The following is a 52,240-nucleotide window of genomic DNA, read 5'->3' as shown; positions in this document are numbered from 1 at the left end:
AATCTGCGTCCGCGCCGTCTGGAGATCGTCTCCTGTCCGTCGTGTGGCCGTGCCCAGGTGGACGTCTACAAGCTCGCCGACGAGGTCACCGCGGGCCTGGAGGGCATGGAGGTGCCGCTGCGCGTCGCGGTCATGGGCTGCGTCGTCAACGGTCCCGGCGAGGCCCGCGAGGCCGACCTCGGGGTGGCGTCCGGCAACGGCAAGGGCCAGATCTTCGTCAAGGGCGAGGTCATCAAGACGGTGCCCGAGTCGAAGATCGTCGAGACCCTCATCGAAGAGGCCATGAAGATCGCCGAGCAGATGGAGGCCGAGGAAGTGGTGCCAGGCACCCCCGACATCACCGTGAGCTGACCGTAGAGCTGTACCCATGGAGGGGGACCGAGCATGTCGATGCTGGAACAGATCCGCGACCCGCGCGACCTCAAGGAGATTCCCGGGGAAGACCTCGGCGCACTCGCCGAGGAGATCAGGCAGTTCCTCGTGCACGCGGTGGCGCGGACCGGCGGCCACCTCGGGCCCAACCTGGGCGTGGTCGAGCTGACCATCGCCCTGCACCGGGTCTTCGACTCGCCCGCCGACCGCATCCTGTGGGACACCGGCCACCAGTCGTACGTGCACAAACTGCTGACCGGCCGTCAGGACTTCTCCAAGCTGCGCGGCAAGGGCGGGCTGTCCGGCTACCCGTCCCGGGAGGAGTCCGACCACGACGTCATCGAGAACTCCCACGCCTCCACCGTCCTGGGCTGGGCCGACGGCCTGGTCAAGGCCAACCAGGTCCGCGGCCGGGCCGACCACGTCGTGGCCGTCATCGGCGACGGCGCGCTGACCGGCGGCATGGCCTGGGAAGCGCTCAACAACATCGCCGCCGCCAAGGACCGCCCCCTCATCATCGTCGTCAACGACAACGAGCGCTCCTACGCGCCCACCACCGGCGGCCTCGCCAACCACCTCGCCACCCTGCGCACCACCGACGGCTACGAACGCTTCCTCGCCTGGGGCAAGGACGTCGTACAGCGCGCCCCCGTCGTGGGCCGCCCGCTGTACGAGTCGCTGCACGGCGCCAAGAAGGGCTTCAAGGACGCCTTCGCCCCCCAGGGCATGTTCGAGGACCTGGGGCTGAAGTACGTCGGCCCGATCGACGGCCACGACATCGCCGCCGTCGAGTCCGCGCTGCGCCGCGCCGCCCGCTTCCACGGGCCCGTCCTGGTCCACTGCCGTACGGAGAAGGGGCGCGGCTACCGGCCCGCGCTGGAGGACGAGGCGGACCGGTTCCACACCGTCGGCGCCATGGACCCGCTGACCTGCGCACCCGTCGCGCCGCCCGGCCCGCCGTCGTGGACCTCGGTCTTCGGCGACGAGATGGTCAGGATCGGCGCGGAGCGCCCGGACGTCGTCGCCATCACCGCGGCGATGCTGCAGCCCGTCGGCCTCGGCAGGTTCGCGGCCGCCTTCCCCGACCGTACGTGGGACGTGGGCATCGCCGAGCAGCACGCGGCGGTTTCGGCGGCCGGCCTGGCCACCGGCGGCCTGCACCCGGTCGTGGCGGTGTACGCGACCTTCCTCAACCGCGCCTTCGACCAGGTCCTGATGGACGTGGCGCTGCACGGGTGCGGTGTCACCTTCGTCCTGGACCGGGCCGGTGTGACCGGCACCGACGGGCCGAGCCACAACGGCATGTGGGACCTGTCCGTCCTCGGCGTCGTCCCGGGCCTGCGGATCGCCGCGCCGCGCGACGCGGACCAGCTCCGCGCCGAACTGCGCGAGGCCGTCGACGTCGACGACGCGCCGACCGTGCTGCGCTTCCCGAAGGAGTCGGTGGGCGAGCCGGTCCCGGCGCTGGAGCGGATCGGCGGCGTGGACGTACTGGCCCGCGGCGAGCGGGAGGACGTCCTGCTGGTCTCGGTGGGAGTGATGGCCCCGGTCTGCCTGAAGGCGGCGGACCTGCTGGCGGAGCGCGGCGTCGGCGTCACCGTCGTCGACCCCCGGTGGGTCAAGCCCGTCGACGCCGCTCTCGTCCGGCTGGCCGCGCGGCACGCCTCGGTGGCCGTCGTGGAGGACAACAGCCGCAACGGGGGCGTGGGGGCGGCGGTCGGCCAGGCGCTGCGCGACGCCGACGTGGACGTACCGCTGCGGACCTTCGGCATCCCCGAACAGTTCCTGGCGCACGCCAAACGCGCCGAGGTGCTCGCCGACATCGGCCTCACCCCGGCCGAGATCGCCGGCCGCATCAGCGCCTCCCCGGCCCGTAAGGAGAACGACTCGTGACGGAGAACGGCTCGTGACCGGATTCGACCTGACCAAGCTGCTCGCCGAACGCGGCGCCGAGCGCTACGACCTGCACACCAGGTACCTCAACCACCAACTTCCGCGGATGCTGCACACCATCGGCTTCGACAAGGTCTACGAGCGGGCCGAGGGCGCCTACTTCTGGGACGCGGACGGCCAGGACTACCTCGACATGCTGGCCGGCTTCGGTGTGATGGGCCTCGGCCGGCACCACCCGGTCGTCCGGCAGGCCCTGCACGACGTCCTCGACGCCGGACTGGCCGACCTCACCCGCTTCGACTGCCAGCCGCTGCCCGGGCTGCTCGCCGAGAAACTGCTGTCCCACACCCCCCACCTGGACCGTGTCTTCTTCGGCAACAGCGGTACGGAAGCCGTCGAGACGGCCCTGAAGTTCGCCCGCTACGCCACCGGCAAGCCCCGCGTCCTGTACTGCGCCCACGCCTTCCACGGCCTGACCACCGGCTCCCTGTCGGTCAACGGGGAGAGCGGCTTCCGCGACGGCTTCGCACCATTGCTGCCGGACACCGGCATCGCGATGGGCGACCTCGAAGCGCTGGAGCGGGAGGTGCGGCGCGGCGACGTGGCGGCCCTCATCGTCGAGCCGATCCAGGGCAAGGGCGTGCACCCCACGCCCCCCGGGTTCCTGCGTGCCGCCCAGGAGCTGCTGCACCGGCACAAGGCGCTGCTGATCGCCGACGAGGTGCAGACCGGCCTGGGCCGCACCGGCGACTTCTTCGCCTATCAGCACGAGGACGGCGTGGAGCCGGACCTGGTGTGCGTGGCCAAGGCGCTCTCCGGCGGCTATGTCCCGGTCGGTGCGACCCTCGGCAAGGACTGGATCTTCAAGAAGGTCTACTCGTCCATGGACCGCGTCCTCGTCCACTCCGCCAGCTTCGGCGCCAACGCCCAGGCGATGGCCGCCGGCCTGGCGGTCCTCTCGGTCATGGAGGACGAGCAGACCGTCGCCAACGCCCGTCACACCGGCGACCTGCTCCGGACGAGACTGGCCGCCCTCGTCGACCGGTACGAGCTGCTGCACGACGTCCGCGGCCGGGGCCTGATGGTGGGCATCGAGTTCGGCCGCCCCCGCTCCCTGAAACTGCGCGGCCACTGGACCATGCTCCAGGCGGCCCGCAAGGGCCTGTTCGCGCAGATGGTCGTGGTCCCCCTCCTCCAGCGCCACCGCATCCTCACCCAGGTCTCCGGCGACCACCTGGAAGTCATCAAGCTGATCCCGCCGCTGACGATCGGGGAGCGGGAGGTGGACCGGTTCGTGGCGGCGTTCACGGAGGTGATGGACGACGCGCACCAGGGCGGCGGCCTGATGTGGGACTTCGGGCGGACGCTGATGAAGCAGGCCCTGCAGACGCGTTAGCGCGGGCACGGCCCTGGGCGGGGAACGACACGGCTCCGCCCACCGTTACGCCGGGTCCTCGTTCAGCAGGGGGAACAGCCTGGTGACCGCGGCCACCGCCACCGTACCGGCCGGCCGTGTGGCAGGCCGCTGCTCCCGCTCGCGGTAAGGGGCCAGCAGGGCGCGGACGGCGGCGGCGAGTTCGGTCAGCTCCGCCGGGGTCAGATGGACCACGGCACTGAACGATGCGTCCTGCCGCCACTCGGCCGGCGCCCGGTCCCGGTGGGCGAGCCAGTGCTGGTAGCTCTCGTCCTCCAGGCCCCGCGCGAGCACGCCGAACCGGTCCGGTGCTTCCTGCTCGGCCTGCCCGGGCGGGGACGCGGGGGCGGACGGGGCGTCCCAGCGCAGCCGCCACGGCCGGGCGCGCCCGCCGGTGTGCGGCACTTCCTCGATGAGCCCGTGCCGGGCGAGCTGGCGCAGGTGGAAGGAGCAGAGGCCGGAGCTGTGCCCGAGCCGGGCGGCGGCCTGCGTGGACGTGACGGTGCCGACCTCGGCGAGCAGGTCCAGCAGGGCGATGCGTACGGGATGGTCGGGGAGGGACTGCCGGGCGCGGCGCGACGGCGGTCCGGTGGTAGCTGCTTGACGCTCCTCATCGCTCACTTTGCAAAGGGTGCTACTTTGCAAAGCGTTTGGTCAAGTCGGCCTGCCGACGGCCCCGGAAAGTACGCCCGGGCCGTCCCGGCCATGCGCGGAAGGTGTGGATACTCCATGGCTGTTCGGTTCGGTGACCCCTCGCAGGACCGCCGGGTGCGTGTACAGGGCGAGCCCGTGGACACGTACCCGCGGCTCGCGCCGGAGGTCGAGCGGGGCGCGGTGCGCCGTATCACCGTGGTCGGGGAGGAGGTGCTGCACCGCCCGTGCCGCGAGGTCACCCGGTTCGGCACGCCTCAGCTCGCGCGGCTGATCGACGACATGTTCGCCACGAACCATGTGGCGGAGGGCGCGGGGCTCGCCGCCAACCAGATCGACGTGGACCTTCAGGTGTTCGTGTGGGACATGACGGACGAGTGGGGCGTGCGGCACGTCGGGCACATCGTCAATCCGGTCCTGGACGAGGTGCCGGCCGAGCGGCGCAAGCTGATCGACGAGTCCGAAGGGTGTCTGTCCGTCCCCGGTCCCTACCGGGTCGTGCCCCGGCTCGACCGCGCTGTCGTACGGGGCCGCGACAAGGACGGCAACCCCTTGGTGATCGAGGGCCGGGGTTATTTCGCCCGGTGTCTGCAGCACGAGACGGACCACCTGCGCGGCCACCTCTACCTGGACCGGCTCGCCCGCAAGGAGCGCAAGACGGCGCTCCGCGAGATGGCGGAGCGCAAGGACGAGAAGTTCGCCCGGCGCGCCGAACTGGCGGCGGAACTGGGCAAGTGACTTCGCGTCAGGGGCCGGCTTCCCGGCAGCGATCGGCGCCGCGTCCGGGGCCGGTTTCGGGTCCGGGGCCGGTTCCGTGTCAGGTCCGCCCGTAGAAGGCGTTCACCAGCGCCTCCATGCTCTTGCGGAACGAGCAGCTCAGCGCTATCCACGACCCGTCGGCGAAGACCAGGTCGAAGCGGCCGCGCGGGAAGGTCGTGCGCGGTCTGGGGCACAGTTCGGCGATGTCCTGGCGGGCCACTTCCACGGCGAGGGCCGGCTCGGGGGCGCGGGCCCGCCAGCCGGTGGCGTGGTCGGTGACCACGAACAGGCGGCGGTCGGTGACCGCCTGGTGCCGGGGGGAGCCGCCGGCGTTGGTGACCTGGACGTGGAAGCGTCCGGCCATGCTCGTCCAGCCGCCTTCCATGGGCTTGCCGTACATCATGTGCTCGGCGGCCCGGTCGACGGCATCCTCGAAGTTGTCCTGCGCCTCGCTCAGCCCGTCCGCGACGTGGCCGGCGGCGCGGGTCGGCCGGTGGTGGGTGAACCGGTTGTCCGTGGCGATGCCGAGCCGCCGCGACGCCTTGTCCAGGACGCTGCCCAGCGCATCCCGGATCCGCTTCTCCAGGAGCGACTGTTCGCGCGGCAGCCGCAGGTGCGCGGGGACGAGCGGCAGGGACGGGTAGACCTCGTACTGCCCGCTGTGCAGCAGGACTTCGCCGGGCTGGAGGAAGGGCAGGCAGAAAGACGTGTGGTCGATCACGCGGGCCATTGTGCCCGGCTGCGGAAGGGACCGGCCGGCGGGCCCGGGGCGGGCGGCCGGCGGCGGCCGCTCCGGGCTGTGTCCAGAGCCCGGCAGCGCGGCGGCGGCCGCCCCGGCCGGTGTCCAGGGCCCGGCCGTGCGGGGCGGGCCGGGCTCTCAGTCCTCCAGAAGCTGGAAGCGCAGCCGCTCGCGGGTCTCGGGGGAGAGCTTCAGCCCCTCGCCGAGGTACGCCTCGGTCGAGCCCCAGGTCGACTCGATGGCGTCCAGGGCCGCGGTCAGGTACTCGGCGCGGGCGTCGAAGAGCGGCGCGAGCAGTTCCATGACCTCGGGGGACATGCCTGCCGCCGACTGGTCGGAGCGGCGCACCTTGTACCGGCGGTGTGCGGCGTTGGACTCCAGGTAGTCGGCCGTGATGGCCTCCGGCTCGACGCCGACCGCGAGCAGCGTGACGGCCACGGACAGGCCCGCCCGGTCCTTGCCGGCCGCGCAGTGCATGAGTGCCGGGACGCTGTCCTCGGCGAGCGCGTGCAGCACACGGCTGTGGTCGGCGGTGCGGGTGGTGATGATGTGGCGGTACGTCTGTGCCATCCGGCCCGCCGCCTTGCCGTCGCCCAGCGCCGTACGCAGGTGGCCCAGCTCGCCGTCCCGCACCATCGCCCAGAACTCGGCGCCGTCGGCCGGGTCGGTCAGCGGGATGTTCACGTTCCGTACGCCGGGCAGCGCGACGTCGGGCCCCTCCAGCTTGATGTCGGCGGCGTTGCGGAAGTCGAAGATCGTGTGCAGTCCGAGGCCGCCGAGGAAGGCGGCGTCCGCCTCGGTCGCGGCCGCCAGGTGGCCGCTGCGAAAGAGCCGGCCCTTGCGCACCCGGCGCCCGTCCACGGTCGGCAACCCGCCCACGTCACGGAAGTTGCGTACTTCCGCGAGCTCGGAGTCGGTCGACGGGACCTCCGGGATCTGCTGCGTCACGGGCGCTCCTCGGGATCGGTCGCCGACGCTGCTCGTCGACGAGGCGGGCCACTCCGACGATACGACATGGGGGCGGCCCGCAATCAGGTCGGTGACGACGGGTTCCGCGGGGTGGGCCGGTGCCCGCCGCGCCCTCCTGGCGCGCCCCGGGACGAGGAACGGATCATCGTCGCCCGGGCCTCCGCGCCGACGCCCGCCCTGATTGTCCAGCCATTCCCACACCCCATCAAACGACCGAAAAAAGCCGTTTATCGTCCCCGATTCTTATTCCGACTTGATCAGAATTTGACCGGGTGGCATTAATCACCCCACGTCAACCCCTGGTTACGGTGGCGTAAGTCACTTCCGGAGGTGAAGTATGTCCTGACGTGGCAGACGATTCGAAGAAGATGAGCAGTGGCGCATATGGCGCCATCGGGTCGTACGCAGCCGTCGGGGACAGCTTCACCGAGGGAGTCGGGGATCCCGGCCGTGACGGGGCGTACATCGGCTGGGCGGACCGGCTGGCGGTCCTGCTGTCGGACCGGCGCGCGGAGGGCGAGTTCCGCTACGCCAACCTCGCGGTCCGCGGGCGCCTGCTGGACCAGATCGTGGAGGAACAGGTGCCACGGGCCAAGGAGCTGGCCCCTGACCTGGTGACGTTCTGTGCCGGCGGCAACGACATCCTGCGGCCGGGCTCGGACCCGGACGCGGTGGCCGAGCGGTACGAGGCGGCCGTCGCCGACCTGCGGGAGAAGGTGCCGACCGTGCTGCTGTGCACCGGGTTCGACACCCGCGGCATGCCGGTGCTGCGGCATCTGCGCGGCAAGATCGCGACGTACACCGCGCATGTCCGGGCGATCGCCGACCGGCACGACTGCCCGGTCCTGGACCTGTGGTCGCTGAAGTCCGTGCAGGACCGGCGGGCCTGGAGCGACGACCGGCTCCACCTGTCGGCCGACGGGCACACCCGCGTGGCGCTGCGGGCCGCTCAGGTGCTGGGCCTGGGTGTACCGGCCGACCCGGACCAGGCCTGGCCGCCGGAGGCGGAGCGCACCGCGGCCGAGGCGCGCCGGGACAACATCCAGTGGGCGCGGGAACACCTGGTGCCGTGGATCGGCCGCCGGCTGCGCGGCGAGTCGTCCGGTGACCACGTGGAGCCGAAGCGGCCCGATCTGCTTCCTCTGTAGAGCGGCGATGCCACACCGCCGCCCGCCGTCGAGGCGCGGGCGGCGGTTTCCGTGGGGCGGCTCCCGTGGGCGGCGGTCTCAGCGGGTGGCGGGACCCCCGTAGGGGAGGTCGGCCCAGACGGTGCGGCCGCGGCCGGCCGGGTCGGGGCGTACACCCCAGCTCTCGGAGAGGGCGCCCACGAGGAACAGGCCCCGGCCGCACTCCTTGTCCACGCTGCCGGGCTGGACGTGCGGTGCCGAGTCGCCGCGGCCCTGATCGGTGATCTCCAGGCGCAGGAAGGCGCCGACGACCGCCAGTTCGCAGCCGACCTTCTCGCTGTCGGTGTGCCGTACGGCGTTGGTGAACAACTCCGACACCACCAACTCGGCGTCGTCACAGACCTGTTCTGCCGCGCCCCACTCGTGCAGCACGGCGATCACGCGTCTGCGCGCCTCCGGTACGGAGGTGCGGCGCGCCGGCAAGTGGAACGCGTCCTGGAGACGCTCGGCGACGAAGCCGCCACAGCGCCCTAACGAAGGAGCGTTGTTGGAGGAAGCCACTCCGCAACTATGTGCGATGTTGGTCACCGATGGCAAGGATCAATATGTAATTTGCAGAATCGCAAGCGCAGTCTGTTCGCTCTGCTGACGGCATGACACACTGCTGATCACTCATGCTTGGTGGGAGGGGATCAGAAGTGGCGGAAGCACGGTCGGGTGGCGCTCCGACCGTCCTGCGGGTGGTGCTCGGCAAGAGGCTGCAGGACCTGCGCGAGAAGGCGGGGCTGTCCTACGAGCAGGCGGCCGGCGCCCTCGATGTCACGCACGCCACCGTACGGCGCATGGAGAAGGCCGAGGTCGGCCTCAAGATTCCGTACGTGGAGAAGCTGCTGGCGACCTACGGCGTCACCGACAAGGAAGAGATCGACGGCTTCCTCAAACTGGCCCGCGAGGCCAACCGGCCCGGCTGGTGGCACAACTACCGCGACGTGCTGCCCGATTGGTTCAGCGCCTACGTGAGCCTGGAGAGCGAGGCCAACCTCATCCGGGGTTACCAGCCCCACTACGTCCCGGGGCTGTTGCAGACCGAGGAGTACGCCCACGCCGTCCTGCGGGCCGGTATGCCGCACGCGGCGCGCGAGGAGATCGACCGCGCGGTCGCGCTGCGCATGGAACGGCAGTCGCTGCTGACCCGCCCCGGCGCGCCCATGCTCTGGGTGGTCATGGACGAGACGGTCTTCCGCCGTCCGATCGGCGGGCCGCGGGTGATGCGCGGACAGATCGCGCGGCTGGCCGAGGCCACCACCCTGCCCAACGTCCGGCTGCAGATCATCCCGTTCGCCGCCGGACCGCACCCCTCGATGTACGGGCCGTTCCACATCTTCCGGTTCCCGATCCCGGAACTGCCCGACATCGCGTACGCGGAGAACCTGGTGGGCGCCGTGTACTTCGACCAGCGCGACGACGTCTCGCAGTTCCTGGAGGCACTGGACCGGATGTGCGCGCAAGCCGCGCCGGCCCAGACCACCGAGGCCCTTCTGGGCGGCTTTCGCAAGGAGATCTGAACCATGGATCGCATACGCATCTACAACGGCATGCCCGCCACGGAGCTGGGCAGCGACGGCTGGCACAAGCCGTGGAGCGGCGGCAACGGCGGCGAGTGCGTCGAGGCGCTGCGGCTGGGCGACGGGCGGGTGGCGCTGCGCCAGTCCACCGACCCGGGCGGCCCCGCGCTGATCTACACCCACCGTGAGATCAAGAGCTTCATCGAGGGCGCGAAGGCCGGCGCCGCCGACTTCCTGCTCACCTCGGCACCGTGCGGCTGCGGCTGCGGAACCGACCGGAGGACGGCGTGAAGGAGGCGGAGTTCTCCCGGGCCGTGGTCGGCTCGTGGGACGAGGACGGCTCGCGGGGGCTGCAGGACGCGGCCGCGTTCAAGGCCGAGGAGATCGACACCGGCAAGCCGCACCCCGCCCGGATGTACGACTACTACCTGGACGGCCGGGACAACTACGAGGTCGACCGGGAAGCCGCCCGGCGCGTCATCGAGGTGCACCCGCAGGTGCGGCTGAGCGCCCGCGCCAACCGGGCGTTCCTGCACCGCGCGGTGCGCGAGGTGGTCGCCGGCGGCATCCGGCAGATCGTCGACATCGGTACGGGCATCCCCACCTCGCCCAACACCCACGAGGTGGCCCGGGAGACGGCGCCCGGCGTACGCGTCGTCTATGTGGACAACGACCCCATCGTCGCCACGCACGCGGGGGCGCGGCTGACGGCCACCGAGGACACCGGTTTCGTCCTGGCCGACGTGCGCGACCCGCAGGCGATCCTCGACCACCCGACCGTGCGCGAACTGATCGACTTCGACCGGCCGGTGGCGCTGCTGCTGGTGGCCGTCCTGCACTTCGTCCGCGACGACGAGGACCCGGCGGGGATCGTCGCCGCCCTGGCCCGCGCACTGCCCGCCGGCAGCGTCCTCGTGCTGTCCCACGCCACGGGCGAGCCGTACGAGGCGTACGCCGAGGGCCGCACGGACGAGCAGGCGCGGGACGGCGTGCTGGACGTCTACAAGAACGCGACGGCCACCTTGAACCTGCGGGCCAAGAGCGAGATCGAGCCGCTTTTCGGGCCGTTCGCACTGCTGGAGCCGGGCGTGGTGCGGGTACCGCTGTGGCGCCCGGACGGGCCGCCCCCGGGCCCGGCGGAGCTGAACAACATCATCTTCTACGGCGGGGTGGGCCGGAAACAGTAGCGCGCCGCACCGGCACGGGGCGTACCCGACGTCCAAGTGCGCGGGACAGAGCGGTGGTTGACAGCGGCAACCGGCGGGCCGAGGGTGAGAGCCTGTGAGGGACCGGCGGCGCGACGACCGCCCGCCGGAAGGGTCGCCCGACGGGCGGGACGGGGGCAACGGTGGCAGAGACGGCTGAACCGACGGGGGAGCGGCACGCGGTCGTCATCGGCGGCGGACTCGCCGGGATGCTGGCGGCCACCGCCCTGCTCGGGCACGTGGACGCGGTCACCGTCGTCGAACGCGATCGCTACCCGGCCGGACACGCCTTCCGCAAGGGCGTGCCACAAGCCCGTCACCTGCACGTCTTCCTCACCGGCGGCCAGCGAGCCCTGGAAGCACTGCTGCCCGGCACGGTGCGGGCCCTCACCGACGCCGGGGCGCGCACCCTCCACATGCCGCGCGATCTGGTCACCCGCACCGCCGCGGGCTGGCAGTACCGCTTCGACGAGGGGCGCCACACCTGCGTGTCCGTGACCCGCCCGGTGATCGACGGCGTCGTCCGGGACCGCGCCCGGCAGGCGGCGGCCGGGTCGAAGACCCGTCTGGAGGTGCTGGAGGCGACCGAGGCGGTCGGCCTGACCGGCGACGCGGGGCGGGTCACCGGCGTACGGGTACGGGCCCGCGGCGGACAGCCGGCCGGCAAGAGCGCCACGGACCCGGCCGAGCGGACCCTCCCCGCCGTGCTCGTCGTCGACGCCTCCGGACGCACATCCAAGGCCCCGAAGTGGTACGCCGACCTCGGGCGCGCCGCCCCGCGGGAAGAGACCGTGGACGCGGGCATCGCCTACGCCACCCGGATCTTCCGGCCCACCGACCCGGCCGGCGCGCCGGACATCGCCGTCAACATCCCCGGCTGGCCGGGCAACCCGCGCGGCGCCGTGTACGTACCGGTCGAGGACGGCGCATGGCTGCTGACCGCCTCCGGGGTCCGCGGCCACCACCCGCCGACCGACGACCAGGGGTTCGCCGACTTCACCGCCACCGTCGGCGACCCGTACATCCACGGCCTGCTCCCGTACCTCGAACCGGTCTCGCCCGTGCACGGCTTCCGGGACACCTCCAACCGCCGCCGCCACTACGAACGGCCCGGCGCCGTGCCCGAAGGCTTCATCGTCCTGGGCGACGCCAACTGCACCTTCAACCCCGTCTACGGACAGGGCATGTCGGTGGCCGCCCTCGGCGCCGTGGCACTGCGCCGGACCCTGGAGTCCGGCGGGCTGCGGCCGGGGTTCGCGGGCGCGGCGCAGCGCGCGATCGCCGGCGCCTCCGACGCCGCCTGGCTCGGCGCGGTCGGCGCCGACCGGCCCTACGCGAGCGGGCCCCAGGCCCGGCCCGGCCTGCGCGAACGGCTGACCAACTGGTACCTCCAACGCCTCCTCGACCGCGTCGCCGCCGACCCCGTCCTCGGCGCCGCCTTCCGCGACGTCTTCTGCCTCACCGCGCCGCCGTCCCGCCTGATGACACCGCGCCTGGCCCTGCGCGTCCTCCTGCTGCCGCGCCGGCCCGGCCCCGCGACACCGCCGAAGCACGTCGAACCGGTGCGCCGGGCGGCCTGACGGCACGGGACGGCGCCCGGGGCCCGGAAGGCAGGGCCGCCCGCCCCGCCTCGGAATGCCCGGACCGGCCCGAGTGGTTCGGTACGTGCAGGGAACACGTGTCCTGTCCGGGCGGCGTGGGGTCCGCGGCGGTGCCGCCGGCCCGGACGCGACGTGCCGGAACCCGTCAACGTGGCGGTCCGTTCACCGAGCGACGCCCCGTTGACAGCGCTACCGCCCCGATGCCTGGAGGTGCCGTGCCCGGCTCCCGACCCCGCAGTGACTCCTCGTCCGCCCCGCGCCCCGCAGAGCGGTTCACGCTCCGCCGCCCCGCCGTCTTCGGCGCGTGGCCCACGGGGGAGCGGCTGGCGCGGATGCAGCGGTCCCCGCAGTTCGTCGACGGCCAGTTCCGTAATCCCGTACCGACACGCCAGATGGTGCGGGGCGGCGCGCTGTCCATGGCCCGTACGCAACTGAGCCGCGAGGGCCGGCTGCGCCGGGCGCCGGTCGGCCGCATTCCCGTGCACCGCCCCACCGCGGCGGACCGGGGCGCGCCGCCCGCCTCCGGGCTGCGGCTGACGTGGCTGGGGCATTCGAGCGTGCTCGCCGAGATCGACGGGCACCGGGTGCTGTTCGACCCGGTCTGGGGCGAGCGCTGCTCGCCGTTCACCTGGGCCGGCCCCCGGCGCCTGCACCCCGTACCGCTCCCGCTCCGGGACCTGGACCCGGTCGATGCCGTGGTGATCTCACACGACCACTACGACCACCTGGACATGCCGACGATCAAGGCGCTCATCCCCACGGGCACCCGCTTCGTCGTACCGCTCGGTATCGGCGCCGATCTCGAACTGTGGGGCGTGCCCGAGGACCGCATCACCGAACTGGACTGGCACGAGTCGGCGGCCGTCGGCGACGTGACGCTCACCGCGACCCCCGCACAGCACTTCTGCGGACGCGGTCTGCGCGGTCCGCAGCACACCCTGTGGGCGTCCTGGGCGGTGGCCGGCCCCGCCCACCGCGTCTTCCACAGCGGCGACACCGGTTACTTCCCCGGCTTCGCCGACATCGGCGCCGAGCACGGCCCGTTCGACGCGACGATGATCCAGATAGGCGCGTACAGCGAGTTCTGGCCGGACATCCACATGACACCGGAAGAGGGCCTGCGCGCCCACACCGACCTGTCCGGGGGCACCCCGTCCGGCACCCTGCTGCCCATCCACTGGGGAACCTTCAACCTCGCCCCGCACCCATGGGCCGAACCGGTGGAACGCACGGTCGCGGCGGCCCGCGCCACCGGCGCGAAGCTGGCCGCACCGCTCCCCGGCAAGCCCTTCGAACCGGCCGACGAACAGATCGTGGATCCGTGGTGGCGGGCGGTGGCCCTGCCGCCGGTTCACGGGTGGCCGTCGTGGGCCGCGGGGGTGGCGTCGGGGGATGCTTTCGAGGTGGTGGGGTGAAGGTGAACGGGGACAAGGCATTTCCGTGACAGAGGGAATGCGGGGAGTGGCCGGGCGAAGGCGGAGCGGGCCTACTGCCGCACTCAGGCGGTAGAAGGCGCGGTGCCGCGCCGGGTGCTGCCACGCGTCATTCCGGCACGTGTTCCGGGGGGCGGGGACTGCGGTTACGTACGGGCCGAGGGGCCGCGCAGAGCCTCGCCGCATCACGGGCCGCAGGACGTAGCGAGCGCCGCGAAATCAGACGGCGAGAACCGAACAACTTCCACAGGTCGGCACGAAGCGCCCCGATTTTTTACCGAAATGCAATAAGCGGGGGGCCGGCCGCCGGCGAACAGGCCCTGTCGCCGTCCGATGCGCGGTAGCCGTGTCCTGCCCCGGCCGGTCGGCCGGGAAAGGCCCTCGCCGCATCGTTACCCGCTCCGGCAGCGCTTCCACGCCCCGCGAGAGGCGCTCCGCCGATGCCTCGGCGGCATCACCGCACCTGTTCCGCCCGCTCCGTCCGCGGTACCGGGGCGGCGCTGCGCTGGGTGGGGATCACCGGCGTTTCCGCTGGTACGGGGAGCTTGAAGACCACGCTGCGGTACGTCCAGAAGCGGAACAGCGTGGCGGTCCCGATGCCCAGGAACTTCCAGAAGTTGTTCTGAAGCGGGCCATTCAAGTCAAAGGCGTAGGTCGCCACGTAAAGCACGCCGTTCTCGATGACCAGGCCGACCGCGCTGAAAGCGGCGAACAGCAGCAACTCCCTTGTGCGGCTTCCCCTTTCACGGTCCCGGTAGGTGAAATACCGCAGCCCCACGTAGTTGAACGCGATGGCGACGACCGTGGCGATGACGCTGCAGCGGACCACCGCGAGACCGGTCGCCGCCCGGCAGAGATTGAAGGCGCCCAGGTTGACCAGGACGCCCAGCCCGCCCACGGTGCCGAACTTCGCGAGCTCGCCGAACAGGCGGTGCAGGCGCCCGCGGGTGCGGTCGTGCGCAGAGCCAGTGGTACTCATAAAGCCTTACTTGGTGTTAGACAGCGGTTTGCCGGTTTTGGAGCCCATAGTGTAAAGATTTCCAAAACGCTTGTAATGTTAACGTACTATGGAGGGGGAGTAGCGAGTGACGGAAGCAGTGCTGCTGGTGGGCGGGCGGGGAACACGCCTGCGGCCGCTGACGGTGAACACACCCAAGCCGATGGTCCCGGCGGCCGGGGTGCCGTTCCTGGCTCATCAGCTCGCACGGCTGAAGGCCGCGGGGGTCGATCACGTGGTGCTCGCGACCTCGTACCTGGCAGAGGTGTTCGAGCCGTATTTCGGTGACGGCGCGGAGCTCGGCCTGCGGCTGACCTACGTCACCGAGCGGGAGCCGCTCGGCACGGGCGGCGCCATCCGGTCCGCCGCGACGGCTCTGACGTCGGGCCCCTCGGATCCCGTACTCGTCCTCAACGGGGACATCCTCACCGGTCTCGACACCGCGGGCCTGGTCCGCCGCCACGAAGCGGCGGAGGCGGCCGTCACCTTGCACCTGACCCGGGTCGAGGACCCGCGCGCCTTCGGGCTGGTGCCCACCGACGAGTCCGGCCGGGTGCTCGCCTTCACCGAGAAGCCCACCAGCCCGGAGGAGATCGTCACCGACCAGATCAACGCCGGCTGCTACGTCTTCCGGCGGGACGTCATCGACGCGATCCCCGCCGACCGCCCGGTATCGGTGGAGCGGGAGACCTTCCCCGGGCTGCTGGCCGACGGGGCGCTCCTGCTGGGCGTCGTCGACCGCACCTACTGGCTGGACCTGGGCCGGCCGGACTCCTTCGTGCAGGCGTCCGCCGACCTCGTACGCGGCGTGGTGGCCTCCCCCGCGGTGCCGGGGCCGCCCGGCGAGGCCCTGGTGCTGCCGGGGGCCGAGGTCGCCGAGGGTGCCAAGCTCGGCGGTGGCACCGTCGTCGGCGCGGGCGCCGTGGTGGCCGCCGACGCCGTGATCGAAGGATCGATTCTGCTCGACGGTGCGCGCGTCGAGGCCGGTGCGTGGATCGGCCACAGCCTCGTCGGCGCGGGCGCCCGGGTCGGCGCGCGCTCCGTCCTGGACGGCGCGGTGGTCGGCGACGGCGCGGTGGTCGGCGCCGACAACGAACTGCGCAACGGAGTCCGGGTGTGGTGCGACACACGCCTGCCCGACGCCTCCGTGCGTTTCTCCGCAGATTGCTGAGACCGGCCACCGCCCGCTCCGCAAATCCCCCTCACGGAACGACGAAAGCAACCCGACACGTGTCTGCACCATCCGTACCCGCCTCGGCCACCCCCGCCTCCGCACCGGAGTCCACGCCGAGCCCCGCGCGGCTGCCCGCCGCGCTGCCCGACGCCTGGGCCCGTACCGCCCTGACCATCGTCATGCCGACCTACAACGAGGCGGAGAACCTGCCCGGCATGGCCGAGGCCCTGATGGGCCTCGGGCTTGAGGGCCTGCGCCTGCTGGTCGTCGACGACAACAGCCCCGACGGCACCGGGAAGGTCGCCGAGCAACTCGCCGAGAAGTATCCGGGCCGGATCGACGTACTGCACCGGACCGCCAAGGAGGGCCTGGGCCGGGCGTACGCCGCGGGCATGACCCGCGCCGTCGAGGACGGTGCCGCCTACGTGCTCCAGATGGACGCCGACGGCAGCCACCCCGTCGAGTACGTGCCGCAGATGCTGGGCAGCGCCCTGTCGACCGGCGCCGGGCTGGTCGTCGGCAGCCGGTACGTGTGCGGTGGCCGGCTCGCCTCGGAGTGGGGCATGCACCGGCGGCTGCTCTCCCGCTGGGCGAACCGTTACGTCAGCGCGGTGCTGCGCACCGGGCTCCGGGACGCCACCGCCGGGTTCGTCCTGTGGCGCGCCGACACGGTCCGCGCCGCCCGCCTGGACCAGGTCCGCTCCGGCGGCTACAGCTTCCAGGTCGAGCTCAAGTACCAGGCCGTCGGTGCCGGCTTCACCGCCCTGGAGATACCCATCCACTTCGAGGAGCGCCGCATCGGCGCCTCCAAGATGACGGCCGCCGTGCAGATCGAGTCCGCCATCATGCCGTGGCGGATCCGGTTCGCCGCGATACGCACGCCGCGAAGCGGAGCCGAGCGATGAGCGTCGGCACCGAGCAGGCCGGGCACCAGGCCGAGGGCCTGGCTCCCGTTCGGACCCCCCTCCCGCCGACGGCGCCCGTACCGCCGTCCGTCGCACCGCAGCGGCGCCCGCACCGCCGCGTCGACCGCAGGGTGGCGGGTATCACGCTTCCCTGCCTGGTGGCTGTGGTCTTCGTCGTCCTGCACATCTTCGCCTTCCCGGCCTCCCTCTTCTCCAACGACTCCTACCGCTACGCCCGCCAGGCCCACGAGTACCTCGGCGACACCCGCCCGGAAGCTCAGCACAAGGCGCTGGTGGCGTACTGCAAGGACGAGGCCAACCGCAAGTACCGCGGTCAGCTCCTCGACGAGATGAAGTTCAAGGAGCCGCGCGACGCGAAGAGCTACGCGCGTTGCATGAAGGGCAGTGCGGCGAAGGGCCTCCAGCCCAACGACCCGCGCTACGAGGAGATATTCGAGACCCGTCCCCTCTACCCGCTGATCGCGGCCCCCTTCGTGGGCCTCATGGGCGCCAAGTCGGGACTGAGCGCGGTGTCCCTGATCTTCACCACCGCGGGCGGCCTCTTCACGCTGGCCGCACTGCGCCGCATCGGCCTCTCACCCGGACTCGCCGTCCTCGGCCAGGTCCTCTTCTACGCGACCCCCCTCGCCACCTGGGGCACGCTCCCGCTGGCGGAAGGACCCCTGCTGGGCATGCTGGGGGCGATGCTGTTCGGTGCCGTCTCCCTGCTCCAAGGGCGGATCCGCACCGGTGCGACGGTGTACGCGGCCGCGCTGGCGGTGTCGGCCGGCGTGAAGTACTCCAGCGCCCAGATGGCGGCCGTCCTCATGACCTGCGCGGCCGTGGCCATGCTCGTCTTCGTGCGCCGCACCCGGCAACAAGGCACCTGGTGGCTGCTCGGCCTCTCGGCCGGCACGGCGGCCGTCATCACGCTGATCAGCAAGATGTGGCAACTGCCCGGCACCACGGCGACCCTCCAGGACACGTTCAGCAAGCACTGGACCAAACCCGAAGCGGTCACTCCCTGGCAGGACCTGTTCGAGCTCAACCGCCACTTCTGGTGGCAGTGGGCGCAGCACCAGGCCCTCGCGCCGATGCTCGTCCTCCCGCTCGGACTGGCCCTGTGGGGACTGTGGCGCCGCTCGGCACCGCTGGCCCTGATCGTCACCGGTCTCGGCCTCACCGGCATCGCCACGGTCGTCGCCCACCCGGTCTACTTCCAGTCGGAGCGGCTGTACGCGGCGGTGTGGCTGATCGTCGTCGCCGGGCTGCCCGTCCTGGTGGACGAGGTCGTCAAACGCGCGGTCCTGCGGCGCTGTGCGAACCCCGCGGAAGCCCTCGGCCGCGGCGCCGCGGACGCGCCGCGGCCCTGACCACCGGCACGTCACGGGGCGCCCATGGCATCCGCACCACCAGGCCATGCGCGCCCCGCCCCCATCGAACATCCCGAGAGACAGGTCATGCCCGACTACTCGCGTCTTGTGAAGGCGTACGACATCCGCGGCGAGGTCCCCTCGCAGTTGAACACCGACATCGCCGCCAAGGCCGGCGCGCTGTTCATCCGCCTCACCGGGGCGGACCGGATCGTCATCGCCCAGGACATGCGCTCCACCTCTCCGGCGCTGGCGCAGGCCTTCGCGACCGGCGCCAACCGCGCCGGTGCCGACGTCGTCGACGCGGGACTCGGTTCCACCGACTACCTGTACTACTGCTCGGGCAGCCTGGACCTGCCCGGCGTGATGATCACTGCCAGCCACAACCCGGCGCAGGACAACGGCATCAAGCTCTGCCGGGCCGGCGCCGCGCCGATCGGCGAGGACACCGGTCTCGCCCGCATCCGTACCTGGCTGGAGTGCGACGACATCCCCGAGCCGGTGGCGACCCCGGGGACCACCACCCGCCGCGACCTGCTCGCCGAGTACGCGGCCCATCTGAACTCGCTCGTCGACGTCAGCGGCATCCGCCGTCTGAAGGTCGCCGTCGACGCGGGCAACGGCATGGCGGGACACACCGTCCCCGCCGTGTTCGACGGCCTGCCGCTCGACGTGGTGCCGATGTACTTCGAACTGGACGGCACCTTCCCGAACCACGAGGCCAACCCCCTGGAGCCGGCGAACCTCCGCGACCTCCAGGCCATGGTCGAGAAGACCGGCGCGGACATCGGCCTGGCTTTCGACGGGGACGCCGACCGGTGCTTCTTCATCGACGAGACCGGCCGGGCCGTCCCGCCCTCCGCGATCGTCGGTCTGGTCGCGGCCCGTGAACTGGCCAAGGCTCCGGGCTCGGCCGTCATCCACAACGTCATCACCTCCGCGGCCGCCGTCGAGATCATCCGTGAACACGGTGGCACCCCCGTCCGCTCCCGCGTCGGCCACTCGTTCATGAAGGCGCTCATGGCCGAGCACGACGCGGTGTTCGGCGGCGAACATTCCGGGCACTACTACTTCCGCGACTTCTGGCGGGCGGACACCGGCATGCTCACCGCCCTGCACGTCCTGGCCGCCCTCGGGGAACAGGACCGCCCGCTGTCGGAACTGGTCGCCGACTACTCCCGCTACGCGGCCTCCGGTGAGATCAACTCCGAGGTCGCCGACATCCCCGGCACCCTCGACAAGGTCGAGGCCACCTACCGTGCCCTCGATGACACCACCGCGGACCGTCTGGACGGCCTCACCGTCACCTTCACCGACGGCCGCTGGTTCAACCTCCGCCCCTCCAACACCGAGCCCCTGCTCCGCCTCAACGTCGAAGGACCGACCACCGCGTCCATGACGACCCTGCGCGACGAGGTCCTCGGCCTCATCCGCTGAGCCCACGGGCTCGGCGACGTCCGCCGGAACTGCCGAGCAGCGCGATGTGTACGGTGCCCTCCCGGGCTTGTCCGGGAGGGCACCGCCACTGGAAGAGCGGGCCGTGGCACCGGCGCGCCCCATCTCCGCAGGCCGACGCTGAAGTCCCGTCCCGAACGGCAAGGCCGTGGCGGCCGAGGTCGGCAACGCCGACGGCGACCACGGCCTGCTCCGCGCCCGGTTCGACCGCTGCGGCTCCTCGGAGCGCTGCACCGTGGAGCGGGTGGACGCGATGCCTCCGGCACCGTCCGCCTCGTGGCTCCGCACCGCCGGGCGGCGGCCGGCGGGCCGGGGATCGCCGCCGGGTGCTCTCAGGAGTCCGGCGCATGAGGCCGCTGGGGGGCGCTTTCCCTCAGTTCGGTGAGTCGGTCGACGAGTTGGTCGCGTACGGTGACGAGGTCGTTGATCCGGTCCTGAAGCAGGGAGAGGCGCTGCTCGAAGAGCGCGATCTTGGGGGTGGGGTCGGCGCAGGTGTGGGTGCCGGTCAGTTCGTCGCGCAGGCAGCCGTCGATCAGGCGCAGGTCGTCGGTGGTGAGACCGGAGGCCAGGAGCAGCCGGATGTTCGCCACGGAGCGCACCGCCTCGTCCCCGTAGCTGCGATAGCCGTTCGTGGAGCGGTCGGGGTGGAGCAGGCCCTGCTCCTCGTAGTAGCGCAGGGCCCGGGTCGTCGTGCCGGTGACACGGGCCAGTTCCCCGATGCGCATGGCGGTCTCCTCCGGACGGATGGGTCGGGAGGAAGCGTAAACCTTTCCGTGGACGTGAAGGTCACAGGTGGGTGTCCCATCGGGTGAGGACCAGCACCGGGATGCGCCGCCCCGCCCGCTCCTGGAAGGCCGCGAACTGCGGATCGGCCGCCACCTGCCGGGCCCACAGCCGTTCCCGGTCCGCGCCCGCGGCCTCGGTGGCACGGGCCCGGTAGGTACGGGTGCCCGCCTCGACCGTCGCCACGGGGTGGGCGGTCAGGTTGTGGTACCAGGCCGGGGCGGTGGGCGAGCCTCCGTTGGAGGCGAAGACGGCCAGCCGGTCCTCGCCGTCCGGCAGGTAGACGGCGGGGGTGGTACGCGGCAGGCCGGTCTTCGCGCCGGTGGTGGTCAGCAGGAGCAGCGGCCGCCCCTCGAACATGCCGCCCACGCGGCCCCGGTTGGCGCGGAACTCCTCGATGACGCGCTGGTTGAAGGCGTTCACGCGGCCGCCTCACCGCAGGAGGCGCGGCCCGCCGGTGTGGTGCGGAGGGTCGGTGCGGCCGGGGCCCGAGTGGGACGGCCGCCGGTGGTGTTCGAAGATGCCATGGCGGCATTCTCGACCTTGACGTCGGCGTGAAGGTCAAGGCGGACTCCGTCGCGGAGTCCCGGTGTCGCCGCACGGGGTGGAGTCCGTCCTTCTGCTTGTCGGTGGTGCGCCACTCGGAGCGGGCCGCATTCCCGCCGGGAAGATGGGCAGCCTCTATGCGGAGGCGATGCGGCCGGGTGTCCCCGGCGGTCGCGTCCAGTGCCCGGCCGGATGCTGTCAGGCTCTCCTCAACTGCGCGTTTCTGAACGGCAGTTCGGAAAGATACGCACAGGTATGCGACCCTCCCCCTCTAGGGGAGGTGGCGCGGGGTAGCGAAACGTCGAAGGGGGTCCGTACCCCACCCCCGCAACAACTAGCGTGCGTGCTCCGCGAACTGCCGACGGCCGATCCGGAGGGCGCCGATGCCTGCTGCATTCCCCCAGGGGACCCCAGTCACCCAGGAGACTCAGGGTCCCCTGGGCCCCCGTGGTCCCCAGGGGGCGGACCCCGTGTCGGCGGCCACCCGGCGCCGGGAGCGGGAGGGCGGGCGGCACGGCCGGGCCGCGTTCCCGGAGACGGCCGCCGATTCGGCCATACGGACCCGCCTGGTGCGGCTCGCCGCCGTCCCCTGTCTCCTGGTCGCCGCCGTCTGTTCGGCCGCCACCGCCTTCGTCGTGCGGGTCGGCGGCACCGGGCTGACCGGCCGCGAATGGGCCGTACTGCTCGGCGCCTGCGGCCTGGTCTGCGCCATCGTGACGGCCGCCGGCGCGGCGGCCAACAACGAGGCGCGCGCCGCCGTGGCCCGCTACGCGCGGCTGCGTGAGGTCTGCGCCCGCGGCCGGCACGACCTCGACGACCTGCTGGACCGGGTCCGCCAGGGCGAATGGCTCCCGTCGCGGGAGCGGGAGGGCGAACCGGTCGTCCCGCCCGCCGGCGACACCCTGGACCTGCTCGCCCACGAGGTGGCCGCGGCGGGCCGGGCGGCCGAGACGGCGGTCGTCGACGCGGTGGTCATCGCCCGGGGCAACGCCAGCGGCAACGAGCAGAAGGTCGAGGTGTTCGTGAACCTCGCCCGGCGCCTGCAGTCCCTGGTGCACCGCGAGATCGAGCTGCTGGACGAGCTGGAGAACCAGGTCGAGGACCCCGACCTGCTCAAGGGGCTGTTCCACGTCGACCACCTCGCCACCCGCATCCGCCGGCACGCCGAGAACCTCGCCGTCCTCGGCGGCGCCATCTCCCGCCGCCAGTGGAGCCGCCCGGTCACCATGACCGAGGTGCTGCGCTCCTCCATCGCCGAGGTCGAGCAGTACCCGCGGATCAAACTGGTGCCGCCCATCGAGGGCACGCTGCGCGGCCACGCCGTCGCCGACGTCATCCACCTGCTCGCCGAACTCGTCGAGAACGCCTCCGTCTACTCCGCCCCCCACACCCACGTCCTGCTGCGCGCGCAACTGGTCACGGCCGGCCTCGCCGTCGAGGTCGAGGACCGGGGCCTGGGCATGTCACTGGACGAGCAGACCCGGATGAACGGACTGCTCGCCGACCCCGACCACGTCGATGTGGCCGAACTGCTGAGCGACGGGCGCATCGGACTCTTCGTGGTCTCCTCGCTCGCCCGGCGGCACGGCATCGTGGTCCGCCTGCAGGGCAACATCTACGGCGGCGTGCAGGCCGTCCTCGTCGTACCGCAGGGCCTGCTGGGGCCGGAGTCCGAGCAGCCGCAGGAGGGCGAACAGTACGTGGACTCCGGGGAGATCACCCTGACGGTCTCCGAGCCGCGCTCCCTCGCCGGCGCCGACACCGCGTCCGGCCACCGCGGCGTGTACGACGGTGTCGACGCCGCCCCCGCGGAGCCCGCTCCGCCGCGCGGACCGCGTCGCAGGCTCGTACGGGCCGCGCACGGAGCGCCGGTCGCCGGGGCCGCCGACGGGGCGTACCCGGACATCGCGTACGGCGACGGGGTGTGGCCGAGCGCGTCCCGGACGCCGCACGCCGGCACGCGCGCCGTGCGCGCTTCCGCGGCACCGGCCGGCGGCCCGTCGCCGGCCGGCGCCCACCAGCCCCCCGACGCCCACGGCGGTGACGTCCGGCACCCGGGCCCGCACCCCGCCCCGCCCGGCGCCGCCGACCCGGGCCCGCTCCTCCTGCCGCCCGCCCCGCCCCCCGCGGCCGACGACGGCGCCCGGCCGCGGCTGCCGCGCCGCCGCAAGCAGGAGCACCTGGTGCCGCAGTTGCGCGGCGAGCCGATCCTGCCGTCCGCGGGGCGCCGCGACGGCGCGCCCGAACCCGAGCACGACCCCGGCCTGATGGCCGCCTTCCGGCGCGGCGTCAGCCTCGCCGACAACGGCTACGGCAGCCCCGCCGACCACGACGGTTACGACAGTTACCGGACCGGCGCCGACGCCGGCCACGACAGGACCGACCCCCGCCGAGGAGACGACCGCGACCATGGTGAGTGACGTGCATCCGCAGGCACCTGCGCACCTGCAGACCGGCCAGCAGACCGACCTGTCCTGGCTGCTGACCGGACTCGTGAACCGCGTACCGCACGCGACCAGCGCGCTTCTGCTGTCCTCCGACGGCCTGGTCAAGGCGGCCCACGGGTTCGACCCGGACAGCGCCGACCACCTGGCCGCCCTCTCCTCCGGCCTGTACTCCCTGGCCCGCAGCGCCGGGGTGCGCTTCGGTAACGGCGACGACGTGCTCCAGGTCGTCGTCGAGCTGGAGTCCACATTCCTGTTCGTCTCCACGGCCGGCTCGGGCGCCTGCCTCGCCGTGCTGGCCGGCCGGGAGGCCGATGTGGCGGTCCTCGGTTACGAGATGGGGATGCTGGTCAAGAGCGTCCGGCCCTATCTGGCGACGCCGGTACGGCAGCAGGCCCCGGCAGGTGGTCGCTGACCATGGGCGTACGGCGCCGCCGCAGACCGGGCCGGGAGATCCCGTGGCTGGACGACGAAGCCGGCCTCCTGGTCCGCCCGTACACGGTCAGCAACGGCCGCACCCGGCCGACCGCGCACTTCGACCTGCTGACCATGGTGATGGCCACCGGGAAGCGGCCCGTCACCTGCCAGGGTCCCGACTACGCCCAGGTGCTGGGGCTGTGCGGCGGTCCGGTGTCGGTCGCCGAGATCGCCGCGCACATACGTCTGCCCGCCGTGGTCACCAAGGTGCTGCTGGCCGACCTGGTCGACTGCGGGGCGCTCGCCGCCCGGGCGCCGGTGCCGGTGTCCGCCTGCGGGTCAGGCCCCCCGAACCGTACCGACCGAGCCCTGCTGGAGGCGGTGTTGCATGGACTTCGCAAACGGCTCTGACGCCCTGTCCGCCGACGCCCGGCTCCCGACCGCGGCGGGCTCGTCCGCCGCGGGGGCCGCCGCCGGCTTCGCCGCCGACCCGTTCCCGCTCGCGCTGAAGATCCTGGTCGCCGGCGGTTTCGGCGTCGGCAAGACGACCTTCGTCGGCGCGGTCAGCGAGATCGAGCCGCTCAGTACGGAGGAACTGCTCACCCAGGTCAGCGTGGGCACCGACGATCTGGCCGGCGTCGAGGACAAGAACACCACCACCGTCGCCATGGACTTCGGCCGGATCACCCTCGGCCGCGAGCATGTCCTCTACCTCTTCGGCACACCGGGGCAGGAACGCTTCTGGTTCATGTGGGACGAGCTGTCCAACGGGGCGCTCGGTGCCGTCATCCTCGCCGACACCCGCCGCCTGGACCAGTGCTTCGCCGCCGTCGACTTCTTCGAACGGCGCGGCATCGCCTTCGTCGTCGCGGTCAACGAGTTCGACGGCGCGTACCACTACGGCCCGGACGAGGTGCGAACCGCCATGGATCTCGACCCCGGCACCCCGGTCGTGCTCTGTGACGCACGCCAGTGCAGCTCTTCCACCCAGGTCCTGGTCTCGCTCGTCCAGCACCTGCTGACCCCCGCCCTCGCCGCCACCCCGGAGTTCCCGTGACCCGTCCCGCCCCGCGCGCGTCGTACGTCTCCTACGACCCCACGCGTCATCTGCTGCTCACCCCGGAGGACCACGAGGCGCCGGCCCGCGTCGCCCGGCTGCGTGCGCTGGGCATCGGTGACGCGCCGCTGCCCGCCTTCGACGAGTTCGCGCGCAAGCTGGCGCGGACGACCCGGGCGCCGTACGCCATGGTCAACTTCATCGACGAGCACCGGCAGTACTTCGCCGGCCTCTACACCCCAGGCGGCGAGCAGGCGCCCGTCGAACTGGGCCCCGCGCCGCCGAGCGCCCAGCCCGGCCGGGTGATGGCCCGCGACCACGGCTACTGCCCGCACGTCATCGTCCGCCGCAAGGCGCTCGTCCTGGAAGACGTGTGCGACTACCCGCGCTTCGCGGGGAACCCGGTCGTGGACGAGATCGGCATCCGCTCGTACCTGGGCGCGCCGCTCATCGACCGTACGGGAATGGCCCTCGGCACGGTCTGCGTGGTGGACCTCGAACGCCGCCCGTGGGGACGCGAGGGACTGGGGACCATCAAGGCGATGGCGGCGGAACTCGTCGAGCAGATCCACCGCATGGAGCGACAGCACGCCGAGGAGAGCTGACGGCGGCACGGTTGCGGGACCGGTGGCGCGGCCCCCGGGAAGCAGACCCGCGCCACCCCGCGCCGTCCCTAACCGGTGGGCTGCAACTCCGTCCGCTCCCGCAGGAGAGAGGTGCGGCACCCGGCGACGGCGGGCTCCGCGGCCCGGTCGTCCTCCGCGGGATCGGACGGTTCCCCGCGGACCAGGTTCGCCAGCCGGCTGGACCACTCGCCCTTGGCCGTGCCGAGGGCCAGCTCGCCCAGGCGCAGCAGTTGGACGTCGGTGGTGCCGGCCGGAGCGAAGATGTGGTGGGCGTCGCGCAGATAGCGCTCCACCGGGCGGTCCGTGAACAGGCCGCAGGCGGCGTGGATGTCCATCGCGTCGCGCGCCGACTCCAGTGCGGTCTCGACGTTGACCAGCTTGGCGTTCATCAGCTCCGCGTCGCAGGGCAGACCCTGGTCGAGGAGGTGGACGGCGTGGTAGGCGGCCAGCCGGGCGATGAGCAGCCGGGACTGGACACGGCCGAGCTTGATCTTGATGTTGCCGAGGTTCGCCAGCGGCTTGCCGTAGCGTTCCCGCTCCGCGCAGAACCGCGCGGTCTCGTCCAGCACGGCCTGGTGGATGCCGAGCGACACCGCGGTCAGGTTCGGCCGGCCGTACAGCACACTGGAGGAGTACGCGACGGCCAGCCCGTCGCCCTCCCGGCCGAGGAGGTTCGCCGCCGGCACCCGGCAGTTCTCGAAGAACAGCTCGCCGAAGCTGAAGCCGTGCAGCCCCATGGCCTGCTGCTGGGCGCCGACCCGTACGCCCGGCCGGTCCGCCTCCACCAGGAACGCCGACAGGCCCTTGGAGCCCTCGCCCGTGCGGACGACGACGCCGTGCAGGTCACCGACGTGGCTGTTGCCGACGTAGATCTTGCGGCCGTTGAGGACGTAGTCGTCGCCGTCGCGGACCGCCCGGCTCGTCATGCCGAGCACATGCCCGCCCGACTGCGGTTCGGTGACGGCGATGGTCGGCAGGCAGTCGCCCGCGGCGATCGCCGGCAGCCAGGTCTTCTTCTGTTCCTCGCTGCCGAAGTGGATGATCTTCGCGGCGCCGAGCTGGGACGCCTGCACCATGGCGCCCATGGCACCGCTCACCCGGGAGAGTTCCTCGATGATGAGGGTCTTGGCCAGGTGTCCGGCGCCCATCCCGCCGTAGGCGCGGTGGACGGTCGCGCCGATCCACCCCTGACGGGCGATCAGACGCGACAGGTCATGGCAAACGGTTCGGGCCGCCTCCATCTCGGCTATCCGGGGCCGGACCTCGCTCTCGGCGAAATCCCGTACCCGGCGCCGGAGTGCTTCGTGCCGCTGGTTGGTGAAGTAGCGATGCAAGACGAGCCTCCTCCGCTGAACGCCCCCGCGCTGTGCTGCTCCCCGCTTGCCTGCCGACGGCGCGCTTCGGGTGTGCGCCGTCGGTCGCCCTGGTCTTCGACCGTACCGTTCCGGACCGTCCTGGGTTATTTACCTCGTGCAATACCCGTTGGCATACCTGCTGCACGGCGCATAAAACATCAACACCGTGCATTTATGCGAGCAATGGGAGCGCGTAGAACACGTTCACCACCCCTGTGGTCTACGGTGCGTGCAGCACGTCCGGCGGCGTTCTCGTGAGGTGGCGAGGGGAGGCCCGACACCGGTGGCGCACGGCCCCCGCCGCCCCGCCGTTCCTTGGTCCCGCACCCCGCCGACCATGGAGTCCGTCAGCCTCTGGAGGCACCTCATGACCGACGATCTGCGCCTGGGCGTCATCGGCTTCGGGCTGCGCGGCGATCTCGCGCGCACCGCCCACCGGCCCGGATACGGCGCCCGGGTCGCCGCGGTGGCCGACCCCGACCCGGACGCGCTGGCGTACGCCACCCGACGCCTCCCCGGCGTCGAAACGTTCGCCGACCACCGTGCGCTGCTGGACCATCCCGGTCTCGACGCGCTCCTGCTCCTCACGCCCGACCACACCCACGCGGACCTGGCGTGCCAGGCGCTGCGGGCCGGCCGGCCCGTCTTCGTGGAGAAGCCACTGGCGATCTCCGTCGAGGACTGCGACACGGTCCTGCGCACCGCGTACGAGACCGGGACGCGCCTGTACGTCGGACACAACATGCGCCACATGCCCGTCATCCGCCTGATGCGCGAACTGATCACCCGCGGCGACATCGGCCGGGTCAGAACCGTATGGGTACGGCACTTCGTCGGCCACGGCGGCGACTACTACTTCAAGGACTGGCACGCCGAGCGGCAGCACACCAACGGACTGCTGCTCCAGAAGGGCGCGCACGACCTGGACGCGCTGCACTGGCTCGCGAACGGCTACGCGCGGCAGGTGCAGGCGCTGGGCGACCTGATGGTGTACGGCGATCCCGGGATGCGGCGGGCGCCGGGGGAGCCCCGGCCGGCGGACTGGCTGGCGCACGACGCGCACTGGCCCCCCGGCAGCCAGCGCGGCCTGAACCCGCGGCTCGACGTGGAGGACGTCTCCCTGGTCAACATGCGCCTGGACAACGGGGTGCTGGCCGCCTACCAGCAGTGCCACTTCAGTCCCGACTACTGGCGCAACTACACCGTCATCGGGGACGCGGGCCGCCTGGAGAACTTCGGTGACGGGCCGGGCGGTGCGGTACGGGTGTGGAACTCCCGCCAGTCCGGGTACCGCGCCGACGCCGACGCCGTGTACGCGCTGCCGTCCGGGGAGGCGGACGACGAGGCCGGGCACGGCGGCGCCGATCCGCTGCTGGTGGACGAGTTCCTGCGGTTCGTCCGGCACGGCGGGCCGACCGACACCTCACCGGTCGCCGCCCGGATGGCGGTGGCGGCCGGCGACCGGGCCACCGCCTCGCTCCGCGACGGCGGCACCCCGCACGAGGTGCCGCCCCTGGCCCCGGAGCTGGTGGACTACTTCGAGCGGGGTCAGACGAAGGCGGGGTGAGGAGGCGCGGGAGGGCGGCGGGCGTGCACCACGCGCCGCCGCCCCGCCCCACGCGCCCCTGCCGCGCGGGGCCCGGACCCTCAGTCGGCCGTGTCGCAGCAGGAGTCGCGCCGGTGCTGCCGCCCCACCTCCAGCCAGTGCGCCTCGACCGCCCCGGCCTCGGCCTTGCGGTCGGACGGCGCGGGGAAGGCCGCCACCAGGTCCCGCTGTTCGTACAGCCGCCCGCCCCGCAGCACCGCCGCCGTACGGACCAGCGAGTCGAAGTCCGTGAACGGGTCGCCGTCCACGATCACCAGGTCGGCCAGCTTGCCCTCCTCCAGCGTGCCGAGGTCCCGGTCGGCGCCGAAGACACGGGCGGGCAGGGCGGTGGCGGTGCGCAGGGCCTGCGTGGCGGTGAGCCCGTAGCGGTGCAGGGCGCGCAGCGCCAGGTGCAGGTGCAGGCCGACCGGTGTCAGCGGCTGGTCCGTGCCGAGGGCGACGAGGCCGCCGCCGCGCAGCACCCGCCGGTAGACGCCGACCTCGGTCTCGATGTCGCCCAACTGCTCCGGGGTGGGCCGGTGGCCCGCGTGCTCCCGCGCCAGTGCGGCGTCCCACGGCGGCATGAGGGTCGTGACGCGTTCGTCGTCGGCGAGACCGGGGTCGTCCCCCAGCAGCACGGAGGCGGTGAAGGGGGTGGCGATGAGGTGGAAGTCGGTGCCGGTGTAGATCTCCGCCACGTCCTGGTAGGCGTGGCCGGTGGCGGTGACGGCGTGCCCGAACTCCAGGCGCTGGGTGGCCTGGAGGTGGGTGGTCAGGTCCTGGCCGAGCTGGACGCCGGGGGACAGCAGGTGACTGCCGGACCGCACCCCCAGCCTCTGGTGTGCGAAGCGCGCGGCTTCCTCCATGATCCAGCCGGGTGCCCGGACGTACGTCTTGACGAAGTCCCAGTCGAGGGCGGCGCCCCGCTCCAGCGTCCGGCGCAGGCCCTCCCGCGTGGCGTGCGCGCGGCCCATGCTGTACGCGACGCGGCTGCCGTCCAGCAGTTCGCCGCAGGACAGCAGCCGGGGCCCGGCGAGTGTGCCGGCGGCGACGGACTCCCGGATGCGGGCCTGCTCGTAGGAGAAGCCGCCGAAGGAGACGGCGGTGGTGATGCCGTAGGCGAGCTGGAGCGCGGTCTGCCGGCCGCCGTACGTCGTCTGCCAGGGGTGGGTGTGCGAGTCCCACAGGCCGGGGATCACGGTGCGCTCCGAGGCGTCGACGCGGCGCGCGGCGCGCCGGCCTGCGGCCCGGCCGTGCGGTTCGACGCCGGTGATCCGGCCGTCCCGCACCACCAGGTCGACGTCCTCGCGCACCTCCTCGCCCGTGCCGTCCCAGAACCGGCCGGCGTGCACGACCGTGTCCCGGGCCCGTGCACCGCGGTGGTCCAGGGACACCCTGACCGTACGGGCGGGGCCGCCGTCCACGCCGGTCAGCCGCAGCCGGCCGGCCGACAGGTACAGCAGGGTGCGGGAGTCGCCGGACCAGGACGGGTGGTCGGCGCTCTCGTCGGTCAGCCGGCGCGGGGCGCCGTCGGGGGTGCCGTCCGGGCGGACGGGCAGCACCCACAGCGCGGATTCGGCGATCAGCGCCAGCCACCGGCCGTCCGGCGACCAGACGGGGCCGGAGTCGTAGCGGTCGGCGATCGAACGGAGGGTGTGTCCGGGGTCCGGGGCGTGCAGCCGGTCCTTGCCGGTACGGGTGTCGAGGACCCGGATGAGGTTGTGGCCCTCGCGGAAGCGGCGGTTGAGGCGGTTGCGGTCGCAGAAGGCCACGTAGCGGCCGTCCGGGGACCAGCTCGGCCGGCCCGGCACCCCGCCGCCGCCCAGGGGGGCGGTTACCGTCTCCTTGCCGTCGGCCAGGTTCCGTACGATGAGATTTCCGGACATGTCGATCGCGGCGAGCCGTTCGCCGTCCGGCGACAGCGCGGGCTGCACCCGGCCCCCGTCGGCCAGCACCGTCTCCTCGCCGGTCGCCAGGTCGTGCCGGCGGACCGCGAACAGCCCGTCGCGGTCGTCGGCGTACACCAGGGAACGGCCGTCGCGGGCCCAGCTCGGCCCGAGGACGTACCGGGTGGCGCCCGCCCGGACGAGCCGCCGCGGCCGGCCGCCCGAAGCGGGCACCAGCCACAGCGAGTCGAGCGCGGCGAAGGCCACCTGGCGCCCGTCCGGGGAGAGCGCGGGCAGGTGCACACCGCGCACCGCCCGGACGCCGGTGCGCTCGAAGCCGTAGTCCTTGACCTCGTACCGCGGCCGCCGGAGCGGCAGCTCGGCGGTGAACGCGATGGTTTCCGCGGCGTCCGGCTCGGCGGGCCGCAGGACCGTGAACTGTCCGCCGACGGTCAGCAGCAGCTCCTCGCGCGAGATCCAGCGCGGCGGTACGGGCTCCACGTCACCGTCCACCGGGACCTCCGCTCCGTCCACGACGAGGGCGCAGGTGGCGCCCGGGCGCTCGGTGGTCCGCAGGTAGGCGAGCCGAGGGGCGCCGCCCTTCGGGGCGGGCGCCACGGCCGGGACCATGGCCGAGGTGCCGGCGGCGGCCGTGTGCTCGGTGACGACCGCGCCGCCGCCGTCGGCCCGTACGGACGCGATCGTCCGGCTGTCCAGGGCCGTACCGGTCACCGCGCCGCGCACGAACCACAGCCGTTCGCCGTCCGGCGACCAGGTGGGGTCGAAGTCCTCCCACGCGCCGCCCTGGTGGGGGCCCTGCTGCCCGGCCCGCCCGGTCACGCGGGTCAGCTTCCGCGTCCGTACGTCCAGGACCCAGATCCGGTACGGGCTGCCCGCCACCGGATCGCCGCCCCGCTCGGACGCGAAGGCGATCCGGGTGCCGTCCGGCGACCAGGCCGGGCCGCGGTCGTCCCACGGCCCGTCGGTGAGCTGCCGCAGGCCCGAGCCGTCGGGGCGCAGCGTCCAGATGTGGAAGCCGCCGCCGCGGTAGGCGCAGACGGCGAGGCGGCTGCCGTCGGGGGCGAAGACGGGCCGGGTGGGTTCCAGGTCCGGCGGGGTCAGCGCGCGGGCCTCGCCGCCGTCGCGTGGCAGGGACCACAGGACGTTCTGGATCTCGGCGATCAGCCGGTCACCGGCGGGGGAAAGGGTGGCGGCGCCGTTCGTGGCGGCGGTGAAGGAGAGGGCCGGCAGCCGGGCGTCGGCCGCGTGGGCGCCGGCGGCGAGCGGGCCCGGCAGCCCGGCCAGGCCCGTGACCGCCGCGGCGGAGGCCGTGCCCTGCAGGAACCTGCGTCGGGAGAAGGGCCGCGGAAGGCGCGCGGCCCGGGAAGCGTCCTCAGATCTGTCCGTGGTGTCCAACGGTCCTCCAGCCATGGGGCGTTGCGTGGGTCGGTCGGTGGCCTGCGGCGAGCCGACCGATCGTGTCACGCACCGATGGCCCGAGGTCAACACCTCCGGTGGAGCGTCCGGGGGGCATTCGGCCCCGGAGCCCGGCGGGACCTGCCGGCGCGGCCGGGGCGCGGGCGGGTCCCGGGCGTCCGGAGGCCGGTCTCACCCGCCGAGGAAACCGGTGATCCGCTCGCGCAGCGACCGCGCGTCCAGGCCGTGGCCCGCCAGGTGCTCGTCGAGTTGTCCGTAGCGGCGCAGTTCCCGGCGCCCGACGCCGAGGCCGAGGACGCGGTGCGGCACATGCTCCAGCGCGTCGTTCGCGTGCCGGGTCGAGGTGCCCTCGTGGTACGGCTCGACGATCACCACGTCCGCCGCCGTCGCCCCGGCCGCCGCGGTCCGCAGTGCCGCGGTGTCGAAGGGCCGGACGGTCGTCGCGTACAGCACGGTCACGTCCAGGCCCTCGGTCGCGGCCAGGACGTTGTCCAGCATCGGCCCGACGGCCAGCACGACGCCGCCGCGCCCCTCGCGCACCGTCAGGAAGCGGGCCCCGTCGACCGGCCGCGGCGCCTCGTTGCTCTGGACGGACAGCCGGACGTAGACCTTGTCGTCGCCCGCGGCGACGGCGTGCCGCAGCAGGGTGTCGGCCTCGTCCGGGTGGCCGGGGACGTGCGTGGTCCAGCCGTCCAGGCTGTCCAGGAGGGCGATGTCGCCCGGCGCCATGTGGGTGAAGCCGCCGGCCGGCCAGTCGTACGAACCCGCGGCGCTCACCAGCACCCCGCCGACGTCCTGGTGCCCGAAGTCCAGCTTCACCTGCTCGAAGGGGCGCTCCACCAGGAAGCTGGCGAAGGTGTGCACGACGGGCCGCATCCCGGCCAGGGCGAGGCCACCGCCCACCCCGACGAGCAACTGCTCTCTGATCCCGACGTTCACCACCCTCCGCGGGTGGCGGTCCCGGGCGGCCCGGAAGCCGTCCACGCCGATGTCGGCGAGGACGACCGCCAGCCGGGGGTCCTCGTCCAGGAGCTGGGTGGTGACCGAGGCGAAACGTTCGCGCATGGTGTCCATCAGAATGATCCTTCTCGAAGTCGGTGCGATACGGGCGGGGGCGGCGCGGGCCGCACGCGGCTCAGGCCGCCTTCGGCGGCTCGCCCGCGTACTCCTTGGCCTCCACCCGGGCGACGACCGCGTGCGGCCGGTCCGGGTGCGGCGCGGTGAACGCCGCGTACAGCGCCTCGTGGTCGCGACCGTCCACGGTCACCGTGGACCAGCCGGCGGCCTCGAACCGCGAGGCGATCCCGCCGCGCCAGCCGAGGCTCGACGAGGAGTTGTCGACGATCAGCGTGTGCAGCCGGGACAGGCCCGCGGCACCCGCGTACGCGAGGGCCTCGTGGTTGCTGCCCTCGTCCAGTTCGGCGTCACCGATCAGCACCCACACCGCCGGACCGGTGAGGCCCTGGGCCCGCAGCCCCAGCGCCGTGCCCACGGCCAGCGGCAGCCCGTGCCCCAGCGAACCGCTGCCGATCTCCGCACCCGGCACCAGCACCCGGTCCGGGTGGTGGCCGAGCGGTGAGTCGTACGAGCCGAAGCCGGGCAGCCATGCGGTGGGGAAGAAGCCCTTGGCGGCGAGTACCGCGTAGTAGGCCATCGGCCCGTGGCCCTTGGACAGCAGGAAACGGTCCCGGGACGGGTCCTGGGCGGTGGCGGGGGAGACCCGCAGCACCCGGTCGTAGAGCACCCACAGGGCGTCGAGGGTGGAGGTGGCGGCCGGGCCGTGCTTCTCGTCCCCGGTCATCAGGCTCATCAGGCGGGGGAGTTCGGCGAAGTCCGCGTCGCGTGCGGCGGCCCCGTGCATGGTCGTGTTCGTCATGGAAGAGAGCCTGCAACTTCAAGTTCGCTTGAAGTCAAGCGCTAGCCTGGAGGGATGACCTCACCCCACGACCGGCTGCCGATCGGCGAACTCGCCGGGCGCAGCGGACTGGCCGCCTCCGCGCTGCGCTACTACGAGGAACTGGGCCTGATCCACTCCGAGCGCACCGGCGGCGGACAGCGCCGCTTCCCCCGCGCCACCCTGCGCCGCCTCGCCTTCATCCGGGCGGCCCAGGCGGTCGGCCTCTCCCTGGAGGAGACCGGCGCGGCCCTGGCCAGGCTGCCGCGGGACCGCGCGCCCAACGCCGCCCAGTGGAACCGGGTCGCCCGCACCTGGACCCGCCGCATCGACCAGCAGATCGCCGAACTCCAGAAACTGCGTGGCCAGTTGTCGAGCTGCATCGGCTGTGGCTGCCTGAGCCTGCGCAAGTGCGGCCTCTACAACCCGGACGACGCCGCGGCCGCGAGCGGGGCGGGCGCCCGCTACCTGCTGGGCGAGTGCCCCGAAACGGTCGGCGTCGAGACACCGGGGGTCAGGGGCGAGCCGGGGTGAGGGGGGCGGGCGTGCGGTCCCGGCTGGTGTGCGGTCCCGGCTGGTGTGCGGACCGGGTCGGCGTGCGGGCCGGCCCGGCGTGCGGTGGTCCGGCCCGGCGTGGCCGATCGGGGCCCGTCACCGGAACCTGGCGGTGGACACCCCCTGACATGCGGTATTGTTCTCGTGCACGGCCAGCCGGGGGAAAACCCGGGCCGGACGAGCATCGGGACGTGGCGCAGCTTGGTAGCGCACTTGACTGGGGGTCAAGGGGTCGCAGGTTCAAATCCTGTCGTCCCGACCAGCGTTTTAGCAGGTCGTAGGCCGTTCTCGCAGGAATGCGGGGGCGGCCTTCGCGGTGTTCCCGCACGGCGTCGGCAGCCGGTTTCGGCCGCGGTCCCCTCGTGTGTTCGCCGCATGAGGCGCAATTCCTTTGCCGACTGGCCGTGCTCGATCGCCCGCACCATGGATCTGCCGGGCGACCGGTGGACGCCGCTGGTGCTGCGCGAGGCGTTCCACGGGGTGCGGCGGTTCGACGCGTTCCAGCGGGAGCTGGGCATCGCCCGCAACACGCTGACCGACCGGCTGCGCCGGCTGATGGCGGAGGGACTGCTGGAGACGCGCCCCTACCCGCGTGATCCGGTGCGCCACGAGTGCGTCCTCACCGAGAAGGGCCGCGACTTCTTCGGCGTCCTCGCCGCCATGAACCGGTGGGGTGACCGCCGGCCGGCCGGCGCCGACGGACCGCCGGTCCTCTTCCAGCACGAGCGCTGCGGGCGGGGCAGTCACGCCGAGGTGGTCCGCGCCGGATGCGGCGAGCCGATGAGGCCGCCGACACCCGGCCGCGGCCCGGCCCCGGTCACCCGCGGGCCGCGGCCGAACGGGCCGACGCGAAGCGGCGGTTGACGGACTCACCCGGCTGGGAATCCTCGGTCACGGGCCGCCGTTTCCCCGCTTTTCACTGTCCGTAAGTGGACTGGTGCGCGATATCGCGTGCGTGACAGGATGCGGGCTGCGGTTTCGGCGGTGACAACTGCGTGCGGGGCGCGGGCGGCCGGGATCCGGGGGAGCAGCCGGGGGGCGGATGCTGATGGGGGGCGCGCGGGCCGGGAACGGGGCGCGGAGCGTACGTACGAAGCGGTGGGGTCGCCTGCGCGCGGGCGCGCGGGCCCGGGGCGCTCGGCATCGGTGCGAGCGGCTGATCAGGGAACTGGACCTGCCCACCCCGACGGATCTGGCGGACGTGTGCGACGCCGTCGCGGCGCGCCTGGGGCGTCCCGTACGGATCGTGCCGATACCGCTGGGCGGCACGGCCTCCGGCCTGACGGCCCGCACCGCCGACGGGTACTGGATCTTCTGCGAACTCAGGACCACCGCCTGGCACCGGACACACATCGCACTGCACGAACTCGGCCGTCTGCTGCTGGACCACGGGGCGGCCGACGCGCCCGAGGGCGGCACGCCGGGGCGGTACGGGGCCGCGTCCCGGGAGGCGGAGGTGCTGGGCGCGCTGCTCATGGAGCGGGTGGTGTCGTCGGCGGCCGACCGCGGCCCGGAACTGACGGGGCAGGCCGCCGAGCTCGTCGCGGCCCTGGCACCCGCACTGCGGCACCGGCGCGCCGGGCGGGGCGGTACGGGCCGTGCGGCCCGTACCGGCGGGAAGGACGGTGCCGCGAGCGGCGCCGGCACAGTTCACACGGACGGGGGATCGGGTGTTTGACGTGCTGTACCTGTGTTTCGGCGGGCTCGCCTGGGCCGTCGTCGCCTTCAAGACACGTGCCTGGGTCCGCGACCGCGGCAACACGGACCTGGGGCTGACGTGTGTGATGAGCGCGGGCGTCGCGACGGTGTTCGTCTTCTCCGCCCCCGGCGTCTACCGGGAGTTCGACCGGCTGACCGGTGTGCCGAACCTGTCGATGGTCTTTCTCTACTCCGCGGTCGTGGTCTTCGCGGCCGGGGCGTTCGTCCTGCTGCTGCGCTGGAGCAGCGGTACGGGCGCGGAGGGCCGCGCGCGGGCCCGTACCCGGTCCCGCACGGCCGTCGCGGCCGTGGCCGTGGTCTGGGCGGTGGCGTTCGTCGGCTTCGTCGTCGGGCGGCCGGACCGCGTGGAACACCCCCGCGACTTCAGTACGGCGTACGCCAGCTCGCCGGGAGTGATGCTCTTCCTGGTGCTGTATCTGGCCATTTTCGGCGCGAGCCTCGCGGGCCTGGGCACCCTCTGCCCGCGCTACGCCCACCAGGTCGGTCCGTCCTGGCTCGCCCGCGGTCTGCGGGTGCTGGCCGCGGGCTGCTGGCTCGGCCTGGTGTACTGCGGCTGCAAGCTGGCCGGCTTCGTACTGTCCTGGGCCGGGCACGACGCGGGGTGGCTCTCCAACGGGGTGGCGCCGCTGAGCGCGTCGGTCGCCGCGCTCCTGGTGCTGGCCGGCCTCACGCTGCCGGCCGCGGGCACCCGGGCGTGTGCCTGGCGCCGGCTGCGCCGCCTGCACCCGCTGTGGAAGGACGTCGCCGCGCAGGCTCCCGAGGTGACCGCGCGGCGTCCGGCCGGGGCCGGCCGGTGGCGGCTCACCGGCCTCCAGCGGCGCGCCGACCGGCAGATGGCGGAGATCCGGGACGTCCAGCGCGGTATCCGGCGGTACGTGGAGTCGGACACCATCGATATCGCGCGCGAGCGCGGGCGCGCGGTCGTGGCGGACGAACGGCAGCTCGCGGCCGTCGCGGAGGCCGCCGCGCTGCGCCGCGGGCTGGAGAACCGGGCGATCGGGCTCGTACCCGTCCTCGGTGCCGACAGTGTGGTGGTGACCGCCGAGGAGCGGCCGGAGGACGGCGTGCCGCGGTGGGCGGCCGGGGGCCGGGAGCACCTGCCGGGCGGCCGGGCCGGTCGCCCCCACTTCGGAGGCGGCGCCGAACTCGCCGCGGAGTTCGAGCACTTGGCGCGGGTCGCGGATGTCTACCACTCGCCGCTGACCGACACGGTGCTCACCGAACTGCGGCAGCGCAGCGCCACGCGGCGGCATTGAGCGGCGCGGTGGCGCCGAGCGGCGCGGCAGCCGCCGGTCGCTCCGCCGGTCGCTCCGCCGGTCGCCCCGCCGGCCGCCGTGTCCGGAGCCGTGTCCGTGCAGAACACCGCCGAGGCCGGCCCCGGCGACCTCGCGGCGAGGCCGAACTCACCCAGCCGGCCTTTCTCCTGCTCTTCGCCGGTGACGCGAACACCGTTCACCTCATCGGCCATTCGGTACCCGCCCTGCCGGACCACCCCGAAGGCCTCACGGCCCTGCGTGCGGATCCGGCCGAACTCCCGGGGCGATGAAGGTGTTTCCGTGCTGCGGCGAGCCGGTCTCGCCGGCCCTTCGCCGGTCCCCCGTCGAGGGCGTGGACATCGGTGGCGTACGGGTGCCGGCGGGGGAGACTGTGCTGCTCTCCCTTGCCCCCGGCCACCGGGACCCACACCGCTTCCCCGGCGCCGGCACGCTGGATCCGGGCCGGAAGGACAGGGGGCGCCTCATGCTCGGGCACGGCCTTCACCACTGCTTCGGCGCGGCCCTGGGGCGCAGCGGGACCGGGACCGCGCCGACCGCTCTCATCAGCCGTTTCCCCGGGCCGCGGCGCGGCGTTCCGCGGTCCGCGCCGCGCCACCGGCGAGCGCTGTGCGCACATGGCTTGATCTCGCTCTCCGTCGCCTGGTGATTGCGAGGCGAACAAGTTTTTGAGGCATAACCGTTCCCTCATGCGGTAGAAAGGTCGTGAGGCCCGCCCGGTGTGCATCCCCCGTCGCACCGGGCGGGTCCTCGTGCGTACGGGGCGGATGTGCCCCGGTGTGCCGTGCCGCGGGCCCGGCCGGGCCACCCCGGGCCTTGTGGCCGCCCGTGAGTCTTTGGCCTCTGATGTGCTCGGGCCCCGCATTCCGCGCGGGTCCCGGCGCTTCGGCCGTCTGGCGTAGGTCCCTCTGCGGGCGATGTGCGTGCTTCCTAGCGTGAAGACATGGCACTTGTCACGCTTTTGTCCCGGAATGCCGGTGTGCTGGCCGTCATCGCCGCCACCGGGCTGACCCTCACCTCCATACCGGCGGTGGCCCACGCCGAGGAGGTGGCGGTGGGCCGGCGGGCCGCGGACCCGGGGGCGGCCGAGGGGCGGCTCGCGGACCGTACGGGGCTCGTGGTGGTGGGGGCCGGAGCCCCCGCGCTGCCCGACGGCGTGTCGGCCCGCGCCTGGACGGTCACGGACGTCCGTACGGGCGACGTGCTGGCGGCCAGGAACGCGCACCAGCGGCTGGCGCCGGCCAGCACCCTCAAGACCCTGTTCGCGGTCACCGTGCTGCCGAAGTTCCGCGCGGGGGCCGTGCACAAGGTCTCCCCGGCGGAGCTGGCGGGCATCGGCGCGGGCAGCAGCCTCGTCGGCATCAAGGAGGGCCGCAGCTACCAGGTCGCCGACCTGTGGCGCGGTGTCTTCCTGCGCTCCGGCAACGACGCGGTACGGGTGCTCGCCGCGATGAACGGCGGCTGGGCGGCCACGGCCCGGGAGATGCAGGCCAGGGCGCGACAGCTCGGCGCCCGCGACACCGCGGTGAAGTCGCCGGACGGATACGACAGTCCGGGGCAGGTGTCCTCGGCGTACGACCTGAGCGTCTTCGGCCGCGCGGGGCTCGCCAACGCCGACTTCGCCCGGTACTGCGCCACGACGACGGCCCGGTTCCCCAGCAAGGGCAGTCCCTCGTTCGAGATCCAGAACACCAACCGGATGCTGTCCGGCGCCAACGGGATGCGGCGCTATCCCGGCGTCATCGGCGTCAAGAACGGCTACACCAGCAACGCGGGCAACACCCTGATCGCCGCGGCCGAACGGGGCGGCCGGACGCTGTTGGTGACCGTGCTCAACCCGCAGTCGGGTGCGTCCAACGCCGTCTACAACGAGGCCGGTTCACTGCTGGACTGGGGTTTCCGTGCCGTGGGCAGGGCCCGTCCGGTGGGTTCCCTGGAGGCCGCCGCGCCGGGCGGCCGGGCCGGCCCGCCGGCGGACGGGGCGCGGAGCGACGCCGAGCACCGCGCCGACGGCGTGCGGCCGGTCGCCGCGCAGGTCTCCCGCGAGCCCGGACGGGGATCGCGGACCACGGCGTGGGCGGTCGCCGGAGGCTTCGCCGTCGCCCTCGCGGTGGGCGCGGTCTTCGGCTGGCGCATGTACGTACGTGGACGGCGGATGTCCGGGGGCGATTCCTGACCGGCGGCTCGCCTCCGGTCGGGTGCGGGTGCGGGTGCGCGGCGCCGTCGTGATCCGGCCATGTACGCGACCGGGCCCGGCCCCGTGCCGTGCGCTGCCGCCCCGGCCGCCCGCCGCACCGTCGCGCGCTGCACAATCGAACCGTGAACGTGACGCGACGCGACGAGGGCGGCGACCCGGCCTGCTGGCTGGACCAGGTGTGCCAGGAGTGCGGCCGGATCCCGGACGGTCCGGCGGAGCCCGGCTGCGGACACTGCGGGGCGGGGAGCGGGACAGCGAACGGGACCGGTGCCGGTGCCGCTCCCGTGGCGGACCCGGCCCCGGCGGAACGGAAAGGACGCACCATGGCTGACCGCGATCCCGACGAAGGCCCGGCCGGCCATCCAGCCGCCGTCTCGGACGATGGCCCGGCCGAGGCCCCGGACGAAGGCCCTGACGAACTCCGGGCCGGGAGCCCCGCCGAGTCCCCGGACACCGCCCCGGCCGCTTCCCGGGACCGCGACCCCGACGGACGGGCCCGCAACGCCCGGCCGCGGGACGGACTCGGACGCCCGCTGCCGTACGGCACGCCGGGCGTGGCCCGCCAGCCCGAAGGCGTCGCACGCAGCCCCCGGGAGGCCCTCGCCGAGGCCCAGGACCTCCTGGACAGCGGTATGCCCTTCCACGCCCACGAGGTGCTGGAGGACGCCTGGAAGATGTCGCCCGGGCCGGAGCGGCAGTTGTGGCGCGGCCTCGCCCAGCTCGCCGTCGGCCTGACCCACGCCGCCCGGGGCAATGCCAAGGGCGGCGCGGCACTGCTGCTCCGGGGCGCCGGTGCCATCGCCCCGTACGCGGACACCGTCCCGTACGACATCGACGTCCCCGGGCTCACGGCCTGGGCGCGGGACCTGGCGGACCGGCTCGACGGGCCGGTGGAGGCGGCCGGGAACGCGCCCCGTCTGTGCGCCGATGGGGGCGTCCCGGCAGCGGGGTGAGCGGTCCGGCCGGTCAGCGCACCGGCGCCGGTGACGAGGCGCCCGCCACCCGCAGCGCCGGGGCGCCCGTGCCGTCCGCCGGGACGGTCCAGATGTCGCTGCCCTTCCCGCCGTCACCCGGCAGCGCGTACCCGAGCGTGTGGTCGTCCAGCCAGGCCGCCTGGTCGTCCACGCTGCGCCGCTCCGCGAGCGGGCGTTCGCGCAGCGTGCGCAGGTCGAGGACGTACAGCCGCCAGGGGTCGCGGGCCCCTTCCCGTACCCGCTTCTTGAAGGCGAGGCGGGTGTTGTCGGGCGAGAGGGACGGGCACTCCACGTTCTCGCGCAGGGTGTGGGCCGTCCAGCGGCGCATGTCGCCCTCGACGAGGTGGGTGCGGCCCTTCGTGGAGACCGTGGCGTAGAAGCGGTTGTCGTCGCGGGCGAAGGAGACGCCCCAGTAGTTGACGTCGGGGGAGTGGTAGCGGCGGCCGTCGAGGGTGAGCGGGATCTCCTCCATGTTCTTGACCAGGTAGCCGGTGCGGGTGTCGAGGATCGAGGTGCGGGTGGAGAAGGACGTGGTGGCGTAGGAGTCGCCGGTGGCGAACATCGTCCAGGACAGCATTCGGCCCGAGGCGGAGACCCGTGCCCGGTTGGGGATGCCGGTCAGGGCGATCCGGCGGGTCTCGCGCAGCCGCCCGTCCAGGACGACGGCGTACGCGGCCGGGGGGATGCCGGGGCGGCGCTGGAGGCACAGGGCGGTGCCGCCGGCGGCGTGGAAGCGTTCGCAGGCGGGTCCTCCGGTCGTCCGGTGGTCCGGAGCCGGGGCCGCTTTCGCGCGCGTCGCCGCGGCGCCGGGCGCGGCGGCCAGGCGGGCGACCCGGCCGGCGCCGTCGCCCTCCCGCGTGCTGCGGAAGTACAACTGCCCGCGGTCCAGGCCGAACGCCGAGGGCGGGTCCGCGGAATCGGCGCGCCGGGCGGCCGACACGGTGTAGACCACGGCGACCGTGGCGAGGACGGCCGTGACCACCGCGACGGCGATGACGCGAGCGCGTACCGAGAAGCCTGCCGGGCGCGCACGGGCCCCGCCGTCCACGTCCTGGGCGCCCGCCGCCTCCGGTGGGCCTGCCGTATCCGTCACGACCACGAGGACCGCCTTTCCGTGCGGGGGAGCAGCGCGGTGGCACCCGCGAGGGCGGCCGCGAGGACGACGACGGCGATGACCAGCGCTGCCCGGCTGCCCCACAGCGTCCAGGCGGCGCCGAACCCCGCCGCGGCGAGCAGGCGGCACAGCGCCTGGCCCGTTTGCAGCAGGGCCATGCCGCTCGCCTGCCGCGCTGCCGGGAGGGCCGGGCCCGCGAGGGCCATGAGCACGCCGTCGGTGGCCGCGTAGAACACACCGACCAGCACCAGCACGCCGACCAGCAGGACGGCGCCGTCGCCGACGGCGAGCAGCAGCACATAGGCGGTGAGCAGTGCCGCGTGACCGAGGAGGAAGGGGACCCGGCGCCCGATGCGGTCGCCGAGCCGCCCGGCGGGCACCGCGAGCAGCAGGTAGACCGCGGCGGTGCCGAGCGGCAGGAGCGGGAACCAGCGCACCGCGAAGTCCAGTTGCCGCTGGAGCAGCAGGTAGACGAACGAGTCGCCGATGGTCGCCGCGCCCAGCAGGGCGGCGGCCAGCACGATGCGCCGGAAGGCGGCGTCGCGCAGTGGCTCGGCGATCCTGGCGCGCAGCGGGACCCGCGGCCCGGGCGTGGCGACCGGTCCCAGGGCGGCCCGCCCCGGGACGAACGCGACCAGCAGCAGCACCCCCAGCAGCCCGACGCAGAAGCTCACGACGAACACCGCGTCATAGGCGTCCGCGGTCGCCCACAGCAGGGCGAACGCGGCCAGCGGGCCGAGCAGCGCGCCCGTGGTGTCCATCGCGCGGTGCACGCCGAACGCCCGGCCCAGGGCGTCGGGTGGGCTGCTGAGCGAGATCAGCGCGTCGCGCGGGGCGGTCCGTACGCCCTTGCCGATGCGGTCGGCGGCGATGGCCGCGCCGATCCCGGCCGTGCCGCCGCCCGCGAGCAACAGGCCCAGCCGGGACAGTGCGGACAGCGCGTATCCGGTGCCGGCCACGAGTTTGTGCCGCCCGCCGCGGTCGGCGGCGTGCCCGCCGACCAGTCGTACGAGGGCGGTGACACCGTTGTAGAGCCCGTCCAGGAACCCGAACTGGAGCGGTGACAAACCGAGTTGCAGGACGAAGTAGAGCGGCAGTACCGCGGTGACCATCTCGGAGGAGATGTCGGTGACCAGGCTGACCGTGCCGAGGGCGAGGACCGGTCCGGCGACGCGGCCGCGCGTCAGGTGCGGGGTGGCGGCGGCCGCGCCGGTGGTGGCGAGATACATGACGGGTGGGTCCCGGGCCGGTCAGTGGCACCGGTAGGACGGGCTGCGGTCCTTGGCCGTCCCGTCCGTGCCGACCAGTTCCCAGGAGAACCCGTCGTCGGTGAAGTCCAGCTTGACCACGCCGAAGGTCTTCGTCAGCCGCTTCTCGCTGTTCCGCTGGACCTCCTCGATCTTGTACGGGCTGGCGCCGCCCATCCCGGCGAGCAGTTCGACCAGGCCCTTGGGGTCGGCCTGGCCGTCCGGGTTCTGCGGCGCGAAGCGCTCGTAATGGTGGTCGTGGCCGTTGAGCACCAGCTCCGCGCCGGCGTCGTACAGCAGCTTCCACACCGGGCGGCTGACCGGGTCGTTGCCGTGCTCGCCGGAGGAGAACAGCGGGTGGTGCCAGTAGGCCGCCACGCACTTCTTGGAGTTGGCGGCGAGGTCGTCCTTGAGCCACTTGGTCTGCGCGGCGTCCAGGCTGTTGGAGTCCAGTGCGATGAAGTGCCAGTTGCCGTGCTCGAAGCTGTAGTAGCTCTTGCCCTTGGGGTAGGCGACGGAGCCGAAGTAGGACTTGTACCCGGCCAGCTTGCCGGCCGGGTCGTACGTCTCGTGGTTGCCGGCGACCGGGCGGGTCCTGGCCTTGAACGCGCCCCAGGAGGTGTCGTAGTACTTCTCGAAGTCCTTCAGCCGGGCGTCGTCGTACTGATTGTCGCCCATGGTCATGACGAAGGCCGGGTCGATCTTCTTGACCTGGGCCGCGGTCTTCGGGTGCGCGCAACCGCTGCTGCTCGCGGTGCACCGCTCGGCGATGTCGCCGGCGGCGACCGCCGTGAACCCGCCGGCCCGCGCCGCCGTCCGCTCCGGCGCGGCGTCCGCCTGCCCGGCCGGTGACCACAGCAGCGCACCGCCGACGAGCGCGAGGGCCGCGCCCGCGGCGGTGGGTATGCCGGTGCGGGGGTTGGTGAGGAAGGGTCTGGCCGGTCGGCTGGTGCGGGACTTCGCGGCGCGGGGGGTGGGCGTCATGTCCGTCTCCTCGGTCGGCGGAGGTGCCGTTCGGAGGAATCTTGACGACGGCGCATGTACGCGTCAATAAGCGCGGCGGAGAATGGTTAGGAAACTTTCCTACTCACTGCCGTGCGGTGCCGTTCACACCAACTCCGCCTCCGAGAAGCACAGATGATCCTTGATCTGCGCGACCGCCGACTTCGGCGCAGGGTAGCCCCACGCGATGTCCTCCGGGCCACCGGAAAGCGACCAGTAGGAGGCGTCCCCCTTGAACGGGCAGTGCGTGCGGGTGCCGGACGGGACCAGCAGATCCGTCCGTACGTCCGCGGGCGGCAGGTAGTAGCGCACCGGATACCCGGTCTCGTGGAGCACCAGCGGACGGCGGCTGTCGGCGACGACCTGGCCGTCATGGACGACCCGGACGTGCTCGGTGCCCTGCTCGACGGTGATGCGGTGGCCTGGTACGGACGGCATGGCGGTTCCTCTCGGGACGGGGTGCGGCGCTCCCAGCGTCGCACCGCGCGGCGGGCGGACGGCCGACCGGCGGCGGCGCGCCCCCGATCGGCCGGCGACACGCCGTGCAACGCCGCCCTGCACCTCCCGGATTCCCCGCCCGGCCCACTCCGGCGCCGGTTCCACCAGCGCCGCCAGCTCCTGGCGCGCCTCCCCGGGCAGCGGTGCGGCGCACCCCGCTCCCTGGTGGACGTGCAGGGCGCCTCGGAGAGGTGACCGTTGCAGTCGACCCGGTCGTCCTGGAACGTGCGCCGGACCAGCGGCAGGCGCGCCGTCACCGGGCGGGCCCGGCCAGGCGGCCGGTCGCGCGCAGGACGTCGATGATGCCCTGGTCGCGTTCGGCGACGAGCTGCGCGTACGTACGGCCGCGGGCGGCCCGCTCGCAGCCGTCGACCACCGCGTCCCGCAGCGCCCGGTCCAGCTCCGGCGCCGCCAGCCGGGTCCATGGGGACTTCAGCGACGGGCCGAAGTGGTCGAGCATGCGCGCCATCCCGCCCTCGCCGCCGGCCAGTGCGAACGTCAGCATCGGGCCCATGAACGCCCAGCGCAGCCCCGGCCCCTCGGTGATCGAGGCGTCGATGTCCTCGACCGTGGCCTCGCCGTTGGCGACCATGTGCAGCGCTTCGCGCCACAGGGCCTCCTGGAGGCGGTTGGCGATGAAGCCGGGCAGCTCGCGGTCCATGGTGATCACGGACTTGCCCGCCGCCGCGTAGAACTCCGCGGCCCACTCCACCGCCGCCCGGTCGGTCCACTCCCCGCCGGCCACCTCGACCAGCGGAATCAGGTACGGCGGGTTGAACGGGTGCCCGACGACCAGGCGGCCGGGCGTGGCGGCCGTGGTCTGCATGTCGGACATCGGGTAGCCGGAGGTGGAGGAGGCGATGACCACGCCGGGCGGGGTGGCGGCGTCGATCCGGGCGAGCAGGTCGCGCTTGAGCTCCAGCTTCTCGGGGGCGCTCTCCTGCACGAACTCGGCGTCGGCGACGGCGTCGGCGAGGGCCGGCGCCACGGTGAGGCGGTCGGCGGAGGCGCCCTCGGCCGGGCCGAGCTGCTCCAGGGCCGGCCAGGCGGCCGTGATCAGGCGGCGCAGCGCGTCCTCGGCGTCCGGCGCGGGGTCCCAGGCGCTGACGTCGTAACCGCGGGCGAGGAAGTGGGCGACCCAGCCGCCGCCTATGACGCCGGCGCCGACGCACGCCACACGGCGTACGGAGGAGGGAGGGGTGGGGGACATGAAGACTCCTGGAGGTGGGGCGTGCGCACGGCGGGATACGGGCGGACCGGCTCCCAACCCGCGGTCCGTGGCCTACGCGGGGGCGTACGCGGTCGGCGGGCCCGGTCTCAGCCGCGCGGCTTGAGGCCGAGTCGGGCGCGGGCCTGGTCCGGGGTGGCGACGGCCGAGCCCAGCAACTCCGTGATCCGCACGGCGCGTTCGACCAACTGGCCGTTGGTCGCCTTGACGCCCTTGCTCAGGTAGAGGTTGTCCTCCAGGCCCACCCGGACGTTGCCGCCGAGCAGGATCGACTGCGCGACCCACGGCATCTGCATCCGGCCGAGCGCGAAGCCGGCCCACTGGGCGCCCTCCGGGAGCATCGCCACCATCGACTGGAGCACGCCCGGGTCGGCCGGCGCGCCCCACGGAACGCCCATGCACAACTGGAAGACGGTCGGATCGTCGAGCAGCCCCTCGGCGAGCAACTGCTTGGCGAACCAGAGCTGCCCGGTGTCGAAGATCTCCAACTCCGGGCGGACGCCCAGCTCCTGGACGCGCCGGGCACCCGCGCGCAGCATGTCGGGTGTCGAGACGTAGAGGTTGGAGCCCTCGCCGAAGTTCAGTGAGCCGCAGTCCAGGGTGCAGATGTCGGGCAGCAGTTCCTCGACGTGCGGCAGCCGCTCCAGGCCGCCCACCAGGTCCGTACCGGGCAGGTACCGCAGCGGCTCGTCCGGGTCGACGACGAGGTCGCCGCCCATGCCGGCGGTCAGGTTGATGACGACGTCGGTGCCGGCCTCCTTGACGCGCTCGACGACCTCGGCGTACAGGCGCGGGTCGCGGGACGGGGCGCCGGTCTCCGGGTCGCGTACGTGGATGTGGACGACGGCGGCGCCGGCCGACGCCGCCTCGACGGCGGAGGCGGCTATCTGCGCGGGCGTGACGGGCACGTGCGGCGAGCGGCGCACGGTGTCGCCGGCTCCGGTCAGCGCGCAGGTGATGATGACCTCGTTGTTCACGTGACAGCTACGAATGCCGGCCTCCTGACGTGGGAAAACCACCTTGCCCATTGATCAACTGGGAGGGGAGTGCGAAACGGGGGCACCCAGAGGCCCCTCCGCAGCCTGGTGGAAAGTGTCCCAGCGTTCTCGCTGAGCCTCAACGATGTTCTGCTCCATCTTGAGAGTCAGGTTCCCGTACAGGCCTTTGTCCCCGGCGATCTCGTGTCCCAGCGGGTCTCGTTCGCGTACCGCTCCCGGAACTCTTCGCGCTGCTCCGGGCCGGGGTCGGAGGCCGGCCGGGCGGTTGCTCGGGCGAGGTCTGTCCGGGCCCGCGGTCCGGGCCGGTCGCAGGCAAGACACCGTCGGTGTCCCGGGCGTCTGCCCGGGCGCCTGGGTCAGGCGCAGTCCGTGAAGGCGCGGCGGGATTGAGCCTGTCCGGGCTGAAGGTTGTAGGCGGTGGTGATTCTCTGGGTCTGGGTGTTGACCACGACGCGCCAGCGGGCGCTGTTGGGGATGCCCGTGGCGTTGCCCCCGATGCCGTTGACCTCGTACACCGTTTGGGCCCCGCCGCCCGGCGGGTTCGGTCCGGCCTGGCCGATGTTGGGGATGGCTGTGCCGGTGGCCCGCTGGATGCATCTGACGAGGGCGGGGATATCGATGAAGGTCGCCTGCGGCGTGTGCCGGTTGTCGATGTGTACGAGGTCGGCGCACCGCAGAGTCGCTACCCGGCCGTTGAGTCCCCGCAGGGTGAAGGCAGGCGTCTGGGGCACTTGCTCGTTGCGGTTCGCGCTGTTGGCACAGCGGTGTCCGGAGGGAAGGAGCTGGGGTGCGGCGGATGCCGAGGCGGTCTGAGGGGCGAGGAATGTCAGGGCCAGAGCGAGGGGAGGCAGGACGCGGCCGGGTGCGGCAAGGGACTTGCGACACCGTGCGGGGCGCCTGTGGGGGTGCTGGTGCATAGGAGGGGCTCCAAAGAAAGGGGGCGGCCCGGGACGGGCACGGCAGGAGAGCGTTGCTGGTCCGGGTCGGCATGGCAGGGTGTCTGCTGGACCCGGGCTTGCGCTGGGCGGGACTGCACGGGTGGCGGATGGCGCCGGCGGCCGCGGTCGGCGGCAGGCCGCACGCAGCCGTATCGCGGGACGGCGCTTTCGTTCGCCGCGTCGGCCGGTGCCGGCCTGCCCGCCGCCCTGGGGTTCTTCGGCGCTGGGCCGCACGAAAGGGCCATCGGTCCCCTGTCAGAACAGCACTGCCTTCCGCGAAGGACAACCCGAGCGAAGTGCGCAACGACCGAACGAGTGGATACCCGAGGTGAGCACCTGGCCCCCGGGCTGCTCACCTCGCACGGCGGCACACCACGACAGGCCACCACCGCGGCCGGCCCGGGCGGAGCGTGTACGCCGCGGAGCCTTCGAGCGGACCGGGGCGGAGGCTTCGTTCAGCCTCGGTACTGGCGGGCCTCGACCGCCGCAGGCCGCGCCGGGCCGGGCAGACGATGGGCGGTGCGCCGGACAGCCGCCGGCCGCCCCGCCGCGGCCGAACCGGGCTTCTCCGCTGTGCGGGGAAGCCCGGAACAGTTCCGTGGCGGGTGGGGGCATGCTCCCGGACGACGGTGGGCCGGCTCCCGGGGCGGATGGCCGAAGGGACCGGAAGCCGGCGACGGTGGCGTCGGCGAGCGCTCCACGAGGCCGGGCTGCCCCACTGCCCCGTCACATCTTCCGGGCGCCGGCCTTGATCGCTTCGCGGATACGGAAGTAGGTGCCGCAGCGGCAGATGTTCCGGATGCCGTCCAGGTCGGCTTCGGTGAGGGGGCGGTTCTCCTCCTTGACGCGGCGGACCAGGGCGACGGCGGCCATGATCTGGCCGGGTTGGCAGTAGCCGCACTGGGCCACGTCCTGGTCGAGCCAGGCCTCCTGCATCGGGTGGAGGTCCGCGCCCACGGTGGCCGGGAGTCCTTCGATGGTGGTGATCTCGTCGGTCGGCCGCAGGTCCTTCACGGGGATGGCGCAGGGGTTGGCCGCCCTGCCGTTGAGGTGGCTCGTGCAGGCTTTGCAGACGTTGATGCCGCAGCCGTACTTCGGTCCGGTGACGCCGAGGAGGTCGCGGAGCACCCACAGCAGACGCTCGTCGTCCGCGGCTTCGACAGTGACCTGTTCGCCGTTGAGGCGGAATGTGTGCTGGGGCACGGGAACTCCCGGGCTGCTTCGGGGGCTTTCAGCGGACGTGGTCCAGGCCGTCGGTCGGTGACGCGGGGACGGGCGGGACGGTGGGTTTCGGTTCGAAGGAGAGGGTGCCGTGGTTGATGGGGAAGACCGTGGGCATGGTGCCGGTGGCGCGGCTGTACGCGCAGGCGACCGCGGCCATCGAGGCGGCCACGCCGAGTTCGCCGGCGCCACCGGGCTTGCCGGTGGTGGGCGGCATGACGATGATCTGCAGCTCGGGTGGTGTGTTCCACTGCCGGGTGTAGAAGTAGTTGTCCCAACTGGCTTCCAGGAAGTGTCCGTCGCGCAGGTGGAGACTGGAGGTCAGCGTCAGGGCGATGCCGTCCATGAGGCAGCCCATCATCTGCGCTTCCAGTCCGCGCGGATTGACGGCGAGGCCGACGTCCACGGCGATGACCGCTTTGGTGACGCGGGGACCGGCGACACCGTCGCGGACGGGGCGGTTGACGGTCTCGGGTCGGCAGTCGAGCTCCACCAGGACGGCGCTGGCGGAGTGGTATTCGGAGTGGAAGGCGATGCCCTGCGCCGTGCCGGCCGGCATGCTCCGGCCCCAGCTCCCGGCCTCGGCGGCCTTGTCCAGTACGGCGCGGGAGCGGTCGTCCCGCAGGAAGTCGTGCCGGAACCGGCAGGGGTCCTTGCCCATCCTGGCGGCGAGCCGGTCGACGAGGAGTTCCCGGGCACAGGTGACGTCGGGGGAGTAGACGTTGCGCATGCTGCCGGTGTTGAAGCTCTTGTCGGTCTCGCTCAACAGCCGGCTGTTGGCGCCGAAGTCGTAGGGCATCGACTGGGAGAGCTGGAAGAATGTCTGGGCGAATCCGGCATCACCCACCGGAAGTTTGGCGGCCAGGGCGGTGAAGATCTCCCCGAGGCCGTGGCTGAGGTCGGTGGCGACACTGGTGTGCCGTTGCCTGTAGCCGAGCACGGTGTCGCCGAGATAGGAGATACGCACCCGCGAGGTGGCCATGGGGTGGGTACGGCCTTGACGGGAGTCGTCCGCGCGGTGCCACATGAGCTTGACCGGTTTACGGATCTTCCGGGAGACCTCGACGGCCTCCAGCGCGGCGTCGAAGAAGAGTTTGCGGCCGAAGGAGCCACCCCCCTCGGTGACGTGCACGGTCACCGCACCGAGCGGCAGGCCGAGCTTGGCGGCGATCGCCTCCTTCGCGACGATCGGTGCCTTGAGGCTCGACCAGACTTCGGCCCGGTCAAAGCGCACGTCGGCTATCGCGCAGTTCGGTTCCAGGGCGCTGTTGCTGCGGAAGTGGAAGGTGAACCTTTCTTCCACCTGCGGGGTGAGCGACGGGAGCCCGAGCGGCAGTTCGGCTGACCGCAGCTCTTCGAGCACGGATGCGTCGGACTTGCCCGCCGCGCTCCCGGGCTTCCACGACACCTTCAGGGCACGTACGGCGTCGATGCACTGGCCGAAGGTGGACGCACGCACCGCCACCCCGGTCGATATCACGACGACGTCCGTGACACCGGGCAGGGCACGCACCTCGGCCGCGTTGAACACCGCCCCGACCTTGCCGTTGATCGTCGGCGGGCGGCACACCATGGTCGGCATGGCGCCCGGGACGTTCAGGTCCAGGGTGAACTTCTTACGGCCGGTGACCGCCGCAAGGGCATCGACGCGGTTGTGCGGTGTGCCGATGACGGTGAACGTGTCGTGCGGCTTGAGGCTGACCGGCACCTGCTCGGTCCGCACGCCCGCCGCTTTCCGGGTCAGTGCCCCGATGCCGGCGCTGCGGTTCCCGGGGCCGGTGACGACTCCCGCCGTGCAGGCCAGCTCGGTGACGGGCACGTCCCATGCGCTCGCCGCCGCCTGGAGCAGCCGGTTCCGGGCGAGGGCGGCGGCCACCCGGATCGGGGTGTAGGTCGAGAAGGTTGTGTTCGATCCGCCGGTGAGCTGGTTGAACAGCAGCTCCGGACGCGCGTCGGCCAGGGTGACGTGCACCCGGGTGAGGGGGACGCCGAGTTCCTCGGCGATCAGCATGGCCGTCGACGTGGTGATGCCTTGTCCCACCTCGGTCCGCGGCAACGCGAAGGACACGGTGCCGTCCGTGTGCACCTCGACCGTGATCAGCCCGGCCGTCGGCAGGGCGGCAGCGGTCATCACATCGTTGAGATCGATCAGTTTCGTGATCTCCGGCGAGGGGATGCCCGCCCGCGCCTCGGACGCGGGGGCGAGGTGGGCTGCGGTCGTCAAAATCGGAGCGGCCAGGACGTACCCGAGGAACCGGCGCCTGGCGAGTGGCTGCGGTCCGGCTTCCTGCCGTGTCGAGCGATCGGCTTCCGTCACCGCCGGCCTCCCGCCCCCACCACCGGCTCCGCCGGCGGCGCGTGGCCGGAAGCCCGGGTGAAGCGCGGCCGTGGAATTCCCTCACTGCGCGATCTCGTCGTCATCCCAACTCGGTTTCCTGCTCGGAGGACACACACATGGCTCCCGGAGCCATGGCGTGGGCGATGAGCTCGCAGGATCCTACGCGGTACCGCCGGGGGAGGGTACGCCGTCGACGACGTACCCTGCGCGGTCCGATGGGGCCGGATATGGCTCAGGACGGACGGTTGGCGTCGGGGATCTCCAGGTGAATGCCTCGTCCTTCGGAGAGGAAGAGCAGGACGAACTTGCGGAGCGCCTCTTCGACGGCCCAGGCCGCCTCGGGGACCAGGGGCAGGGGTATGAGACCTTCGCGGAAGGCCACCAGCAGCGGCCAGGCAGCGCCGATCAACGGCTGCCAGAACGGCTCTCTGCCCAGCCCGACCAGGTCGCCGGTTCGGTCGCCGAGGGTGTACCGGGCGAAGGCGTTGATCAGGGGCCGGGTGAGGCCGGCGTCGAGTTCGGCGACGATGTCCAGGAGAACGTCGGTCAGTTCGTTGCCCTCCGGCGTGGACGCCAGAACGGGGTCGAGGACCTGCCGGGACTGGGCGTCGGCCTCGTCCCAGGAGGCGGGGATGTATTCGTCCAGCACGCCGAGCATGTGGGCGGTGACCTGCCACACGTGCAGGAAGCCGTCCGACTCCGCGGAGGTGACCGGCACCCTCCAGTCTTTGAGCTTGCGCATGACGAATGTGGCCAGGCTGTGCCAGGTGACCATCATGTCGGCCTGGCTGATGGGGATCGTCTGACCGCCGCTGGTGCGGGACCAGCCGGGAGACTGCGGCAGCAAGTGCCGCACGGCGGCGTGTACCAGCCGGGTCTTCACCGCGGTCACGATCATCCCGCCCCGGGGCTGGTACGCGTCCAGGTCGCCGACGTCGTACCCCAGTTGGGCGGTCTTGGCGATGCGGTCCTTCATGTCCGCACCGCCCTTCGAGTAGTAGACGGCGCGCGCTTCTCTGGGGATGGCGGTGCTCATCAGACCGCTGCCCAGCCCGTACAGAGTGCCGGTGTAGATCCCCTTCTTCTTGGTGAACCGTGCCGCGGCCGCAAGCTTGCGCCGGTCCGCCCAGGGCGGCAGTTGACGTGCCTTCTCCATGAGGTCACGCAGGTCCGCGGGGAGTCCGGCCGGCAGGGGTTGGTCGTTGCGGGTCCATTTCCGCAGCGCCTCGTTGACCTTGGGCACGTCGCCGCGTTGGATCACTGCGGCGAGCACCG

The 52,240-nt window shown here is 72.8% G+C and carries 47 protein-coding genes and 1 tRNA gene; 27 read left to right on the top strand and 21 right to left on the bottom strand.

Features of this window, described 5'->3' with window-relative positions; all coding sequences use genetic code 11:
* The 3 genes from ACH4EB_RS18255 to ACH4EB_RS18245 all read left to right on the top strand — a co-directional run.
* Window positions 1-351: flavodoxin-dependent (E)-4-hydroxy-3-methylbut-2-enyl-diphosphate synthase (locus tag ACH4EB_RS18255; protein WP_398348530.1), on the top strand; the 351-nt coding region annotated here is incomplete at its 5' end.
* 33 nt (window positions 352-384) lie between these two features.
* Window positions 385-2,265 (top strand): 1-deoxy-D-xylulose-5-phosphate synthase, encoded by a 1,881-nt coding sequence (dxs, locus tag ACH4EB_RS18250; protein WP_398348529.1) that lies wholly within the window; start codon window positions 385-387, stop codon window positions 2,263-2,265.
* A gap of 13 nt (window positions 2,266-2,278) precedes the next feature.
* Complete coding sequence (locus ACH4EB_RS18245) at window positions 2,279-3,661, top strand: aspartate aminotransferase family protein (protein WP_398348528.1); 1,383 nt, start codon at window positions 2,279-2,281, stop codon at window positions 3,659-3,661.
* 45 nt (window positions 3,662-3,706) lie between these two features.
* Here the strand turns inward: ACH4EB_RS18245 and ACH4EB_RS18240 are convergent, their stop codons facing one another.
* Complete coding sequence (locus tag ACH4EB_RS18240; RefSeq protein ID WP_398348527.1) at window positions 3,707-4,300, bottom strand: helix-turn-helix domain-containing protein; 594 nt, start codon at window positions 4,298-4,300, stop codon at window positions 3,707-3,709.
* Between the two features lie 108 nt (window positions 4,301-4,408).
* On the opposite strand from ACH4EB_RS18240, the gene def reads away from it, so the two are divergent.
* On the top strand, window positions 4,409-5,068 hold the full coding sequence (def, locus tag ACH4EB_RS18235; protein WP_398348526.1) for a peptide deformylase: 660 nt from the start codon (window positions 4,409-4,411) through the stop codon (window positions 5,066-5,068).
* 79 nt (window positions 5,069-5,147) lie between these two features.
* Here the strand turns inward: def and ACH4EB_RS18230 are convergent, their stop codons facing one another.
* Window positions 5,148-5,810: a hypothetical protein gene (locus ACH4EB_RS18230; protein ID WP_398348525.1), complete on the bottom strand. Its 663-nt coding sequence runs from the start codon at window positions 5,808-5,810 to the stop codon at window positions 5,148-5,150.
* A 156-nt stretch (window positions 5,811-5,966) separates the two neighbouring features.
* On the bottom strand, window positions 5,967-6,776 hold the full coding sequence (locus ACH4EB_RS18225; protein WP_398348524.1) for a tyrosine-protein phosphatase: 810 nt from the start codon (window positions 6,774-6,776) through the stop codon (window positions 5,967-5,969).
* 368 nt (window positions 6,777-7,144) lie between these two features.
* On the opposite strand from ACH4EB_RS18225, the gene ACH4EB_RS18220 reads away from it, so the two are divergent.
* Window positions 7,145-7,945, top strand: coding sequence for an SGNH/GDSL hydrolase family protein (locus ACH4EB_RS18220; RefSeq protein ID WP_398348523.1), 801 nt, complete (start codon window positions 7,145-7,147; stop codon window positions 7,943-7,945).
* Window positions 7,946-8,023: 78 nt separating this feature from the next.
* Here ACH4EB_RS18220 and ACH4EB_RS18215 read toward each other — a convergent pair whose 3' ends face one another.
* Window positions 8,024-8,485 carry an ATP-binding protein gene (locus ACH4EB_RS18215; RefSeq protein WP_398348521.1) on the bottom strand — a complete coding sequence of 154 codons (462 nt, stop codon included), beginning with the start codon at window positions 8,483-8,485 and terminating at the stop codon, window positions 8,024-8,026.
* 137 nt (window positions 8,486-8,622) lie between these two features.
* Here ACH4EB_RS18215 and ACH4EB_RS18210 point away from each other — a divergent pair, with 137 nt between their 5' ends.
* The 5 genes from ACH4EB_RS18210 to ACH4EB_RS18190 all read left to right on the top strand — a co-directional run bounded on the left by ACH4EB_RS18210 (window position 8,623) and on the right by ACH4EB_RS18190 (window position 13,710).
* Window positions 8,623-9,489: a helix-turn-helix domain-containing protein gene (locus ACH4EB_RS18210; protein WP_398348520.1), complete on the top strand. Its 867-nt coding sequence runs from the start codon at window positions 8,623-8,625 to the stop codon at window positions 9,487-9,489.
* A 3-nt stretch (window positions 9,490-9,492) separates the two neighbouring features.
* The gene (locus ACH4EB_RS18205) at window positions 9,493-9,780 is read left to right on the top strand and encodes a DUF397 domain-containing protein (RefSeq protein WP_398348519.1); all 288 of its coding nucleotides are present in this window, start codon (window positions 9,493-9,495) and stop codon (window positions 9,778-9,780) included.
* Window positions 9,781-9,803: 23 nt separating this feature from the next.
* Window positions 9,804-10,676 carry an SAM-dependent methyltransferase gene (locus ACH4EB_RS18200; protein WP_398348548.1) on the top strand — a complete coding sequence of 291 codons (873 nt, stop codon included), beginning with the start codon at window positions 9,804-9,806 and terminating at the stop codon, window positions 10,674-10,676.
* Between the two features lie 161 nt (window positions 10,677-10,837).
* Window positions 10,838-12,274, top strand: a complete 1,437-nt coding sequence (locus tag ACH4EB_RS18195; protein WP_398348518.1) for an NAD(P)/FAD-dependent oxidoreductase — start codon at window positions 10,838-10,840, stop codon at window positions 12,272-12,274.
* A 236-nt stretch (window positions 12,275-12,510) separates the two neighbouring features.
* Window positions 12,511-13,710 (top strand): MBL fold metallo-hydrolase, encoded by a 1,200-nt coding sequence (locus ACH4EB_RS18190; RefSeq protein ID WP_398348517.1) that lies wholly within the window; start codon window positions 12,511-12,513, stop codon window positions 13,708-13,710.
* Between the two features lie 472 nt (window positions 13,711-14,182).
* Here the strand turns inward: ACH4EB_RS18190 and ACH4EB_RS18185 are convergent, their stop codons facing one another.
* Complete coding sequence (locus ACH4EB_RS18185) at window positions 14,183-14,707, bottom strand: GtrA family protein (RefSeq protein WP_398348516.1); 525 nt, start codon at window positions 14,705-14,707, stop codon at window positions 14,183-14,185.
* 106 nt (window positions 14,708-14,813) lie between these two features.
* On the opposite strand from ACH4EB_RS18185, the gene ACH4EB_RS18180 reads away from it, so the two are divergent.
* The 4 genes from ACH4EB_RS18180 (at window position 14,814) to ACH4EB_RS18165 (ending at window position 19,614) form a co-directional block, all read left to right on the top strand.
* Complete coding sequence (locus ACH4EB_RS18180) at window positions 14,814-15,896, top strand: sugar phosphate nucleotidyltransferase (protein ID WP_398348515.1); 1,083 nt, start codon at window positions 14,814-14,816, stop codon at window positions 15,894-15,896.
* Between the two features lie 59 nt (window positions 15,897-15,955).
* Window positions 15,956-16,804, top strand: a complete 849-nt coding sequence (locus ACH4EB_RS18175) for a polyprenol monophosphomannose synthase (protein ID WP_398348514.1) — start codon at window positions 15,956-15,958, stop codon at window positions 16,802-16,804.
* The gene (locus ACH4EB_RS18170; protein ID WP_398348513.1) at window positions 16,801-18,177 is read left to right on the top strand and encodes a hypothetical protein; all 1,377 of its coding nucleotides are present in this window, start codon (window positions 16,801-16,803) and stop codon (window positions 18,175-18,177) included. The genes ACH4EB_RS18175 and ACH4EB_RS18170 overlap by 4 nt, the downstream gene beginning before the upstream one ends.
* A gap of 87 nt (window positions 18,178-18,264) precedes the next feature.
* On the top strand, window positions 18,265-19,614 hold the full coding sequence (locus ACH4EB_RS18165) for a phosphomannomutase/phosphoglucomutase (protein ID WP_398348512.1): 1,350 nt from the start codon (window positions 18,265-18,267) through the stop codon (window positions 19,612-19,614).
* A 350-nt stretch (window positions 19,615-19,964) separates the two neighbouring features.
* Here ACH4EB_RS18165 and ACH4EB_RS18160 read toward each other — a convergent pair whose 3' ends face one another.
* Both ACH4EB_RS18160 and ACH4EB_RS18155 read right to left on the bottom strand, forming a co-directional pair.
* Complete coding sequence (locus ACH4EB_RS18160; protein WP_398348511.1) at window positions 19,965-20,357, bottom strand: MerR family transcriptional regulator; 393 nt, start codon at window positions 20,355-20,357, stop codon at window positions 19,965-19,967.
* Window positions 20,358-20,418: 61 nt separating this feature from the next.
* A complete protein-coding gene (locus ACH4EB_RS18155) occupies window positions 20,419-20,838 on the bottom strand; it encodes a nitroreductase family deazaflavin-dependent oxidoreductase (RefSeq protein WP_398348510.1) in 420 nt (139 codons plus the stop codon).
* A 593-nt stretch (window positions 20,839-21,431) separates the two neighbouring features.
* Here ACH4EB_RS18155 and ACH4EB_RS18150 point away from each other — a divergent pair.
* From ACH4EB_RS18150 to ACH4EB_RS18130, 5 genes are read left to right on the top strand one after another with little or no spacing between them, the layout of a single operon-like run.
* The gene (locus ACH4EB_RS18150) at window positions 21,432-23,381 is read left to right on the top strand and encodes an ATP-binding protein (protein ID WP_398348509.1); all 1,950 of its coding nucleotides are present in this window, start codon (window positions 21,432-21,434) and stop codon (window positions 23,379-23,381) included.
* On the top strand, window positions 23,371-23,820 hold the full coding sequence (locus tag ACH4EB_RS18145; protein WP_398348508.1) for a roadblock/LC7 domain-containing protein: 450 nt from the start codon (window positions 23,371-23,373) through the stop codon (window positions 23,818-23,820). The genes ACH4EB_RS18150 and ACH4EB_RS18145 overlap by 11 nt, the downstream gene beginning before the upstream one ends.
* A 2-nt stretch (window positions 23,821-23,822) precedes the next feature.
* A complete protein-coding gene (locus ACH4EB_RS18140) occupies window positions 23,823-24,233 on the top strand; it encodes a DUF742 domain-containing protein (RefSeq protein WP_398348507.1) in 411 nt (136 codons plus the stop codon).
* Window positions 24,211-24,879, top strand: coding sequence for a GTP-binding protein (locus ACH4EB_RS18135; protein ID WP_398348506.1), 669 nt, complete (start codon window positions 24,211-24,213; stop codon window positions 24,877-24,879). Before ACH4EB_RS18140 ends, ACH4EB_RS18135 begins: the two co-directional genes overlap by 23 nt.
* Window positions 24,876-25,484 (top strand): GAF domain-containing protein, encoded by a 609-nt coding sequence (locus ACH4EB_RS18130; protein WP_398348505.1) that lies wholly within the window; start codon window positions 24,876-24,878, stop codon window positions 25,482-25,484. Before ACH4EB_RS18135 ends, ACH4EB_RS18130 begins: the two co-directional genes overlap by 4 nt.
* A 68-nt stretch (window positions 25,485-25,552) precedes the next feature.
* On the opposite strand, the gene ACH4EB_RS18125 is transcribed toward ACH4EB_RS18130, so the two are convergent.
* Window positions 25,553-26,839 (bottom strand): acyl-CoA dehydrogenase family protein, encoded by a 1,287-nt coding sequence (locus ACH4EB_RS18125; RefSeq protein WP_398348504.1) that lies wholly within the window; start codon window positions 26,837-26,839, stop codon window positions 25,553-25,555.
* Window positions 26,840-27,227: 388 nt separating this feature from the next.
* On the opposite strand from ACH4EB_RS18125, the gene ACH4EB_RS18120 reads away from it, so the two are divergent.
* Window positions 27,228-28,427, top strand: a complete 1,200-nt coding sequence (locus tag ACH4EB_RS18120; protein ID WP_398348503.1) for a Gfo/Idh/MocA family protein — start codon at window positions 27,228-27,230, stop codon at window positions 28,425-28,427.
* Between the two features lie 80 nt (window positions 28,428-28,507).
* On the opposite strand, the gene ACH4EB_RS18115 is transcribed toward ACH4EB_RS18120, so the two are convergent.
* From ACH4EB_RS18115 to ACH4EB_RS18105, 3 genes are all read right to left on the bottom strand, one after another.
* Window positions 28,508-31,747, bottom strand: a complete 3,240-nt coding sequence (locus tag ACH4EB_RS18115; protein ID WP_398348502.1) for an amidohydrolase family protein — start codon at window positions 31,745-31,747, stop codon at window positions 28,508-28,510.
* Window positions 31,748-31,939: 192 nt separating this feature from the next.
* On the bottom strand, window positions 31,940-32,842 hold the full coding sequence (locus ACH4EB_RS18110) for a transketolase (protein WP_398348501.1): 903 nt from the start codon (window positions 32,840-32,842) through the stop codon (window positions 31,940-31,942).
* 61 nt (window positions 32,843-32,903) lie between these two features.
* Window positions 32,904-33,644, bottom strand: coding sequence for a transketolase (locus tag ACH4EB_RS18105; RefSeq protein ID WP_398348500.1), 741 nt, complete (start codon window positions 33,642-33,644; stop codon window positions 32,904-32,906).
* A gap of 54 nt (window positions 33,645-33,698) precedes the next feature.
* Between ACH4EB_RS18105 and soxR the strand changes: the two genes are divergently transcribed.
* The 7 genes from soxR to ACH4EB_RS18070 all read left to right on the top strand — a co-directional run bounded on the left by soxR (window position 33,699) and on the right by ACH4EB_RS18070 (window position 40,360).
* Window positions 33,699-34,196, top strand: coding sequence for a redox-sensitive transcriptional activator SoxR (soxR, locus tag ACH4EB_RS18100; protein WP_398348499.1), 498 nt, complete (start codon window positions 33,699-33,701; stop codon window positions 34,194-34,196).
* 206 nt (window positions 34,197-34,402) lie between these two features.
* Window positions 34,403-34,479 (top strand) — tRNA-Pro (locus ACH4EB_RS18095).
* Between the two features lie 113 nt (window positions 34,480-34,592).
* Window positions 34,593-35,081, top strand: a complete 489-nt coding sequence (locus ACH4EB_RS18090; RefSeq protein WP_398348498.1) for a winged helix-turn-helix transcriptional regulator — start codon at window positions 34,593-34,595, stop codon at window positions 35,079-35,081.
* A gap of 178 nt (window positions 35,082-35,259) precedes the next feature.
* A complete protein-coding gene (locus ACH4EB_RS18085; RefSeq protein WP_398348497.1) occupies window positions 35,260-35,895 on the top strand; it encodes a hypothetical protein in 636 nt (211 codons plus the stop codon).
* Window positions 35,888-37,192, top strand: a complete 1,305-nt coding sequence (locus tag ACH4EB_RS18080; RefSeq protein WP_398348496.1) for an MAB_1171c family putative transporter — start codon at window positions 35,888-35,890, stop codon at window positions 37,190-37,192. The genes ACH4EB_RS18085 and ACH4EB_RS18080 overlap by 8 nt, the downstream gene beginning before the upstream one ends.
* Window positions 37,193-38,153: 961 nt before the next feature.
* Window positions 38,154-39,386: a D-alanyl-D-alanine carboxypeptidase family protein gene (locus ACH4EB_RS18075; protein ID WP_398348495.1), complete on the top strand. Its 1,233-nt coding sequence runs from the start codon at window positions 38,154-38,156 to the stop codon at window positions 39,384-39,386.
* Window positions 39,387-39,730: 344 nt separating this feature from the next.
* Complete coding sequence (locus ACH4EB_RS18070) at window positions 39,731-40,360, top strand: DUF309 domain-containing protein (RefSeq protein ID WP_398348494.1); 630 nt, start codon at window positions 39,731-39,733, stop codon at window positions 40,358-40,360.
* Between the two features lie 13 nt (window positions 40,361-40,373).
* Here ACH4EB_RS18070 and ACH4EB_RS18065 read toward each other — a convergent pair whose 3' ends face one another.
* The 10 genes from ACH4EB_RS18065 to ACH4EB_RS18020 form a co-directional block, all read right to left on the bottom strand.
* Window positions 40,374-41,429, bottom strand: a complete 1,056-nt coding sequence (locus ACH4EB_RS18065) for a hypothetical protein (RefSeq protein WP_398348547.1) — start codon at window positions 41,427-41,429, stop codon at window positions 40,374-40,376.
* 41 nt (window positions 41,430-41,470) lie between these two features.
* On the bottom strand, window positions 41,471-42,724 hold the full coding sequence (locus ACH4EB_RS18060) for an MFS transporter (protein ID WP_398348493.1): 1,254 nt from the start codon (window positions 42,722-42,724) through the stop codon (window positions 41,471-41,473).
* A 21-nt stretch (window positions 42,725-42,745) separates the two neighbouring features.
* Window positions 42,746-43,726 (bottom strand): metallophosphoesterase family protein, encoded by a 981-nt coding sequence (locus ACH4EB_RS18055; protein WP_398348492.1) that lies wholly within the window; start codon window positions 43,724-43,726, stop codon window positions 42,746-42,748.
* A gap of 123 nt (window positions 43,727-43,849) precedes the next feature.
* Window positions 43,850-44,182 carry a DUF427 domain-containing protein gene (locus tag ACH4EB_RS18050; protein WP_398348491.1) on the bottom strand — a complete coding sequence of 111 codons (333 nt, stop codon included), beginning with the start codon at window positions 44,180-44,182 and terminating at the stop codon, window positions 43,850-43,852.
* Between the two features lie 313 nt (window positions 44,183-44,495).
* The gene (locus ACH4EB_RS18045) at window positions 44,496-45,452 is read right to left on the bottom strand and encodes a 3-hydroxyacyl-CoA dehydrogenase NAD-binding domain-containing protein (RefSeq protein WP_398348490.1); all 957 of its coding nucleotides are present in this window, start codon (window positions 45,450-45,452) and stop codon (window positions 44,496-44,498) included.
* A gap of 107 nt (window positions 45,453-45,559) precedes the next feature.
* Window positions 45,560-46,447, bottom strand: coding sequence for a 3-keto-5-aminohexanoate cleavage protein (locus ACH4EB_RS18040; protein ID WP_398348489.1), 888 nt, complete (start codon window positions 46,445-46,447; stop codon window positions 45,560-45,562).
* 377 nt (window positions 46,448-46,824) lie between these two features.
* Window positions 46,825-47,199, bottom strand: coding sequence for a hypothetical protein (locus ACH4EB_RS18035; protein WP_398348488.1), 375 nt, complete (start codon window positions 47,197-47,199; stop codon window positions 46,825-46,827).
* 933 nt (window positions 47,200-48,132) lie between these two features.
* Window positions 48,133-48,609 carry a (2Fe-2S)-binding protein gene (locus tag ACH4EB_RS18030; RefSeq protein ID WP_398348487.1) on the bottom strand — a complete coding sequence of 159 codons (477 nt, stop codon included), beginning with the start codon at window positions 48,607-48,609 and terminating at the stop codon, window positions 48,133-48,135.
* A gap of 28 nt (window positions 48,610-48,637) precedes the next feature.
* On the bottom strand, window positions 48,638-50,944 hold the full coding sequence (locus ACH4EB_RS18025; RefSeq protein WP_398348486.1) for a molybdopterin cofactor-binding domain-containing protein: 2,307 nt from the start codon (window positions 50,942-50,944) through the stop codon (window positions 48,638-48,640).
* Between the two features lie 253 nt (window positions 50,945-51,197).
* Window positions 51,198-52,240, bottom strand: a 1,043-nt coding sequence (locus ACH4EB_RS18020; RefSeq protein WP_398348485.1) for an oxygenase MpaB family protein, incomplete at its 5' end; no start/stop codon positions are given.

The organism is Streptomyces sp. NPDC018045 (genome assembly GCF_044327445.1).
In the GTDB taxonomy this organism is placed as follows: Bacteria; Actinomycetota; Actinomycetes; order Streptomycetales; family Streptomycetaceae; genus Streptomyces.
This window is presented reverse-complemented; position numbering and strand designations above follow the sequence as displayed.

Bases quoted from the DNA above. Each gene is read 5' to 3' on its own strand.
- dxs (WP_398348529.1), top strand. From the start codon at position 385: ATGTCGATGCTGGAACAGATCCGCGACCCGCGCGACCTCAAGGAGATT.
- def (WP_398348526.1), top strand. From the start codon at position 4,409: ATGGCTGTTCGGTTCGGTGACCCCTCGCAGGACCGCCGGGTGCGTGTA.
- ACH4EB_RS18205 (WP_398348519.1), top strand. From the start codon at position 9,493: ATGGATCGCATACGCATCTACAACGGCATGCCCGCCACGGAGCTGGGC.
- ACH4EB_RS18185 (WP_398348516.1), bottom strand. From the start codon at position 14,707: ATGAGTACCACTGGCTCTGCGCACGACCGCACCCGCGGGCGCCTGCAC.
- ACH4EB_RS18170 (WP_398348513.1), top strand. From the start codon at position 16,801: ATGAGCGTCGGCACCGAGCAGGCCGGGCACCAGGCCGAGGGCCTGGCT.
- ACH4EB_RS18165 (WP_398348512.1), top strand. From the start codon at position 18,265: ATGCCCGACTACTCGCGTCTTGTGAAGGCGTACGACATCCGCGGCGAG.
- ACH4EB_RS18160 (WP_398348511.1), bottom strand. From the start codon at position 20,357: ATGCGCATCGGGGAACTGGCCCGTGTCACCGGCACGACGACCCGGGCC.
- ACH4EB_RS18145 (WP_398348508.1), top strand. From the start codon at position 23,371: ATGGTGAGTGACGTGCATCCGCAGGCACCTGCGCACCTGCAGACCGGC.
- ACH4EB_RS18140 (WP_398348507.1), top strand. From the start codon at position 23,823: ATGGGCGTACGGCGCCGCCGCAGACCGGGCCGGGAGATCCCGTGGCTG.
- ACH4EB_RS18135 (WP_398348506.1), top strand. From the start codon at position 24,211: ATGGACTTCGCAAACGGCTCTGACGCCCTGTCCGCCGACGCCCGGCTC.
- ACH4EB_RS18120 (WP_398348503.1), top strand. From the start codon at position 27,228: ATGACCGACGATCTGCGCCTGGGCGTCATCGGCTTCGGGCTGCGCGGC.
- ACH4EB_RS18110 (WP_398348501.1), bottom strand. From the start codon at position 32,842: ATGGACACCATGCGCGAACGTTTCGCCTCGGTCACCACCCAGCTCCTG.
- ACH4EB_RS18105 (WP_398348500.1), bottom strand. From the start codon at position 33,644: ATGACGAACACGACCATGCACGGGGCCGCCGCACGCGACGCGGACTTC.
- soxR (WP_398348499.1), top strand. From the start codon at position 33,699: ATGACCTCACCCCACGACCGGCTGCCGATCGGCGAACTCGCCGGGCGC.
- ACH4EB_RS18090 (WP_398348498.1), top strand. From the start codon at position 34,593: ATGAGGCGCAATTCCTTTGCCGACTGGCCGTGCTCGATCGCCCGCACC.
- ACH4EB_RS18085 (WP_398348497.1), top strand. From the start codon at position 35,260: ATGCTGATGGGGGGCGCGCGGGCCGGGAACGGGGCGCGGAGCGTACGT.
- ACH4EB_RS18075 (WP_398348495.1), top strand. From the start codon at position 38,154: ATGGCACTTGTCACGCTTTTGTCCCGGAATGCCGGTGTGCTGGCCGTC.
- ACH4EB_RS18070 (WP_398348494.1), top strand. From the start codon at position 39,731: ATGGCTGACCGCGATCCCGACGAAGGCCCGGCCGGCCATCCAGCCGCC.
- ACH4EB_RS18060 (WP_398348493.1), bottom strand. From the start codon at position 42,724: ATGTATCTCGCCACCACCGGCGCGGCCGCCGCCACCCCGCACCTGACG.
- ACH4EB_RS18055 (WP_398348492.1), bottom strand. From the start codon at position 43,726: ATGACGCCCACCCCCCGCGCCGCGAAGTCCCGCACCAGCCGACCGGCC.
- ACH4EB_RS18050 (WP_398348491.1), bottom strand. From the start codon at position 44,182: ATGCCGTCCGTACCAGGCCACCGCATCACCGTCGAGCAGGGCACCGAG.
- ACH4EB_RS18045 (WP_398348490.1), bottom strand. From the start codon at position 45,452: ATGTCCCCCACCCCTCCCTCCTCCGTACGCCGTGTGGCGTGCGTCGGC.